General features: G+C 62.2%; 58 protein-coding genes and 1 pseudogene (1 of these 59 cut by a window edge). 34 read left to right on the forward strand and 25 right to left on the reverse strand.

The genetic code is table 11. The features are described from left to right. From NKJ84_RS24140 to NKJ84_RS24160, 5 genes are all read left to right on the forward strand, one after another. A partial coding sequence (locus NKJ84_RS24140; protein WP_352508545.1) for a hypothetical protein occupies positions 1-264 on the forward strand: 264 nt, incomplete at its 5' end. Positions 265-411: 147 nt separating this feature from the next. After that, positions 412-810 (forward strand): GFA family protein, encoded by a 399-nt coding sequence (locus tag NKJ84_RS24145; protein WP_352508546.1) that lies wholly within the window; start codon positions 412-414, stop codon positions 808-810. A 265-nt stretch (positions 811-1,075) separates the two neighbouring features. Beyond that, positions 1,076-1,273 (forward strand): hypothetical protein, encoded by a 198-nt coding sequence (locus tag NKJ84_RS24150; RefSeq protein ID WP_352508547.1) that lies wholly within the window; start codon positions 1,076-1,078, stop codon positions 1,271-1,273. Between the two features lie 134 nt (positions 1,274-1,407). After that, the gene (locus NKJ84_RS24155) at positions 1,408-1,779 is read left to right on the forward strand and encodes a cupin domain-containing protein (protein ID WP_352508548.1); all 372 of its coding nucleotides are present in this window, start codon (positions 1,408-1,410) and stop codon (positions 1,777-1,779) included. Positions 1,780-1,986: 207 nt separating this feature from the next. Beyond that, entirely contained in the window at positions 1,987-2,241 is a 255-nt protein-coding gene (locus NKJ84_RS24160) for a DUF2905 domain-containing protein (RefSeq protein WP_352508549.1), read from the forward strand. Positions 2,242-2,296: 55 nt separating this feature from the next. Here the strand turns inward: NKJ84_RS24160 and NKJ84_RS24165 are convergent, their stop codons facing one another. Further along, the gene (locus tag NKJ84_RS24165; RefSeq protein WP_254817119.1) at positions 2,297-2,911 is read right to left on the reverse strand and encodes a TetR/AcrR family transcriptional regulator; all 615 of its coding nucleotides are present in this window, start codon (positions 2,909-2,911) and stop codon (positions 2,297-2,299) included. Positions 2,912-3,002: 91 nt separating this feature from the next. On the opposite strand from NKJ84_RS24165, the gene NKJ84_RS24170 reads away from it, so the two are divergent. The 6 genes from NKJ84_RS24170 to NKJ84_RS24195 all read left to right on the forward strand — a co-directional run bounded on the left by NKJ84_RS24170 (position 3,003) and on the right by NKJ84_RS24195 (position 8,807). Next, positions 3,003-4,109: a polyamine ABC transporter substrate-binding protein gene (locus NKJ84_RS24170; RefSeq protein WP_352508550.1), complete on the forward strand. Its 1,107-nt coding sequence runs from the start codon at positions 3,003-3,005 to the stop codon at positions 4,107-4,109. 13 nt (positions 4,110-4,122) lie between these two features. Further along, positions 4,123-4,965, forward strand: coding sequence for an ABC transporter permease (locus tag NKJ84_RS24175; RefSeq protein ID WP_502896212.1), 843 nt, complete (start codon positions 4,123-4,125; stop codon positions 4,963-4,965). A 2-nt stretch (positions 4,966-4,967) separates the two neighbouring features. Then, positions 4,968-5,750: an ABC transporter permease gene (locus NKJ84_RS24180; RefSeq protein ID WP_352508551.1), complete on the forward strand. Its 783-nt coding sequence runs from the start codon at positions 4,968-4,970 to the stop codon at positions 5,748-5,750. Beyond that, entirely contained in the window at positions 5,747-6,811 is a 1,065-nt protein-coding gene (locus NKJ84_RS24185) for an ABC transporter ATP-binding protein (RefSeq protein WP_352508552.1), read from the forward strand. The genes NKJ84_RS24180 and NKJ84_RS24185 overlap by 4 nt, the downstream gene beginning before the upstream one ends. 2 nt (positions 6,812-6,813) lie before the next feature. Further along, a complete protein-coding gene (locus tag NKJ84_RS24190) occupies positions 6,814-7,572 on the forward strand; it encodes an MBL fold metallo-hydrolase (RefSeq protein ID WP_352508553.1) in 759 nt (252 codons plus the stop codon). 461 nt (positions 7,573-8,033) lie between these two features. Next, positions 8,034-8,807 carry an NAD kinase gene (locus NKJ84_RS24195; protein ID WP_352508554.1) on the forward strand — a complete coding sequence of 258 codons (774 nt, stop codon included), beginning with the start codon at positions 8,034-8,036 and terminating at the stop codon, positions 8,805-8,807. 73 nt (positions 8,808-8,880) lie between these two features. Here NKJ84_RS24195 and NKJ84_RS24200 read toward each other — a convergent pair whose 3' ends face one another. After that, a complete protein-coding gene (locus NKJ84_RS24200; protein WP_352508555.1) occupies positions 8,881-9,537 on the reverse strand; it encodes an outer membrane protein in 657 nt (218 codons plus the stop codon). A 68-nt stretch (positions 9,538-9,605) separates the two neighbouring features. Further along, positions 9,606-9,902, reverse strand: coding sequence for a hypothetical protein (locus NKJ84_RS24205; RefSeq protein ID WP_352508556.1), 297 nt, complete (start codon positions 9,900-9,902; stop codon positions 9,606-9,608). Between NKJ84_RS24205 and NKJ84_RS24210 the strand changes: the two genes are divergently transcribed. Then, the gene (locus NKJ84_RS24210) at positions 9,889-11,484 is read left to right on the forward strand and encodes a DEAD/DEAH box helicase (protein ID WP_352508557.1); all 1,596 of its coding nucleotides are present in this window, start codon (positions 9,889-9,891) and stop codon (positions 11,482-11,484) included. The two genes, NKJ84_RS24205 and NKJ84_RS24210, sit on opposite strands and share 14 nt — an antisense overlap. Positions 11,485-11,529: 45 nt before the next feature. On the opposite strand, the pseudogene NKJ84_RS24215 reads toward NKJ84_RS24210, so the two are convergent. Next, a pseudogene (locus NKJ84_RS24215) lies at positions 11,530-13,541 on the reverse strand (BTAD domain-containing putative transcriptional regulator). Positions 13,542-13,794: 253 nt separating this feature from the next. Between NKJ84_RS24215 and NKJ84_RS24220 the strand changes: the two are divergent. Further along, entirely contained in the window at positions 13,795-13,959 is a 165-nt protein-coding gene (locus NKJ84_RS24220) for a YjiS-like domain-containing protein (RefSeq protein ID WP_352508587.1), read from the forward strand. Positions 13,960-13,984: 25 nt separating this feature from the next. Here the strand turns inward: NKJ84_RS24220 and NKJ84_RS24225 are convergent, their stop codons facing one another. Then, a complete protein-coding gene (locus tag NKJ84_RS24225; protein ID WP_352508558.1) occupies positions 13,985-14,878 on the reverse strand; it encodes a LysR family transcriptional regulator in 894 nt (297 codons plus the stop codon). A gap of 120 nt (positions 14,879-14,998) precedes the next feature. Here NKJ84_RS24225 and NKJ84_RS24230 point away from each other — a divergent pair, with 120 nt between their 5' ends. Continuing rightward, positions 14,999-15,883: an NmrA/HSCARG family protein gene (locus NKJ84_RS24230; protein WP_352508559.1), complete on the forward strand. Its 885-nt coding sequence runs from the start codon at positions 14,999-15,001 to the stop codon at positions 15,881-15,883. 48 nt (positions 15,884-15,931) lie between these two features. After that, positions 15,932-16,204 (forward strand): DUF2798 domain-containing protein, encoded by a 273-nt coding sequence (locus NKJ84_RS24235; protein WP_352508560.1) that lies wholly within the window; start codon positions 15,932-15,934, stop codon positions 16,202-16,204. Positions 16,205-16,294: 90 nt separating this feature from the next. Here NKJ84_RS24235 and NKJ84_RS24240 read toward each other — a convergent pair whose 3' ends face one another. The 6 genes from NKJ84_RS24240 to NKJ84_RS24265 all read right to left on the reverse strand — a co-directional run bounded on the left by NKJ84_RS24240 (position 16,295) and on the right by NKJ84_RS24265 (position 23,769). After that, positions 16,295-16,942, reverse strand: a complete 648-nt coding sequence (locus NKJ84_RS24240; protein WP_254817106.1) for a YiaD family glycine zipper/OmpA-like lipoprotein — start codon at positions 16,940-16,942, stop codon at positions 16,295-16,297. Between the two features lie 174 nt (positions 16,943-17,116). After that, entirely contained in the window at positions 17,117-17,485 is a 369-nt protein-coding gene (locus NKJ84_RS24245; RefSeq protein ID WP_254817105.1) for a GFA family protein, read from the reverse strand. A 195-nt stretch (positions 17,486-17,680) separates the two neighbouring features. After that, complete coding sequence (locus NKJ84_RS24250; protein ID WP_352508561.1) at positions 17,681-18,067, reverse strand: hypothetical protein; 387 nt, start codon at positions 18,065-18,067, stop codon at positions 17,681-17,683. 470 nt (positions 18,068-18,537) lie between these two features. Next, positions 18,538-19,669 (reverse strand): peptide chain release factor 2 gene (gene prfB, locus NKJ84_RS24255; protein ID WP_254817103.1). Its coding sequence is split into 2 segments (ribosomal slippage): positions 18,538-19,602 and positions 19,604-19,669, totalling 1,131 coding nucleotides; the frame shifts between segments, so codons are not numbered across the junction. 166 nt (positions 19,670-19,835) lie between these two features. Then, positions 19,836-22,292 carry a penicillin-binding protein 1A gene (locus NKJ84_RS24260; RefSeq protein ID WP_352508562.1) on the reverse strand — a complete coding sequence of 819 codons (2,457 nt, stop codon included), beginning with the start codon at positions 22,290-22,292 and terminating at the stop codon, positions 19,836-19,838. Between the two features lie 214 nt (positions 22,293-22,506). Continuing rightward, entirely contained in the window at positions 22,507-23,769 is a 1,263-nt protein-coding gene (locus NKJ84_RS24265) for an N-acetylmuramoyl-L-alanine amidase (RefSeq protein ID WP_352508563.1), read from the reverse strand. A 668-nt stretch (positions 23,770-24,437) separates the two neighbouring features. Here NKJ84_RS24265 and NKJ84_RS24270 point away from each other — a divergent pair. Next, on the forward strand, positions 24,438-27,419 hold the full coding sequence (locus NKJ84_RS24270; RefSeq protein ID WP_352508564.1) for an Rne/Rng family ribonuclease: 2,982 nt from the start codon (positions 24,438-24,440) through the stop codon (positions 27,417-27,419). Between the two features lie 96 nt (positions 27,420-27,515). On the opposite strand, the gene NKJ84_RS24275 is transcribed toward NKJ84_RS24270, so the two are convergent. Both NKJ84_RS24275 and NKJ84_RS24280 read right to left on the reverse strand, forming a co-directional pair. After that, complete coding sequence (locus NKJ84_RS24275; RefSeq protein ID WP_254817099.1) at positions 27,516-28,481, reverse strand: glutaminase; 966 nt, start codon at positions 28,479-28,481, stop codon at positions 27,516-27,518. Positions 28,482-28,493: 12 nt separating this feature from the next. Beyond that, on the reverse strand, positions 28,494-29,642 hold the full coding sequence (locus NKJ84_RS24280) for a pyridoxal phosphate-dependent aminotransferase (RefSeq protein WP_352508565.1): 1,149 nt from the start codon (positions 29,640-29,642) through the stop codon (positions 28,494-28,496). A gap of 145 nt (positions 29,643-29,787) precedes the next feature. On the opposite strand from NKJ84_RS24280, the gene NKJ84_RS24285 reads away from it, so the two are divergent. From NKJ84_RS24285 to aat, 6 genes are all read left to right on the forward strand, one after another. Beyond that, entirely contained in the window at positions 29,788-31,182 is a 1,395-nt protein-coding gene (locus NKJ84_RS24285; protein WP_352508566.1) for a M48 family metalloprotease, read from the forward strand. 70 nt (positions 31,183-31,252) lie between these two features. Beyond that, positions 31,253-32,056, forward strand: a complete 804-nt coding sequence (locus NKJ84_RS24290) for a DsbA family protein (RefSeq protein WP_352508567.1) — start codon at positions 31,253-31,255, stop codon at positions 32,054-32,056. A 164-nt stretch (positions 32,057-32,220) separates the two neighbouring features. Beyond that, positions 32,221-32,655: a type II 3-dehydroquinate dehydratase gene (gene aroQ / locus NKJ84_RS24295; protein ID WP_031211260.1), complete on the forward strand. Its 435-nt coding sequence runs from the start codon at positions 32,221-32,223 to the stop codon at positions 32,653-32,655. A gap of 26 nt (positions 32,656-32,681) precedes the next feature. Beyond that, positions 32,682-33,140, forward strand: coding sequence for an acetyl-CoA carboxylase biotin carboxyl carrier protein (accB, locus tag NKJ84_RS24300; RefSeq protein ID WP_352477448.1), 459 nt, complete (start codon positions 32,682-32,684; stop codon positions 33,138-33,140). 19 nt (positions 33,141-33,159) lie between these two features. Beyond that, complete coding sequence (gene accC / locus NKJ84_RS24305; RefSeq protein ID WP_352477446.1) at positions 33,160-34,503, forward strand: acetyl-CoA carboxylase biotin carboxylase subunit; 1,344 nt, start codon at positions 33,160-33,162, stop codon at positions 34,501-34,503. A 15-nt stretch (positions 34,504-34,518) separates the two neighbouring features. Continuing rightward, positions 34,519-35,136 (forward strand): leucyl/phenylalanyl-tRNA--protein transferase, encoded by a 618-nt coding sequence (aat, locus tag NKJ84_RS24310; protein WP_352477444.1) that lies wholly within the window; start codon positions 34,519-34,521, stop codon positions 35,134-35,136. An 84-nt stretch (positions 35,137-35,220) separates the two neighbouring features. On the opposite strand, the gene NKJ84_RS24315 is transcribed toward aat, so the two are convergent. The 3 genes from NKJ84_RS24315 to NKJ84_RS24325 all read right to left on the reverse strand — a co-directional run bounded on the left by NKJ84_RS24315 (position 35,221) and on the right by NKJ84_RS24325 (position 36,715). Beyond that, entirely contained in the window at positions 35,221-35,589 is a 369-nt protein-coding gene (locus NKJ84_RS24315; RefSeq protein ID WP_352508588.1) for a hypothetical protein, read from the reverse strand. An 88-nt stretch (positions 35,590-35,677) separates the two neighbouring features. After that, positions 35,678-36,160, reverse strand: coding sequence for a DUF2155 domain-containing protein (locus NKJ84_RS24320; RefSeq protein WP_352508568.1), 483 nt, complete (start codon positions 36,158-36,160; stop codon positions 35,678-35,680). Between the two features lie 156 nt (positions 36,161-36,316). Further along, positions 36,317-36,715, reverse strand: coding sequence for an NADH:ubiquinone oxidoreductase subunit NDUFA12 (locus NKJ84_RS24325; RefSeq protein ID WP_254817092.1), 399 nt, complete (start codon positions 36,713-36,715; stop codon positions 36,317-36,319). 254 nt (positions 36,716-36,969) lie between these two features. Between NKJ84_RS24325 and NKJ84_RS24330 the strand changes: the two genes are divergently transcribed. From NKJ84_RS24330 to NKJ84_RS24350, 5 genes are all read left to right on the forward strand, one after another. Continuing rightward, positions 36,970-38,130 carry a helix-turn-helix transcriptional regulator gene (locus tag NKJ84_RS24330; protein ID WP_352508569.1) on the forward strand — a complete coding sequence of 387 codons (1,161 nt, stop codon included), beginning with the start codon at positions 36,970-36,972 and terminating at the stop codon, positions 38,128-38,130. A gap of 206 nt (positions 38,131-38,336) precedes the next feature. After that, on the forward strand, positions 38,337-39,737 hold the full coding sequence (locus NKJ84_RS24335; RefSeq protein ID WP_352508570.1) for an ArnT family glycosyltransferase: 1,401 nt from the start codon (positions 38,337-38,339) through the stop codon (positions 39,735-39,737). A 94-nt stretch (positions 39,738-39,831) separates the two neighbouring features. Continuing rightward, positions 39,832-40,131: a hypothetical protein gene (locus NKJ84_RS24340; RefSeq protein WP_352508571.1), complete on the forward strand. Its 300-nt coding sequence runs from the start codon at positions 39,832-39,834 to the stop codon at positions 40,129-40,131. Positions 40,132-40,277: 146 nt separating this feature from the next. Next, a complete protein-coding gene (locus NKJ84_RS24345) occupies positions 40,278-41,489 on the forward strand; it encodes a hypothetical protein (RefSeq protein ID WP_352508572.1) in 1,212 nt (403 codons plus the stop codon). 151 nt (positions 41,490-41,640) lie between these two features. Further along, positions 41,641-41,982 carry a hypothetical protein gene (locus tag NKJ84_RS24350; protein ID WP_352508573.1) on the forward strand — a complete coding sequence of 114 codons (342 nt, stop codon included), beginning with the start codon at positions 41,641-41,643 and terminating at the stop codon, positions 41,980-41,982. A gap of 16 nt (positions 41,983-41,998) precedes the next feature. Here the strand turns inward: NKJ84_RS24350 and NKJ84_RS24355 are convergent, their stop codons facing one another. The 4 genes from NKJ84_RS24355 to NKJ84_RS24370 all read right to left on the reverse strand — a co-directional run bounded on the left by NKJ84_RS24355 (position 41,999) and on the right by NKJ84_RS24370 (position 45,481). After that, the gene (locus tag NKJ84_RS24355; RefSeq protein ID WP_352508574.1) at positions 41,999-42,487 is read right to left on the reverse strand and encodes a GNAT family N-acetyltransferase; all 489 of its coding nucleotides are present in this window, start codon (positions 42,485-42,487) and stop codon (positions 41,999-42,001) included. 1 nt (position 42,488) lies between these two features. Further along, positions 42,489-43,988, reverse strand: coding sequence for an Asp-tRNA(Asn)/Glu-tRNA(Gln) amidotransferase subunit GatB (gatB, locus tag NKJ84_RS24360; protein WP_352508575.1), 1,500 nt, complete (start codon positions 43,986-43,988; stop codon positions 42,489-42,491). Between the two features lie 190 nt (positions 43,989-44,178). Next, a complete protein-coding gene (locus NKJ84_RS24365) occupies positions 44,179-44,610 on the reverse strand; it encodes a CBS domain-containing protein (RefSeq protein WP_023717464.1) in 432 nt (143 codons plus the stop codon). Positions 44,611-44,710: 100 nt separating this feature from the next. Then, positions 44,711-45,481, reverse strand: a complete 771-nt coding sequence (locus NKJ84_RS24370; protein WP_352508576.1) for a rhomboid family intramembrane serine protease — start codon at positions 45,479-45,481, stop codon at positions 44,711-44,713. A 392-nt stretch (positions 45,482-45,873) separates the two neighbouring features. On the opposite strand from NKJ84_RS24370, the gene NKJ84_RS24375 reads away from it, so the two are divergent. The 3 genes from NKJ84_RS24375 (at position 45,874) to NKJ84_RS24385 (ending at position 48,106) form a co-directional block, all read left to right on the forward strand. Then, positions 45,874-46,512 (forward strand): PAS domain-containing protein, encoded by a 639-nt coding sequence (locus tag NKJ84_RS24375; protein ID WP_352508577.1) that lies wholly within the window; start codon positions 45,874-45,876, stop codon positions 46,510-46,512. Between the two features lie 117 nt (positions 46,513-46,629). Beyond that, the gene (locus NKJ84_RS24380) at positions 46,630-47,247 is read left to right on the forward strand and encodes a PilZ domain-containing protein (RefSeq protein WP_254817716.1); all 618 of its coding nucleotides are present in this window, start codon (positions 46,630-46,632) and stop codon (positions 47,245-47,247) included. 259 nt (positions 47,248-47,506) lie between these two features. Beyond that, positions 47,507-48,106: a transglutaminase-like cysteine peptidase gene (locus NKJ84_RS24385; protein ID WP_352508589.1), complete on the forward strand. Its 600-nt coding sequence runs from the start codon at positions 47,507-47,509 to the stop codon at positions 48,104-48,106. A 302-nt stretch (positions 48,107-48,408) separates the two neighbouring features. Here NKJ84_RS24385 and NKJ84_RS24390 read toward each other — a convergent pair whose 3' ends face one another. Continuing rightward, positions 48,409-49,305, reverse strand: a complete 897-nt coding sequence (locus NKJ84_RS24390; RefSeq protein WP_352508578.1) for a LysR family transcriptional regulator — start codon at positions 49,303-49,305, stop codon at positions 48,409-48,411. 96 nt (positions 49,306-49,401) lie between these two features. Between NKJ84_RS24390 and NKJ84_RS24395 the strand changes: the two genes are divergently transcribed. Further along, the gene (locus NKJ84_RS24395) at positions 49,402-50,589 is read left to right on the forward strand and encodes an MFS transporter (RefSeq protein WP_352508579.1); all 1,188 of its coding nucleotides are present in this window, start codon (positions 49,402-49,404) and stop codon (positions 50,587-50,589) included. Between the two features lie 30 nt (positions 50,590-50,619). Continuing rightward, positions 50,620-51,366 (forward strand): SDR family oxidoreductase, encoded by a 747-nt coding sequence (locus NKJ84_RS24400; RefSeq protein WP_352508580.1) that lies wholly within the window; start codon positions 50,620-50,622, stop codon positions 51,364-51,366. 57 nt (positions 51,367-51,423) lie between these two features. On the opposite strand, the gene NKJ84_RS24405 is transcribed toward NKJ84_RS24400, so the two are convergent. Both NKJ84_RS24405 and NKJ84_RS24410 read right to left on the reverse strand, forming a co-directional pair. Beyond that, entirely contained in the window at positions 51,424-51,951 is a 528-nt protein-coding gene (locus NKJ84_RS24405) for a gamma carbonic anhydrase family protein (RefSeq protein WP_352508581.1), read from the reverse strand. A gap of 18 nt (positions 51,952-51,969) precedes the next feature. Beyond that, positions 51,970-52,314 (reverse strand): DUF6949 family protein, encoded by a 345-nt coding sequence (locus tag NKJ84_RS24410; protein WP_352508582.1) that lies wholly within the window; start codon positions 52,312-52,314, stop codon positions 51,970-51,972. Between the two features lie 120 nt (positions 52,315-52,434). On the opposite strand from NKJ84_RS24410, the gene NKJ84_RS24415 reads away from it, so the two are divergent. Next, on the forward strand, positions 52,435-53,166 hold the full coding sequence (locus NKJ84_RS24415) for a hypothetical protein (protein WP_352508583.1): 732 nt from the start codon (positions 52,435-52,437) through the stop codon (positions 53,164-53,166). 262 nt (positions 53,167-53,428) lie between these two features. Here the strand turns inward: NKJ84_RS24415 and NKJ84_RS24420 are convergent, their stop codons facing one another. Both NKJ84_RS24420 and cysE read right to left on the reverse strand, forming a co-directional pair. Continuing rightward, positions 53,429-53,632: a DUF3126 family protein gene (locus NKJ84_RS24420; RefSeq protein ID WP_023674799.1), complete on the reverse strand. Its 204-nt coding sequence runs from the start codon at positions 53,630-53,632 to the stop codon at positions 53,429-53,431. 212 nt (positions 53,633-53,844) lie between these two features. Further along, the gene (gene cysE / locus NKJ84_RS24425) at positions 53,845-54,693 is read right to left on the reverse strand and encodes a serine O-acetyltransferase (protein ID WP_254817710.1); all 849 of its coding nucleotides are present in this window, start codon (positions 54,691-54,693) and stop codon (positions 53,845-53,847) included. 158 nt (positions 54,694-54,851) lie between these two features. On the opposite strand from cysE, the gene NKJ84_RS24430 reads away from it, so the two are divergent. Continuing rightward, positions 54,852-55,213, forward strand: partial view of an HD domain-containing protein gene (locus NKJ84_RS24430; protein ID WP_352508584.1) — the 5' portion only. It continues 253 nt past the right edge of the window; 362 of the gene's 615 nt are visible here — the first part of the coding sequence; the start codon lies at positions 54,852-54,854; its stop codon lies off the right edge, out of view.

The raw sequence follows: 55,213 nt of genomic DNA on the forward strand, positions 1-55,213 counted from the left end.
CCGCCGTCAGGCAAGCCATCCTCACCGCGCTCGCGCAGCCGCCCCCAATCCGTTGTCCCCACTGCCGCAGAACCCTCTCCGCTAAAAATCTGCCAAAGTAGTGTTAGGCTGAGGACTCATAAGCGAAGCGACGATCTGATGATCGCCAAAGCCATGCTCGACAAGAAGGCGCCGCTGGCACTTTCATCGGTATTGACGGGCTTTGGCGCCAGCGGCCTGGCGGAGAAACTCTACGAACATTTCAATATGCCGCAAAGGCGATAGTGAAGGCAGCTTGGAGGCAACGCCTCGCGCGGGCGAGGACAATCGCCAGCGCCGAATGTCGGAATTGGGCGCCAGCTCGGCGCATTTCATGGCGCCTCCCTCACGCCCAGGCATGAAGCTGTCCTTGTTGACTCGAGGAGTATTTGCATGCGTGGTCATTGCTTATGCGGCGCTATTGCCTTTGAAGTCGATGGCCCGGCACAGGCCTGCGTGGTCTGTCATTGTGAAAGTTGTCGGCGGCAATGTTCTGCGCCGATGACCACCTATATTGGCGTCTTGAACGGCCAATGGCGATGGCTGGGCAAGCTACCGAAGGTATTCAACTCTTCTCCCGGTGTGGAAAGAACATTTTGCGATCACTGTGGTACGCCGCTGTCCTTCCGCTCAAAGAACATGTCTGATGTCATGCATTTTTTTGCGGCGGCGATGGAGGAGCCAGAAAAATTTGCACCTACGCTGCATGTCGCTTTTGAGGAGAAGCTCCCTTGGTTGAAACTCGCCGACAATCTACCGACTCGTTTTGGGCCTGACTATACGAAAGATTAGGACGGTACGTACCGGGAGCGTCGGGATCGCCAGAAAGTTCCCGTGAAATTGCCGGCTTAGCCTGAACCAGAACAGGCTCAAGCATCTCCTACCAGGAGACGCCGAGCTCATTCCTGTCTTGCTTTTTGCTGGGCCATAGGTTCGTCCCGCCTCCCGACGGCCACTTAACAGCATTCGATTAAATTGCTCCAGTGTATATTAGCACTCGCTCAATTAAGCGCGCCGACAATGCCCGTGCGGCGGGCCAAAAACCAAAGGTGTTGTCATGCGTAGTGATTTCGCCGCGGCGCGCGAGCTTTTGGAGTGCGCACAAAAGCGCCTCTGCGGCGCGGATGAAACGAGCCAACGCGTCAACCAGGCCCTCGACGCGCTGATTGAAGAAATAGCCATCGCGGAATTCCGCAAGGCGCCACTGACGGTCGTGCCGTTTCCGCGAGCGCGCCCGCCTAAGCATGTCCGATAGAGCGCTGATCGCCCGCGTTGACGAAGAGCCGGCAACTAGTGTTTCCGCAATCGCTCGTTCGAGCGGTCGTTGAACCGCCAACCCGTTAACCGTAAGCTTGCCGGCAGCGGTGCTCTGAAACCCGGAGCTGATCCATGTCACGCTGTGGAGATGTCTACGAGAACAAGGTGACCGGCGAATATGCGGTCATCCTGCGTGGCACCGAAGACCGCGGCCAGGGACCTGGCATCGCTCATCTGACCGCCCGACCGGGAGCCGCAGTGGTGGGCGAGCACTACCACCCGAACCTGACGGAGCGGTTTGCCGTCCTCGGCGGCCGGCTCGACGCTCGCATGGCCGGGAAGACTTTGTCCCTGGGGCCCGGCCAATCCGCCACGGTCGAAGCAGGCGTCGCACATGATTGGCGTTGGGGAGCGTCATTAGCTGTCGATAGCCCCCGCTCGAAGAGAACAGCTCAGCCAGCGTGCGGAAAGGTGCCAAGCACTGTCCAATCGCCAGCAGCATAAGCCAGCCTCCAAAACCGACGAGAGCCGAAGGATCCTGTAATGGCTTTGCGGCTGACCGAACGGCAAAGAAAACGGGCACGCCGATCAGCAGCAGCAGTATAGCCCAATGCCAGATGGAAATCCGCATCCAATCCCTCCCTTGATGCCCGTTAAGGTTGTAGCAGATTTCAATCTCAACTCAAGAGGCAATATCGAGTGGAGCGCTGCTTGCAAGATCCGTCAACACTATATTTCTGGCACGACACTTTCCGGCAGGATGCCATGTCGCGAACTCTGATCGTCGTTGGTCTCAGCATAGTCGCCATAGGCCTGCTGTGGCCTTGGTTGGCCCGCTCCGGCCTTGGCAGGCTGCCCGGCGATATCGTGATCGAGCGTGAGAACTTCAGGCTTTATGTCCCTATCACCACGGCGATACTGGTCAGCATCGTGCTCTCGGCCATTCTATGGCTGATCAACCGTTAGGCGATACTCCGGCTGCGGCGATTTGTGTTGCTGGTCCTACTCGCCCTTGATCGTCTTACACCCCAATCGCCGCCACCAATATCCGGTTCTGCCTGCGTATCGCCGTGCGCAATTCTGCAATCCTCGCCTCCTCGCGCTTCACGAACTCGATGAACATCATGTTCATGTTGTTGAAGATGAGTTCGCCGAGTGCGGGACCATCGATGTCGCGGCGCACCAGGCCGAGCGCCTGTAGCCTGGCGATCAGCGCGCGAATCTGCTCGGTCAGTGCCCGGTCGAGCGCCGTGTAGGCCTGGCCGAACGGGCTGTCCGGCAGTTGCGTCGAGATCGCCATCGCCTGCCGCCACATCTCCTTGCTGAGATAATGCAGCGAATGTTCGATATAGATGCCGAGCAGCGTATCGAGAGCGTCGCCGACATTGGCTGGCGGGTTGGCGACGACGCCGCGCCCGGCATTCAGCACCTCGTTGACCTCCATCGAAACGATCGCGCCGAGGATGTCGCCCTTGTTCTGGTAGTAGTTGTAGATCGTGCCGACCGAGACTTCGGCCTGCGCGGCGATAGTTTCGATCTTAGCGCCTTCATAGCCGGCATCGCGGAAAAGCGCCGCCGCCGCCTCGATGATGCGGCGGTGCCGATCCGCCTTCTGCCTTGCCCGCAATCCGCTCATAGCGGCTGTTTGCCACAAAAACAGAATTGACTCAATTTTAGAATTGGTTCAATTTTTTGCTACAAGCCAAAAAGGCAAGGGAGAACACTCGATGTCCGTCAATCCAAAGACCCCCAATCCAACCGTCAGGAATCCGCTTTCTTTTCTGAAGAGCTATCTCCAAGGCGCGTGCGCCGCCGCAGCACTGCTGCTGGCGGCTGGCAGCCTCGCTCAGGCGCAGGACCTCAACGCGCTGATCTGGTGCGATCACGCCGATCCGGCGCTGTTGCAGCCGTTCGAGGAGGCGAACGGCGTCAAGGTCAATGTCAAGGAGTTCGAAGGCACCGGCGCCGGCCTGGCCATCGTCGAACAGTCGCAGCCGGGCGACTGGGACGTGATGGTGATCGACAGCATCGACATACCGCGGGGCGTCGAAAAAGGCCTGTTCGAACCGCTACCGGAAGATAAGCTGCCGTTGGCCGATCTGTTTCCGCAGGTGAAGATGGATAGCTCCACCGTCGTCGACGGCAAGCGTTACGGCATCACCGAAAAGTTCGGCTACAACACGATCGGCTACAACAAGACCAAGGTCGACCCGGCCGACATGCAGTCGCTTGCCGCGCTGACCGGCGACAAATACAAGGGCAAGATCGCCATCTACGATTATTACCTGCCGGTCATCGGCATGGCCGCACTGGCGATCGGTAAGAAGACTGCGGAACTGACCGAAGCTGACCTTCCCGCCATCAAGGAAGAGCTGCTCAAAATGAAGGCCAACGCCAAGCTGGTCGGCGAAGTGACCGCCAGCCAGACGGCGCTGGCGACAGGCGAGGTCGACATACTGGTCGGCGGCGGCGAATGGGTGACGGCTGGGCTGGCCAAGGAAAACCCTGCCCTCGACTTCTCTATTCCGAAAGAAGGCGCGGTGCTGTGGTCGCAGTCGCTGGCAATGTTCAAGGATTCCAAGAACAAGGATCTGGCGCTTAAATTCATCCAGTACATTATGAGCCCCGAAGGGCAGGCGCGGCTCGCCACCTCGTCCTGCTATTGGGGCATGCCGGCCAACAGCAAGGCGGCCCTGAGCGACGAGCAGAAGAAGATCCTGCGCTTCGACGAGCAGCCGGAATTCCTCGCCCGCGCCCAGGCCTATCCGGCGCCGAATGCCGATCTCGACAAGAAGATGCAGGACGTCTGGACCGAAATGCTGCAGGCGCAATGACCGGCTGCCGGTCGTGAACGCCGCCAACAGCGGGCGCGCCCTGCCCTGGGCGCTGGTCACGCCGGCGCTCGGCTGGACGTTGCTGTTCTTCGTGCTGCCCTTCGTCGCCATGGCGGTATCTAGCCTGACGGCGCACGAAGGCGGCGGCTTCACGCTGTCCAACTACAGCCAATTCTTTGCCAATCAGTCCTACTGGCAGGCGATGGTGAACTCGCTACAGGTCACAGCGATCGTCACCATTATCTCGGTGCTGCTTGCCTATCCCTTTGCCTGGATTCTGGCCGAACAGGTGCCGGAGCGCTGGCAGCGGCTGGCGCTGATGCTGGCGGTGCTGCCCTTCTGGACCTCCTATGTCGTGCGCTCCTATTCGTGGCTGCTGGTGCTGGCACAGAACGGCGTCGTCAACCGCGCGTTGACCGGCTCCGGCCTGTTCGGCGAACCGCTGCAACTCGCCAATACGCGTTTGGCCACCATCACCGGCTTCGTGCATTTCTTCGTCATGCTGTTGACGCTGACGATCTTCGCCAATCTGAAGCAGCTCAGCCCCAGCTACCGCAAGGCCGCCGCCGACCTCGGCGCCGGGCCGCTGCGGACTTTCCTGCATGTCGTTCTGCCGCTGACCTTGCCTGGCATCATGGTCGGTGCCTTCCTCACCTTTGTGCTGTGCATCGGCGACTACATCACGCCGCAGATCCTCGGCGGCAACAACGAGCTTTTGATGCCGCAGCTCGTCATGATGCAGATCGGCCGGCGCGGCGACTTTCCGCTCGCCTCGGCGCTGTCGATCATCCTGATGGCGGTGGTCACCATCGCCTACCTCGCCTGCGCCCGCTGGCTGAAGATCGAGCGGGCCTGACCATGCGCGCTTTCATCCGCCTCGTCTCCGGCCTTTACGCCATCGCAATCTACGGCTTCATATTTCTGCCGGTCGTCGTTCTGGTGCTGTTTTCGCTGCAGGCAACCTCGTTTCCGATCCCGCCCTTCACCGGGCCGTCGCTGCGCTGGTACGAGGCCGTGCTCGCCGACACGCGGCTGACTTCGGCGCTGGTCAATTCGCTGCTGGTGGCGGTCGTCTCCTCGGCTGTCGCCGTCACGCTCGGCTTTCTCTCCGCCTGGGGTTTTGCGCGCTTCGCCTTGCCGGGCTCGGGCCTGATGCGCGGGCTGATCACCTTGCCCTTGACCGTCAGCTATCTCATCATCGGCATGGGGCTGCTGGTGCTGTTCAACTGGACCGGCATACCGAAATCGCTACTTGCCGCCGGCATCGGCCATGTCGTGATCAACCTGCCGCTCTGCTTTGCCATCATCTACAGCCAGATGGGCGACCACCAGATCAATATCGAGCGCGCCGCGCGCGATCTCGGCGCCGCCGAATGGAAGGTGCTGCTTTTGATTACCGTACCCGTTATGGCGCCGGCGATCTTCGCCGGCTTCTTCCTGTCGATGACCTTCTCCTGGGACGAATTCGTCATCTCGTTCCTGCTGACGCGCTTCGACACGACGCTGCCGGTCGAGATCTGGAACCTGCTGCGCTCCGGCCTCAATCCCAAGACCAACGCCGTCGGCTCGCTGGTCTTCGCCGTCTCCATCGTACTGGTGGTATTGTTCGAGCTGATGCTGTTGCGGAGGAAGCCGGCATGAGTGCGCCACTGGTCGATATAAGCTCGGTCTCGCATCGCTTCGGCCAGCTCACCGTGCTGAAGAACGTCTCGCTGACGATCGAGCCGGGCAGCTACACGATCCTGCTCGGGCCATCCGGCTCCGGCAAGACGACGCTTCTGTCCATCCTCGGCGGCTTCGTCACACCGAGCGAAGGCAAGGTGCTGATCCGCGGCGAGGACTGCACCGCAGTGCCACCGGCGAAGCGGCCGACGACGACCGTGTTCCAGGATTATGCGCTGTTCCCGCACATGAGCGTCGGCAGCAACGTCGGCTTCGGTCTGCGCATGCAGGGTGTCGATGGCGCAACCCGGGCAGCAAGGGCACGCGAGGCGCTGGCGCTGGTTGGCCTCGCCACCGCCTTCGACAAGAAGCCGCATCAGCTTTCCGGCGGCCAGCGGCAGCGCGTGGCGCTGGCGCGCGCCCTGGTGGTCGAGCCGGCGGTGCTGTTGCTCGACGAGCCGCTCGGCGCGCTCGACCTGAAATTGCGCCGGCAGATGCAGGACGAGTTGAAGGCGATCCAGAAACGCGTCGGCACCGCCTTCATCCACGTCACCCACGACCAGGAAGAGGCGATGGCGCTGGCCGATCATTGCGTGGTGATGAATGACGGGCGCATCGAGGACGAAGGACCGCCCGAGCGTGTCTATGCACGGCCGGCGACGCGCTTTTCCGCGACCTTCATGGGCGAAAGCACGCTGATATCGGGAACGGTGACGGAGGCGAAGAGCGGCAAGCTCACCGTCACCACGAAGCTTGGGTCGCTCTCCGTGCCTGGCACATTGCCGGCCGGCTCGACCGTTGCGCTGGCCGTCCGGCCGGAGCATCTTATCCTCGGCGCAACCAGTGGCGGCGTGGCGCTTGGCACGGTCAAGGTGAGCGATGTCGTCTTTCAGGGCAGCTTCAAGCGTGTTCTGGGGACCTCCGCGACCGACCCGGCGCTGCATTTCATCGCCAAGGTTCCCTCGGCATCGGCCGTCCAGCCGGGCGACGTGGTCGCGGTATCGTGCGATGCTGGCGACATCATCCTGCTTGCGGACTGAACATGAGCACGCTTCCAACCATCGACGCCGGCCACTGGTACGAAACGATCCGCATGGGAGATGACGTGACGCTGATCCACGAGCCGTGGATCAAGCCGTTCTTCCGCTGCAACATCTGGCATGTGCGCGGCCGCGACAGCGATCTTCTGTTCGACACCGGCCTCGGCCATTTCAGCTTGCGGCGCCACGTGCCGCTGCTGACGGAGCGCAAGCTCACCTGCGTGGCCAGCCACACGCATTTCGACCATATCGGCTGCCATCACGAATTTCCCGACCGCTGCGTGCACCCGGCCGAGGCCGGGATCCTCGCCGACCCGCGCAACGAATGGACGGTTGCCGACCGCTATGCCACCGACGAGATGTTCGACGGCATGCCGCAAGGCTGGGACACGAAGCGCTACCGGATCCTGCCCGCACCGGCCGACCGGTTGCTCGAGCAAGGCGATATCCTCGATCTCGGCGACCGTGCCTTCGAGGTGATCCACACGCCCGGTCATTCACCCGGCGGCGTTGCGCTCTACGAAAACAGGACGGGCATCCTGTTTTCCGGCGACATCATCTATGACGGCCCGCTGATCGACGACGTCTATCACTCCGATATCGACGACTATGTCGAAACGCTGCTGCGCCTGCGCGATTTCGATGTCTCGGTCGTGCATGGCGGCCATTTCCCGAGCTTCGGGAGAGTCCGCTATCGCCAGCTTGTCGACGAGTATCTCGCGCAAAAGCGCCAGGCCGGCTGTCATCTGCTCGCCCGTTAAGGACCAGCGTAGTAACGTCAAAGCGCCCTTTGCGGACAGGGTGTCCCCGCCGCGTCGCCGCAGCGTGAGGCGGTGGGCTGCGGTCTAAAACTCTTCTCTTCCGACTGGCGCACCAGTTCCGCGAAAGCCAGGGCAAAACTTGCCAGCATCAGGAAGACGATAATCAAGCGTGCCAGCGGCAATAGATCGGCCTCGACTGGTTAGCCCCCACGCCGCCCGTCCGCTGCCGGCTAACATGATCGATCCGGCTTTACGAGGGCTTAAGGCGGGCCTTAACCATCACATCATTTTGTCCTCCGACACGATGCGCGAGTGCGCCATGTTCGGCCGCCATATCAAGACACCTCCCGCCCTTTGCAGAAATGCCCACCCATGCTAACCCGGCGCTGGCGCGGCCCAGCAACCGGTCGCCGCCAATCGGTCGCCAAACGGTCGTCGCCAATCGGTTGTCGTTGAGAGCCATGAGCAAAACCGCCAACCGTTTCGCCTTCGTCTCATCCGGTACAGCCGACGCCAATGCGGCGCTGGAAAGCCTTTCTGCGCGTTACGGCCAGGCATCCGTCGAAGAAGCCGGGATCGTCGTGGCGCTCGGCGGCGACGGCTTTCTGCTGCAGACCCTGCGTGAGACGATGAGCACGGGAAAGAAGGTCTACGGCATGAACCGTGGCACCATCGGTTTCCTGATGAACGAATACCGCGCCAGCGGCTTGACCGGGCGCATCGCGGCGGCCATTGCCGAAACGATCCGCCCGCTGGAGATGCAGGCAGTTACGGCGGAGGGCGAGACGATTTCGGCGCTGGCGATCAACGAGGTCGCGCTTTGGCGCCAGTCCTACCAGACCGCCAAGATCCGCATCACCGTGGATGGGCAAGAGCGGCTGGAGGAATTGCACTGCGACGGCGTGATGATTGCGACGCCGGCCGGCTCGACCGCATACAATCTGTCCGCGCACGGGCCGATCCTGCCGCTCGACGCTCCGCTGCTGGCGCTGACTCCGGTCAGCCCGTTTCGTCCGCGCCGCTGGCGCGGCGCGCTGCTCTCCAACAAGGCGAGTGTGCGTTTCGACATTCTGGAGCCGGAAAAGCGGCCGGTGAACGCCGCCGCCGACCACACCGAGGTCAAGGCGGTGACGACGGTCACGGTAAGGGAATCGCCGACGGCAACGGCGACGCTGCTGTTCGATCCCAACCATTCGTGGAACGAGCGCATTCTCGCCGAACAGTTCAGGTATTAAACGACAAAAGTAAAACCCGGCACGAGGCCGGGTCCAGTGCAACACAAAGTCTCGCCGCAACCGATCCTTACGATTAGAACTTGTAGTTCAGGCCGACAACTCCGGTGTGTATCCGGACCTTTGCCTCGACATTCTCGCCGCCGTCGACCGTATAATCGCCCTTGCCTAGATCGAAATACTTGTATTCGCCCTTGAGCGACCAGTGATCATTAAAGGCATATTCCAGGCCCGCACCCAGCGTCCAGCCTGCTTTGGTCTTCGTGGTATCGTTCGTCCCGACGGGACCACTGGTGCCAATCTCTATGGTTCCATAGCCGAGACCACCGGTACCGTAAATCAGCAGCCTGTCCATCGTGTAGCCAATTCGACCCCGCAACGAACCGAGCATCTTTACATCGGACTCGCAAGTGTAGGCTGGGTTTGGGCAAGATGTGTCCCCATCGATCTTGGCGGCCGCGATATCCGCCTCGATACCATAGACTATATTTCCGCTCTGGAAATTGTAGCCGGCCTGAACGCCGCCTAGAGCACCGCTGCCATCGTGATCAGCCGTCGCCCCGTTGCGGCTATATTCCCAGTCCACCTTGCTTTTGCCGCCGCCGACATGCGCGCCTAAATAAAAGCCCGTCCAGTTGTATGTTGACGCAACCGGCAACTCCACGACGTCGGCCGCCATCGCCGGCATCAAGGCAAGTGCCACAAATGCGGCAGAGAGAAGAATTTTTTTCATGATGTGGCCCCTCGACTAAGAAAAATGGATGAATCATTCGTGTCAAGGTTTCTGCTCCAACTCAAATCCTAAATGCAATTTTGCCGTGCAATCGGGATGAATGCAGCAAGGCGTTGCTGATCCGCAACACTTGCGCTGGTGCGGAAAAAACTGTTGCCTTCCTGGAAAGTCGGCATCGGCGATGCGGTAACCATCGCGATTAAGGTTACGACTTCACAATCGTGCCAATGCCGCCCGTTTGTGTTGACAAATCGTGGGCTTGCGCCTACCTGCAATACCAATCTTGCAGGCGCGCGGCGCTTGCCGCGACTGCTTACGTTGCGCCCCCGAACCAGCCAAAGACCGCCAAACTTGTCCTCAGACACCCAGATCGCTCAAGAAGCGTTGACCTTCGCAGACCTCGGCCTGTCGCCGAAGGTCCTTTCCGCAGTTACCGATGCCGGCTACACCGAGCCGACGCCGATCCAGGCTGGTGCTATCCCGCACGCCTTGCTCGGCAAGGACGTGCTAGGCATTGCCCAGACCGGCACCGGCAAGACGGCGTCCTTTGTCCTGCCGATGCTCACCCGGCTGGAAAAGGGCCGCGCCCGCGCCCGCATGCCGCGCACGCTGATCCTCGAGCCGACGCGCGAGCTCGCCGCGCAGGTCGAGGAAAACTTCGTCAAATACGGCAAGAACCACAAGCTCAACATCGCGCTGCTGATCGGCGGCGTGTCCTTCGACGAGCAGGACAAGAAGCTCGAGCGCGGCGCCGACGTGCTGATCGCGACGCCAGGCCGCCTGCTCGACCATCGCGAACGCGGCAAGCTCCTGCTCAACGGCGTCGAGATCCTCGTCATCGACGAGGCCGACCGCATGCTCGACATGGGCTTTATCCCCGATATCGAGCGCATCTGCGAAATGATCCCGTTCACCAGGCAAACGCTGTTCTTCTCGGCGACGATGCCACCGGAAATCACCAAGCTCACCGAGAAATTCCTGCACGCGCCGGTGCGCGTCGAAGTGTCGAAGGCAGCATCGGCCGCCACCAACATCACCCAGCGGCTGGTGAAATCCGGGCCAAAACCCTGGGACAAGCGCGAGACGCTGCGCAATCTGATGAAGGCCGAGGATGCCGAGCTGAAGAACGCCATTATCTTCTGCAACCGCAAGATCGAAGTGTCGGAGCTGTTCCGCTCACTACTGAAATATGATTTCGACGCCGGCGCTCTGCACGGCGACATGGACCAGCGCGCGCGCATGCAGATGCTGGCCAATTTCCGTGACGGCAAGCTGCGCTACCTCGTCGCTTCGGACGTCGCGGCGCGCGGCCTCGACATTCCCGACGTCAGCCATGTCTTCAACTACGACGTGCCGATCCACGCCGAGGATTATGTCCACCGCATCGGCCGCACCGGCCGCGCCGGACGCTCGGGCAAATCCTTCACCATCGCGACCAAATCGGACACCAAATACATCGACGCCATCGAACGGCTGATCGGCACCAAGATCGAGTGGCATGACGGCGACCTGTCGACAGTCGTCGCCAGCGAGGGCGGCGAGGACGAGGCCCCGCGCCGTGGCCGTGGTGCGCCACGCCGCGCCGGGCGCAAGGACGACGCCAAGGACAGGGGCGAGCGCAAGCCGCGTGAACGCCACGCCAAGCGCAGCGAAGAAGCAGAGCCGGGAGCGGTTAGCGAGGAACAGCCGGTCGTGGCCGAAGCCGCAGTCGCCGACATCGGCGAGCGGCGTACCCGCAAGGAGGCGATCCGCTCGGAAAACAGCGAGCGCCAGGCTTCACCTGAACGGAAGGCTTCGCCCGATCGCAACGAACGGCGCGCGCCGGAACGTGGCGACACCAGGCCGCAGCGCGAGCGCCCTGCCCGCCAGCGCCAGGAAGACAACGACGCGACCGTCGGCTTCGGCGACGACATGCCGGCCTTCATGCGGATCGTCGCCAAGGTCTGATATCCAGCTTGCGCGTCCCATGGCCGCGCGAAGCGTTGCCGCCAGTCAGTCCGGCAGGCCCGCCTTGCGAAGACCTTCGATATATCTGCTGCGATCGTCCGGTCGATAAAACGGCGGCAGCACCTCGGCGAGATTCGAGAGCCGCAGCGAGGGATCGACCTCGCAGACCCGGGCCATAATCTGCTGCGCTTCCGACAGGCGCCCCGCCAGGGCATGACTCGCCGCCACTACACGCATCGCGCTCACGCAGTTCGGTTGGTACCGTAGCGACTTTCCCGCCCAAGCGGCGGCGTCATCGTAGTGGCCGGCACAAAAATGAGCGAGCCCGGTGTTGAATTGCCAAGCGAACAGACGTGGATCCAATGGGCTTAGGCGCATGGCAAGCGCGGCGTGCTCGACGGCCTTGCCTGGCTCGCCAGAGCAAGCCTTGACCCAGCTGCTTAGGCCCCACGCGGCCGCTAGATTCGGGTTGAGAACGAGCGCGCGATCGATGCAAGCCGCACTGTCGTCAAGGTCGCCACCTACGTAGCCGAGGACGTATCCACCGAAGGAAAGCGCAATCGCATCGTCCCTTCCGAGTTCGACCGCTCTCCTGGCCAGTCGAGTAGCCTCGGCATTCTCTTTCGCGCGGTCGACCATCCAGCCGTTGCTTTTTCGGGTGGCGTAGCACCGCGCCGCCCGCGCATAGGCTGCGGCAAACTCCCGGTCACGGTCGATCGCTTTCATGAAGAGGCGCAAGGCATCGTCGATGGCCGATCTACTAGTGATCGTCCGGTCAAAGGCCGCCAGCCCGCGGAGATAGTAATCATAAGCGTGAGGCTTTCTGTCGGCTTGCGTTTGGCACGCTCGATCTCAGCCTCCTCCATTTTCGGTGTGATTGCACCGACAATACTCGAGGCGACCTGGTCCTGCAGATCGAAGACTTCGGCGAGCGTCCCGTCAAAACGGTCGGCCCAGAGATAGGCCTCCGTCGAGGTGTCGATGAGCTGCCCGGCGATGCGCAGGCGGTCGCCCGCCCGGCGAACACTTCCCTCGACCACATAGCGCACGCCCAGCTCACGCCCGACCTGCTTTATGTCTATGGACCGTCCCCTGTAGGTGAAGCTCGAATTCCGTGCGACTACGAACAGGTGCCGAAAGTGAGCCAAGGCGGTGACAATGTCTTCCACCATGCCGTCGGCAAAATATTCCTGCTCGATATCACCGCTTAGGTTCTGAAACGGCAGCACCGCAATCGATGGCTGGTCGTCGCGCCTCGTCGGGACTGCCAGAACCGGCGCCAGTGATGCGGCGCCAGAGCTTGGCTCCGGCCGCTGATGTTCAGGTCGTTCACGGGACTGCAGGGAAGCCGCCAGCGAGCTTGTCTGCTCTTCAGGCTCGGCGTTCAGATGTTTCCTTAAAGCTGCCCGACACAGCTCGAACTGACGCAAGGCGGCGTTTTCGTGGCCTCGATGAGCGTGGATGCGGATCAGCGCCCGATGGGCTGCCTCCGCCGTCGGATCCGAGGCGAGCAATCTCTCCGCGAGCCCTTCGCAGGCCGTCTTTTCGGCTGAGCCGGGTGCGGGCAGCGCCAGGCTCAGCCGGTCGACCAATTGCAGCGCCTTGCGCTGATACTTGCTCAGATACGGTCCAAACCACTCGTCCAGTTCGTCAGGGATGGCTTGCCCGGCAAGCAGCTCGCCGCGGTAGAGATCGGCGGCGAAGGCGAGATCGGCGGTTCGGCCCTGCTCCAATTTCCTGTCGAAGATCGAGATGTCCGCCTCATCCGGACCGGCAATAAGTGCAACGGTTTCCTGATCCCCATAGATGTAGACGGCTGCATCCGAGCTGGCGGGGAACGTGCGCCTGATGTCGACTAGCGCTTGCCGCAAACTATTGCGGGCCTGCCCGTTGCTTCGCCCCGGCCAAAAGGCTTCGGAAAGCTGCTCGCGACCATGGCCGCGGCGGCCCGCGAGAACCAGGGCAGCAAAAAGGAGCGAAGTCTTGCGTGTGGCGAACCGGACAGGCCGGTGCTCCGGGGAAGTAACCTCCAGGCCACCAAGCAACCGGATGCGCACAAATCGTCTCCAGACTTTGACCGCGGCGACAGAATAGCATCTCGGTGGATCGATTTAACACCGATTTAACGGCGGCTCGTCGGACTTCTCCCAGTTGTTCACGCTCAGCCGAACAGGCCGAAAACGTCTGCGTGGCACGCTCCCATGCGCAAACTCGAAATGGGAGACCAAAACAATGGCTCACTCGGAAACTCGCGCCGCCCGCAGCATGTCCAAACGCTTGCTTGGGTCTAGCCTGAAAGGCGCAGCAATGATGATCGCTGCCTTCACGGGATGGCGGCGGACCGCCGCAAGACGGAGGGCACTGGCAGATTTGACGACCGATCAGTTGAAGGACATCGGTCATTCGGAGGTCCATCAACCCGCACTCGATGCCGCCACGGCTGTTCTAGTCACGAACTTGATGTCAATGAGGTAAGCTCGGCGTTGAGTTTGGTCTGCGCCTAAAGGTTCTTGAGTTCCAGGCGGGATGCCAACAGGTCCAGAAAAGCGCGGACTTTGGCCGAGGATGATCTGCCTTCCGGCCACACGGCGTGTATCGGCACCGGCACTGGCTCGAATTCGGTCAGAGCCAGTTCCAGGCGGCCGTCGTCCACCAGGTGTTTTACCTGCCAAAGCGGCGAGTAGCCCAAACCCAATCCGTGAACCGCGGCTGCATAGATCGATATCATCAAATTTGACCGGAAGGTGCCCGCGACCTTCACCGGCCGGGGCTTGCCTTCTATCTGAAACATCCATTCGCCTGGGCGGCCGTCAACGGTTCGTACGATGCATTCATGCTCGCGCAATTCGAGCGGATGGGCCGGTCGGCCGTGTTGCTGGAAGTAGGCAGGTGCGCCGAACACCACGCGCCGCAGTGCGCCCAGGCGCTTCGCACGTAAATTGGAATCCGGCAAATTGCCGATCCTTACCGCCAGATCGAGACCCTCGGCATCGAGATCGACAAATTCATCGGAAAGCTGGAGGTCAACCTCGACCCGGGGATATGTCCGCATATAGTCGGCGATAACCGGCACGAGGAAGTCCGGGCCGAACAGAACCGGGGCGCTCATGCGCAGGATGCCGGACGGCTCGGATCGTCGGTTGGCCGCCTGAAGCCTGGCTTCGTTAATCTCCTCGACGGCGGGTTTGATGCGCTGGAAAAAGGCCGCTCCGGCTTCGCTCGGCGTCGAGCGGCGTGTGGTCCTGTGCAGAAGCTCGACCCCGATCGATTCCTCCAATGTCGCCAGGGACCGGCTGACCGACTGCAGCGAACGGTTCAGCCGGCGTGCGGCAGCCGTCAGGCTGCCATGCTCGACAATGGCAATGAAGGCTTCGAAATCGTCTATCCGGCTCATCGCCTATTTCTCCCGAAAATCGGGATAAACTATCGCAAAATCGATGAATTGTAACGCAGTCCGCTAGATTTTATCTTCCCTGCACAGGCCGAAAGGCAGACTCGAGGGAAGGAGATCGTCATGCGAACACCCAGTCCAACCGTCCTGGTCGTAGGCGCCGCAGGCCGCGTTGCCGGTTTGGTGGTGCCTGAACTCGTCCGCCGCAATGCCAGGATTCGGGCGCTTGTTCGTGACGCCGCGAGTGCCGAAAAAGCCCGGAAAGCCGGCGCATCCGAGATCGCGATCGGAGATCTGCGCAACCATCAGAGCCTTGAGCAGGCCGTGAAAGGTGTCGACGGTGTCTTTCACATCGGACCGGCCTTTGCTGCCGACGAAGCCGCCATGGGGGTTGCCATGGTTGAGGCAGCGGCGCGAGCGGGCGTTCGAAAGTTCGTCTTTTCGTCGGTGATCCAGCCGACCAATACGAGGCTGGAAAACCATGCAAGCAAGGTACCCGTCGAAGCTGCCCTCTATTCGACGAACATGGAATACACCATTCTGCACCCGGCCAATTTCATGCAAAATATCGCGGCGGCCTGGCCGTCCGTCGTCGAGCACGGCGTTTTCGCCGAGCCGTTTCCAAGGACGGCGAAGCTCGCCCGCGTCGACTATCGCGATGTGGCTGAAGTGGCGGCAATCGCATTGACCGAAGCGCGTTTGTCCTATGCGACCCTCGAGCTGTGCGCCGACGGTATGCACAGCCGCGAAGAGGTCGTCGCCATGATGAGCGAAGCGCTTGGCCGGCCGGTTTCGGCGGGCGAGCCGACATTTCAGGACTGGGCGGCGAAGGCCCGCCTTCCCTATACCGACAGGCAGTTGCAGATGCTGGCCAAAGTACACAGCCACTACGCCAAATACGGCCTCGGCGGGAACAGCCTGACGTTGCGTGCCGTGCTTGGCCGCGAGCCGCGTTCGCTGCGAAGCTTCATTCGGGAACTGGCGCTGCAGACGGCATATGCCGCCTGATCGTCCTCACAATAACGCCTACGCATATTTTCTGATTAGGAGACTTCGATGCAAGCATCACCGGACCAAGCCTTCAAGTTGAAAAAGCTGCCGCCCTCCTACGGCGCGGTGGTGATGCCGTTGGTTCTTTCGATTCTGATGTCGTCGATTGTCTCGGCGGTTTCGACGGCAATCGGCGCAGGCTGGACCAACGGGTTTATAGCGGCCTGGAGCTATGCATGGGGCGCTTCATGGCTTGTTGCGTTTCCCAGTCTGCTGATTGTGCTTCCGATCGTGCGCCGGATCGTTGCCGCGATTGTCGATCAACCGGCCCGGTCCTGACATCACGAATGAAGGGTGCCGGCGGCCATAGGGCCGGCCTAGCCATTAGAGCGGCCCCTTGCGAGGCCGCTGCCGGTTTGTGCGCTTGCCTCAGGTAAGCGGCGACAGCTGGATCTCGACGCGGCGGTTCTGAGCCCGGCCGGCAGCGGTCGCGTTGGAGGCGATCGGACGCGTCTTGCCGAAGCCGGTGACGGCGAAGCGGCGGGAATCGACGCCCTGTCCGGACAGATAGTTGGCGACCGCCAAAGCACGGCGCTGCGACAGGTCGAAATTGTGCTCGTCGCTGCCGGTCGAGTCGGTGTGGCCGAACACGTCGACCGTGGTCTGGCGGAACTTTTTCAGCACAAGGGCCACTGAATTCAGCACCGGATAGAAACCGGCCTTCACCGCGTCCTGGTCGACGTTGAAGGTAATGTCGGACGGCATATTGAGGATGATCTGGTCGCCGGTGCGGGTGACGCTGACGCCGGTGCCCTGAAGCTGTCGGCGCAGTTCGGCCTCGTTCTGGTCCATGGTGGCACCGATGGCACCGCCGGCAAGCGCGCCGATGCCCGCGCCGATCAGCGCGTTGCGGCGGTCGTTACCGCCGGCTAGCATGCCGAGCCCGGCACCCGCCAAAGCACCGAGACCGGCGCCGGCAGCGGTGTTGGAAACCTTCTGTTCCCCGGTGTAGGGATCGGTGGTGCATGCGCTCACGAGCACAGCCGTCGCCACGACGGCGAGCACAATCTTTTTCATATGGTGGTCCCTCTCCATTCCACGGCCGCGCAACGGCGCACCGCATCAGCCCTTCCAGCGACTTGTAACATGAAATGCGGCGAAAAGCGGACCAGCAAAAGCCGTTGCCGCGGCTTTTCCCGGCCCAATTCCACACGCCTGCGGCGGCTCGTGCGACCACCGCAATTCGACCGGCTACCAGAGATTCTTGCCGTCGATGACCACCACTTCGACCGTGTCGAGATCGAAATCGTCGAACAGCCGCGAGTTCACGCTGATCTTCGGATTGTCGAAATTCGGCTCGCCTGTCGACCAGTCCGGCGTCTCGGTGAAGGTGCCACAGCCGCAGGTGGCGCAAAAACCGTGTTTTATGGTTTTCGATCCCCACAGGTAGAACGAAACATTCTCCGGCGGGCTGGTGAGTCTGAATTGCGATGGGGTGTAATAGGCCCACAACGAACCGCGTTTCGAACAGAAGGAACAGGTGCATCGCGTCACTGTCTGCGGCGCTTGCGAAACCTCGAATGTCGTCGCCTTGCAGTGGCAGCTTGCCTTGATGGTCATGAATTGGTCCCTCACAATGCCGCCGCCCGTACGGCAAAGGCAGCATAAAGAAACGCTCCTGACAACTGCCGGTCAGCAGGCCTGTGAGCCTGCGATGCACAGGTTAACAGTGCTGGAGTGCCGATCGAAGGCTCATCGATCCAAAGCCGCCGCACACCCTCGGGTCACCCGTCGGCAAGCTTTGGGCGTCATGCGCTAATAGGACGATGGCGGCACGAACAGGCAGATGGTCTTTCCGTCATTGGCACCGGCAACGGAGCACCAATGATATTCGCCGTCGGGCGAATTCTTGATCCGCTTGTCGCTATAGGCCACGACCTCCCCGGTTCCTTTGATGACATAGCCCTCCGGACGTTCGCTGATCGATGTCTGAGAGACCTCGCGGCAATCATAGCCCGAGCAGCAGGAGAACGGATAGCTCCAGCCTTGCGGCATGGCCGCGGTCGGTTTGGCATCATGCGCCAGAGCAGGCGCCGCAAATGGAATGGCGGCAGCAATCAAAACCACTGCCGCGACAAGTGAATTCAGGAGTCGGCGCGCCGTGCGGGCGACTGAGGCCGGTCTGGTTGTGAGAGCAGGCATGAGCGCAGTTCCTATCAACGGTTGTCAAGCATCTCGCTTGCCCGTTCCCGGAACGTGTCTTCCCAGTGGCCGGATCGTCAGGTCGCAGATACGCCGCGTCCGGCCATAAATGCTTTTTCCTCCCCAGCGCATGAATGCTGGGCTGATTCCTTGGCTGGCGCAAGCAATTGCTGTCGCAACCGAACGCCGACCTCTGCAGTCGGAACCAACCTGCCGCCCTGATTGACGAAACCTGGTCAAGCCCGGCAACGGGATCGCCAATAACGGGATTTGGCTCGCGCTGGTTCCAGGCTTGGCACCGGCGGCCGGCGACATCCGCGTCAAAAGCGGAAATCGATCTTGAAGAATCCGATGAAAAACAAAGTTGTAGAACGACAGGTAAGTGCGAATTGAGAGCTCGTCACTCTCGCGCGGTGGCCGTAACGCTCGCGTGATGAACCCACGTTCCTGCCGGATTGGTGCCCGGCGCCTCAGTCGATATCGGCCACCGTTTCGCCGGCGCCACCTTCGATCCGCTGCGACAGCGAGGCTTCCATGAAATCGTCGAGGTCGCCGTCGAGCACGCTCGACGGGCTGGTGCTCTCGACGCCGGTGCGCAGATCTTTCACCAGCTGATAGGGCTGCAGCACGTAGGACCGTATCTGGTGGCCCCAGCCAATATCGCTCTTCGACGCTTCGGTGGCGTTCGCCACCGCTTCGCGCCTCTTCAGCTCTTCCTCGTAAAGCCGCGAGCGCAGCATTTCCCAGGCCTTGGCCTTGTTCTTGTGCTGGGAGCGCTCGGCCTGGCAGGCAACCGCGATACCGGTGGCGAGATGGGTTATGCGCACCGCCGAATCGGTGGTGTTGACGTGCTGGCCGCCCGATCCCGACGACCGATACGTGTCGATACGGACGTCGGATTCGGAAACGTCGATGTCGATCGTATCGTCGATGACGGGATAGACCCAGACGCTGGCGAAGGAGGTGTGGCGGCGCGCATTGCTGTCATAGGGCGAAATCCGCACGAGACGATGCACGCCCGATTCCGTCTTCAGCCAGCCATAGGCGTTGTGGCCCTTGATCAGCAGCGTGGCGGACTTGATGCCGGCTTCTTCGCCGTCATGCACTTCAAGCACCTCGACCTTGAAGCGCCGGCGCTCGGCCCAGCGCGTATACATGCGCAGAAGCATCGAGGCCCAGTCCTGGCTTTCGGTGCCGCCGGCGCCGGCATGGACCTCCAGATAGCTATCGTTGGCGTCAGCCTCGCCCGACAGCAGCGTCTCGATCTGGCGCGCCTTGGCCTCGCCGCGCATCGAGCGGATCGCCGCTTCGGCCTCCGCGATGACGCCCTCGTCGCCCTCTTCCTCGCCAAGCTCGATGAGGCCGATATTGTCTTCCAGGGCCTGGGTGAGGCCTTTGACCGCGGCAATGCCTTCCTCGAGGCCCTGACGCTCGCGCATCAGCTTTTGCGCTTCCAGCGGCTCGTTCCAGAGGCTCGAATCCTCGGCACGGACGTTCAGGTATTCAAGCCGCTTTATGGCTTGGTCCCAGTCAAAGATGCCTCCTCAGCAGGGTGATTGCCTGCCTGATCTCGTCGACAATGTTTTGCGTTTCCGCGCGCATGGCTGGCTGTTCTGTCCTGTTGCTGGATGGCGGTTTGGTGGCGCGATACATAGGGACGGCACAGTCTCCTGTAAAGCGCCGGCCCTGTAATGTACCGGCCCCTGTAAAGCGGAATGGACCGGCTCGACCATCATCGTCAAGCCGGTCCGACCCGATGCAGCGATTATCAGTAGAGCCCGCCGCCGCCCGACTGGATGGCCTGGTTGGCCTGCGGCGACAGCGCCCCGCCGGTGGCGTTGGAGCCGTCCGCACCCATGCCGATCACCCAATAACTGTCGGCGGGACCGGTACCCGGCTTGAAGGCTTCGATGATGGTTCCGGCGTCGCCCGCGTTGGCTCGCATGCCGGTCTTGCGATTGATCGCAATCAGCTTCATGCCTTCCGGAACCTTGAAGTCGACATTGGGCGTGCCGTCCAGCGCCACGCGCATGAAATCCTTGAAGATCGGCGCGGCGAGGCCGCCGCCGGTCGCGCCCTTGCCAAGGCCTTTCGGCTGATCGTAGCCCATATAAAGGCCGACAACGAGGTTCGGCGTATAGCCGATGAACCAGGCATCCTTTTCGTCGTTGGTCGTTCCGGTCTTGCCGGCGATGTGACGGCCGAGCTCGTTGATGGTGGCGCCGGTGCCGCGTTGCACGACGCCCTCCATCATCGATGTGATCTGGTAGGCGGTCATCGGATCGAGCACCTGCTCGGAATTGTCGACCAGCTCCGGCTCTGGCTGGTTCTGCCACTCGGCGGCGTTGCAGTTCGAGCATCCGCGTTCGTCCTGCCTAAAGACGGTCTTGCCGTAGCGGTCCTGGATGCGGTCGATCAGCGACGGCTTGATCGACTTGCCGCCATTGGCCATGATCGAATAGGCCGACACCATGCGCATCACCGTCGTCTCGCCTGATCCCAGCGCCATCGGCAGATACGGCGCCAGATGGTCGTAGACGCCGAAACGCTCGGCATACTCCACGACCAGCTTCATGCCCATGTCGTTGGCAAGCCGCACCGTCATCAGATTGCGCGATTTCTCGATACCGGAGCGCAAGGTCGCCGGGCCGGCAACCGTTCCGTCGTAATTCTTGGGCGTCCAGGTCGTGTTGCCGCTCTGGATGGTGATCGGCCCGTCCATGATCACGGAGGCGGGCGTATAGCCATTGTCGAGGGCGGCCGAATAGACGATCGGCTTGAACGACGATCCGGGCTGGCGCATGGCCTGCGTCGCCCGGTTGAACTCCGACTGCGCGTAGGAGAAACCGCCGACCATGGCCAGGACACGTCCGGTATGCGGATCCATGGCGATCAGGCCGCCTTCCACTTCGGGAACCTGGCGCAAGCTGTAGCTGTTGTCCGAGCCCTCGTTCTTCTGCACGAAAATCACGTCGCCCGGCTTCAGCACGTCGGCCGGCGACTTCGCCTTGACGGTCCTGCCGTCGACGACGTGGCGCATGGCGAAGCTCATGTCTTCCTTGCTGACGGTGCCTTCGACGCGGTCCTTGACGATTTCACCGGAGATCTGGCGCGTCGGCTGCAGGCCGATGGACAGGCCGGTGGCAGAGCTGTCGAGCACGACGGCGAGCGACCATTCCGGCACGTCCTCCAATCGCTTGACGTTGCCGAGCGGCACGCCCCAGTCGCCGGAAATGTCGATGCTCGTGACCGGCCCGCGGTAGCCGCGCAACGTGTCGAACTTCATGAGACCGTTCTGCATGGCCTTGCGGGCAATCAGCTGCATCTTCGGATCGAGCGTCGTGCGGACGGAAAGGCCGCCTTCGTAGAGCGCATTCTCGCCATAGCGCGCGATGATCTGGCGACGCACTTCCTCGGTGAAATACTCCCCGGCGAAGAGATAGTTGCCGGTGCGGCGCGGCGTGACGCCGAGCGGCTCGGCCTTGGCCTTCTCGCCTTCTTCATGCGTGACGTAGCCGTTCTCGACCATCTGGTCGATGACCCAGTTGCGGCGCTCCAAGGCGCGATCGGCATGCTTGAAGGGATGGTAGTTGTTCGGCCCCTTTGGCAGGGAGGCGAGATAGGCGGCTTCGGCAACGGTGAGCTCGTTCACCGATTTGTCGAAATAGGTGAGTGCAGCACCGGCGACGCCATAGGCGCCGAAGCCGAAGAAAATCTCGTTGAGATAGAGCTCGAGAATGCGATCCTTCGAATAGGCCTGCTCGATGCGGAAGGCGAGGATCATCTCCTTGATCTTACGCTCGTAGGTCTGATCCGAAGACAACAGGAAGTTTTTTGCCACCTGCTGGGTAATCGTCGAGGCGCCGACCTGGCGCTTTCCCGAGCCAACATTCTGCAGGTTGACGACAATGGCGCGGCCAAGGCCGGTCACGTCGATGCCGGGGTGATTGTAAAAATTCTTGTCCTCGGCCGACAGGAAGGCCGCCTTGACACGATCCGGGATCGCCTGAATCGGCAGATAAAGCCGCCGCTCACGCGCATATTCGGCCATCAGCGCGCCATCCGACGCGTGGATGCGGGTCGTCACCGGCGGCTCGTATTTGGCCAGCACCTCATAATCGGGCAGGTCCTTCGACAAATGGCCGATATAGATCGCCACGCCCGCCGCGACCAAAAGGGCCAGCGTCGTGCCGATGCCGAAGAAATAGCCAATGAGACGAATCATACCCGCTCCAGTCCTTGGTTCGGGAATTTCCTAAACGAAGCCGCCCTTCACGCAAGCTTTCGGGACGATCCCAAACCGTAATCGCAAAATCCATGTCGCGACCATGTGGGCAAAATACGGCGGCGCGGGATTTCGGTTTCGAATGCCGGAAATAAAAGCACAGGGTGTTGTCGCCGTGCAACGCTGCTTCAGGTTGTGGGCGCCGGTGGGCATTTCAGCCTCCGGCCCCCGTTCCGCTTCTGGCCGAAGCAAACAGGGCAACGGCATTGGTTATGCTCTGGGTCGCCTTGTTGCGCCAATCGGCGCTGAGCAACTGCGCTTCGTCCTTGGCGTTCGACAGATAGCCGAGTTCGACCAGCACGGATGGAACGTCCGGCGCCTTCAGCACCTTGAAGCCGGCAGAACGCTGCGGGTTGTTGATCAGACCGACGCTGGTGGAAAGCTGGCCGACGAGAGTATGGGCGAAGCTCATCGAAAAATTATGCGTCTCGCGGCGGATCAGGTCGATCAGGATATCGGTCACTTCCTTGCTGTCGTCCTTGATCTCCATGCCGGCGAACTGGTCGGAAAGATTTTCACGGTCGGCAAGCGCCTGCGCCTCGGGATCGGAAGCCTTGTCGGACACGGTGTAGACGGTTGCACCGCGAATGCCCTTGAGGCTGATCGTGTCCGCATGGATCGAGATGAGCAGGTCGGCCTCATGCTGGCGGGCAATGCGCACGCGGTCGTCGAGCCGCAGGAACTCGTCCGTTTCGCGCGTCAGGAACACGTCGTATTTGCCGCTGGCGGCGAGCTTGTCGCGCAGTTCCATGGCAAAGGCGAGCGTCACGTTCTTTTCGACCGTACCGTTCAGGCCCTCGGCACCGCCGTCGATGCCGCCATGGCCGGGATCGACGACGACGGTGAAACGATGGCCCGGATTGGAGACCGGCCCGGTACCGACCCTGCCGGCCTTGTCGGCGGAGACCGTCGAGCCGGTCGTCAGCGCCTGATTAGCGAGCGCTGCGTCGAATTCTCGCTGCGAGGCCGCCGACATGTCGATGGCGATGCGGTAGCCGTTGCCGTCACCGTTCTTGAGCACGTCGAGATTGTCGACGGCGAACGGTCCCTTGCCGGTGAGAATCAGCCGCGATTTCCCCTCGCCGAGCTCGCCGTAACGCACGGCGCGGACAAGCCCGCGCGGCTTTACGTCCTTGGCATTGAGGGCGAATCTCGTGGCCGGCAGATCGATGACCAGGCGATCGGGGCCGCGCAGCAGGAACCATTTGATGTCGGGCTCGCGGTCGAAATTGATGACGATGCGCATCTTGGTGGCATCGCCGGCCATCTTGTAGCTTGTGGCAGCAAGCGGTGCGTCGGCAGCACGCGAAAGCGGCGAAAAGACCAGGCAAGCCAGGATCAGCGACAGCAGGCAGGCGGTGCGGAAGAACCAGCCTCCATGATGACGGCCCTTGTCTGCGAAGCTTGCCAGTCCCATCTTTCTACCAGTCGCTCCCGTTTTGGCGTCATGCCCGACCGCTTGTCGAAGGGCCCTGTTGCTTGTCAAAGTGCCGGCAGGCCGCGAACTCGATTAACGATTGGTATCCAGAGAAGGTTAACCAAGCCTTTTCATGGAAGGCTTGGGACCTGTGCTTCCGCTGCGGAACGGCTTTTTGCCGGCATCGGGAATCGGGGTTGCCTTCCAACCTGCCAAATCATAAAAGCGATGGTGGATCACTGCAATCCTGGAACCGTCCTCCTCCGCAGCTTCCTGCTACAGGTCAGACGCAAGACGGCTCCTTTCGCTTCAGGCGAAGAAGGCATCGGTGATCGCGACGATTTTCGCAGGCGTGCTCCCGTGGCGGGGGAATCGCCTGCGTGAGCAAAACGGCCGGGATTGTCCCGTGCCGGCTCTGTATGAGCAAACAAGCTGGTCCGGTTTTTCCCGGGCTTTGGTTCAAAAGGTTCTGCTGGTGACGATGGCTTCAAGCGCAATCATGGAAAGGTCCGCAACAAACCGCGCCACTACGGCTGCGGGCGGCACCGCCATGGCGCTCAGGCAGCGGCCGGCGGACGTTCAATTGTCCGGCACTCATGTTCCAGGTCCACGGCAGCGGGCATTGCCCCGCAAGCTGCGGCCGACGGCTGCCGGGAGGAAACGAAATAATGCCCAACAAAATGCTGATAGACGCCTCCCACCCGGAGGAAACACGCGTTGTCGTCGTTCGCGGTAACCGAATTGAAGAATTCGACTTTGAATCCCAGGACAAGAAGCAGCTCAAAGGAAATATCTATCTCGCCCGCGTAACGCGCGTCGAACCTTCCCTGCAGGCAGCCTTTGTCGAATATGGCGGCAACCGTCACGGTTTCCTCGCCTTCAGTGAAATACATCCCGACTACTACCAGATTCCGGTCGCCGACCGTCAGGCGCTGCTGCGTGCGGAAGCACAGGAAGCCCAGGACGAAGAGGACGAGGAAGCCGCCGAAGGCGAGGACCGCCAGAGCCGCGACCGTGGCAAGCGCGGACGCCGGCGCGGCGGCAAGAGCCGTGACCGCGGCGAGCACAGGCACGAGGCAGGCGCGTCCGACGGCGAGAACGGCGAAGGTGCCGTCGCAGAAAAGCTGGATGCCGCTACCGACAATGGCGAAACCATGTCCGACGTTGCTGGACAGAGCGAGGGTGCCGCCGGACAGAGCGATGAAGTCGCCGATCGCGGCGAGACCGAGCCGTCCGAAGGCGGTTCCAGTTCCATCGCTGCCAGCGTCGATGCCGACGTAATCTCGGAAGCCGTCCCGCAAGTCGAGCTAAGCGAAGCCGAGACGGGCGGGGCCGAGACAAGCGGCGAGGCAACCTCCGAAGACAATGATCGCGGCATGCTGGAAGAGGTGCAATCCTCGCATTCGGACGATCACGAGGTCGAATCGGTCGGCGCCGAAGACGCGCTGGAAGAAGTGCGCAACCGCCGCAAGCCGGTGCGCCGCCAGTACAAGATCCAGGAAGTGATCAAGCGCCGGCAGATCCTGCTGGTGCAGGTCGTCAAGGAAGAGCGCGGCAACAAGGGCGCGGCGCTGACCACCTATCTGTCGCTGGCCGGCCGCTATTCGGTGCTGATGCCGAACACGGCGCGCGGCGGCGGCATTTCGCGCAAGATCACCAATGCGCAGGACCGCAAGCGGCTGAAGGAAGTGGTCGCCGATCTCGAAGTGCCGCAGGGCATGGGTGTCATCCTGCGTACGGCCGGCGAAAGCCGCACCAAGGCAGAGATCAAGCGCGACTACGAATATTTGATGCGGCTTTGGGAAAACGTCCGCAATCTGACGCTGCAATCCACGGCCCCTGCCCTGGTTTACGAGGAAGGCAGCCTGATCAAGCGCTCGGTACGCGACCTTTACAACAAGGATATCGACGAGATCCTGGTTTCCGGCGAAGAAGGCTACCGCGAGGCCAAGGACTTCATGCGCATGCTGATGCCGAGCCACGCCAAGGTGGTTCAGCCGTTCCGCGACACGACGCCGATCTTTGTGCGCAACGGCATCGAAGCGCAGCTCGACCGCATGCTGCAGCCGCAGGTGACGCTGAAGAGCGGCGGCTACATCATCATCAACCAGACGGAAGCGCTGGTCGCCATCGACGTCAATTCGGGCCGTTCCACCAAGGAGCACTCGATCGAGGACACCGCGCTTCACACCAATCTGGAAGCTGCCGAGGAAGTCGCCCGGCAATTGAGGCTGCGCGATCTCGCCGGCCTCATCGTCATCGACTTCATCGACATGGAGGAGAACCGCAACAACCGCTCCGTCGAGAAGCGGCTGAAGGATCACCTCAAGAACGATCGTGCCCGCATCCAGGTCGGCCGCATCTCGCATTTCGGCCTGATGGAGATGTCGCGCCAGCGCATCCGTGCCAGCGTGCTGGAATCGACGATGAAGCCTTGCCCGCATTGCGGCGGCACCGGCCATGTGCGCTCCGATTCGTCGGTCGCGCTGATGGTGGTACGGGCAATCGAGGAATTCCTGCTCAAGGATTCGCGCAGCCACATCACGGTGCGGACGCCGGCAGCGACCGCACTCTATGTGCTCAATCACAAGCGCGGCACGCTGGTGGAATTCGAGCACCGCTTCGGTGTCACCATCACCATCGAAGCCGATGATACGGTCGGTGCACAACACTATGCCATCTTCCGCGGTGCGCTGGCCGAAAAGCCGGAAGGCTTCGTCGAGGCGCGCACCTTCCCGGCCTATGTCGAGCCGGAAGAACCCGAGGACGAGATCGTCATCGAGGAGGAAGACGAGGCACCGGTGCAGGCCGAGCAGCCACGCCTTGCGCCGCAGCCGCAGCAGCCAAGGTCCGGCGAGGACGGCGAAGGCCGCGATCGCAAGCGCCGCAAGCGCCGCAGACGGCGGGGCGGCAAGGATCGTGAACACGGGGATCGTGAACACGGGGATCGTGACCACCGGGACCGCGAACATGGCGCTGCTGTGGAAGGTGCTTCCGTTTCGGCGCCGACAGACGATGCGTTGGTAGCCGCCGGCGACCAAGGCGCCGAAGCGGGCCGTGAAGCGCCGGCCGGTGTTGCCGAAACGGCGGAAGCGGCGGACGACGGTCACGGCAAGAAGCGCCGGCGCGGCAAGCGCGGCGGCAAGCGCAATCGCCGTGAAGACGGCGAGGACAGCGTCGAAGCCAGCGCCGGCGAGCCAGCCGCCATGACGGAAGGTGCCGTGTCGGAAGCAGAGCCCGTGACCGGCGAACCGGAAGGTGCCCCGCCGGCGGAAGAGCTTGCGGTGCTTGCTCCGGCGAACGACGACATGCCGAGCGCCGAAAAGCCGAAGAAGCCGCGCCGCGCCGCCAAGCCGAAGAAGGTTGCGGCGGAAGCAGTTGCCGAGATTGCGGGCGCCGAGACATCGGCTGCCGAGGCCGCCTCAGTGGCTTCCGGCGAGACCCCCGCGCCGGTGTCGCCGGAGACCGAAGTGGCGGCTGCCGAGGAAACGCCGAAGGTCCGGCCGTCGCGGCGCAAGCCCGTACCGGTGGATGCTCCGGTCGTCCCGGTCGTCTCCTCGATCGTTCCCGACGAGGCAAAGACCGAGGAAGCAAAGGCCGAAGACAAGCCAAAGCGTGCCGGCTGGTGGCAGCGGAAGGGTTTTTTCTAAGCCTTTGCGTGCATTAGCCAGACTTTCTGATTGGAAAAGTCCCGCGTCGCCGATCGGCTGCGCGGGATTTTTTTGCCCCAATTGCAGGCGACGACACTATGGTGCGAAGATCGACCAGTTCATTATCTTCGCCAGTTTTTCCAGCGCGATCGAGCCCAGCCTGGAATTGCCGTTGGCATTGAGGCCAGGCGACCAGACGGCAAGCGAGGCGACGCCCGGCACGATTCCCAATATGCCGCCGCCAACGCCGCTCTTGCCGGGAATGCCGACGCGGAAAGCGAAGTCGCCGGAGCCGTCATAGTGGCCGCAGGTCAGCATCATCGCGCCGATGCGGCGCGCGCGCTCTGCCGAGACGACGGAATGCCCGGTCGCCGGGTTCTTGCCGCCATTGGCGAGGAAGCGGCCGGCCAGGGCCAGTTGCCGGCAGCTCATGGCGATAGCGCAATGGTGAAAGTAAACGCCCAGCGCCAGTTCCGGCGCATGGTGGAGATTGCCGAACGATTTCATGTAATTGGCAAGCGCGAAATTGCGAAAGCCAGTGGCGCGTTCGGACGCCGCGACCTCACGGTCGACGATGATCGTGTCGTCATCGGCCAGGAACTGGATAAAGCGCAGGATCTCGCCGATCGCCTCGCGCGGCTGATGGCCGGCAAGCAGGATGTCTGAGACCACGATGGCGCCGGCATTGATGAATGGATTGCGCGGAATGCCGTTCTCGTGCTCGAGCTGGACGATCGAGTTGAACGGATTGCCCGAAGGTTCGCGCCCAACCCGCTGCCACAGCGCGTCGCCGACATTGCCGAGCGCCAGCGTCAGCGTGAACACCTTTGAGATGCTCTGGATTGAAAACGCCTCGTCGGCGTCACCCGCGGTCAGCACGCGGCCGTCATTGGTCACCGCGGCGATGCCGAATTTTTTCGGATCGATCTTGCCGAGCTGGGGAATATAGCTGGCGACGTCGCCGCGATCGGTACGCTCCGCCATTTCGGTGGCGACCTCGCGCAAGGCCTGTTCAAGCTGGGGCGCCTGTTCAAGTTGAGACGCCTGTTCAAGCTCCGGCATCGTCGCCCCCCGCTACTTCAGCCAGCGTTCGATACGCGCCATCGCCTCGACCATGTCGTCGTGGCTGCCGGCGTAGGAAAAGCGCATCGTGCGATGGCCCTGCAGCGGGTCGAAATCGCGGCCGGGCGTCGCCGCCACATGCGCCTCGGCCAGCATCCGGCGCGCAAACGCCATGCTGTCATTGGTGTGCCTGGTGACGTCGCAGAAGGCGTAGAACGCGCCGTCCATGGGCGCGGCCAAAGCAAAGCCGAGCTCCGGCAGGCGTTGCATCAGGAGCTCGCGGTTCCAGGCATAGCGCGCCTTCACCGCTTCCAGCTCTGGCGTCGCCTTGAACGCCTCGATCGCGGCAATCTGGGACAGCTCGGGCGGCGAGATGTAGAGGCTCTGGGCGATGCGCTCGACCGGCCGCACCAGCTCCTGCGGCAGCACCATCCAGCCGATGCGCCAGCCGGTCATGCAATAATATTTCGAGAAGGAATTGATCACCGTCACATCCGCGCCGAAAGAAAGCGCGGTCGTGTCTGGCGCCGCATAGGCCAGCCGGTGATAGATTTCGTCCGAGATTACGGCGATGCCGAGCTCTTGCGCCGTCTTGACCAGCGCCTCGAGATCGCCGGCGGGAATGACCGCGCCGGTCGGGTTGGCCGGGCTGGCGAACAGCACGCCCTTCAGAGGTTTTTCGCGATGCGCAGCTTGCAGGTGCTCGGCATGGAGATAGGCGGCGCCGTCCAACTCGATCTCGGCGATGTCGATGCCGAGCGCGGCCATGATGTTGCGATAGGCCGGATAGCCGGGGGCGGCGATGGCGACGCGATCGCCTGGATCGAACATCGCCAAAAAAGCAAGGTTGAAGGCAGCCGACGATCCGGTGGTGACAGCTATCCGCTCGGGCGAAACGTCAAGCCCGTAATGCTCGCCATAATGCGCCGCGATCGCCTTGCGCAGACCGGCGAGGCCCAGCGCGTCGGTATAGCCGATGCGGCCTGCTTTCAACGCATTGGCGGCCGCTTCGCGAACCCCGGCCGGCGCCGGATCGGAAGGCTGGCCGACGGCCATGGATACGACCGGCAGGCCCTTGGCTTTCAGCCGATTCGCCTCGGCCAGGATGTCCATGGCGTGGAACGGTTCGACCGCGCCGCGGCGCGAAAGCGAAACAACCATTTTTCAATCCACCACACTTGTCCGCGCGTGCCGGCCATGCTGGCCGCGCCGCACAAATGCCCGATTGGTGTGGGGATCACAAGTTCGGTAAGTTTAGGCTGCTGACTTTTCATCCTTCGCCCACTCGTCTACCAGTGGACCTGCCATGTTGAGCCGACCCAAATCGACGATCGCCAGGACAGCGCGCGCTTTCGCGACGCTTGCGCTTGCCGCGGTGGTCGCCATGGCCGGCTCGGTCGATGCATTTGCGCAGAATGTGCCGGTGGTGCGCGATGCCGAGATCGAAGCGCTGGTACGCGACTACGCGCGGCCGATCTTCAAGGCGGCCGGCCTATCGGGCGACGCCATCAACATCGTGCTGGTCAACGATCAGAGCTTCAACGCCTTTGTTGCCGGGCGCCGCATGTTCATCAATACCGGCGCGCTGATGACGGCCGAAACGCCCAACGAGATCATCGGCGTCATCGCCCACGAGGCCGGCCATATCGCCGGCGGGCATCAGCAGAAACTGCGCGAGCAGCTCGAGCGTGCCAAGACGATGGCGATACTGGCGACGCTGCTTGGCGCCGGCGCCATGGTTGCCGGCGCCACCAGCAACAGCCGCGGCCTCGCTGGGGCCGGCATGGGCGTGATGGCCGGCGGCGGCGAGATGGCGCAACGCAGTATCCTAGCCTATCAGCGCACCGAAGAGATGACCGCCGACCGTTCGGCAATCGCTTATCTGAATGCAACCGGCCAGTCCGGCATGGGCATGCTGAAGACGTTCGGCCGTTTCCAGAACGCATTGTCGCTCTCTGGCGCGCAAGTCGATCCCTATCGCATCAGCCATCCGATGCCGCAGGAGCGTATCGCCAATCTCGAAGTGCTGGTGAAGCAGAGCCCTTACGTCGATAAAGTCGACCCGCCGGCACTGCAGCAGCGCCACGATATGATGCGCATCAAGATCGCCGCCTACATGCAAGGCCAGGCGGCGGCGTCACGATTGATGCGCAAGAACCCCGGCAGCCTCGCCTCGCGCTATGGCGACGCGCAGATGACCTATCTTTTCGGCAATCTGGCTTCGGCGCTCACCAAGACCAACGCGTTGATCAAGGAACAGCCGAAAAACCCGTATTTCCAGGAATTGCGCGGCGACATCCTGATGAAGGCGAACCGGCCGAAGGATGCTGCCGACGCCTATGCCAAGGCGGTCAGCCTCGATCCGGCGCGATCCGGGCTGCTGCCGGTCTCTTACGGCCAGGCGCTGATGGCCATCGGCACGGCGGATTCGCTGAAGAAGGCGGTGGCGCAGATCAACACCGGCCTCGGACGGGATCGCGAAAACGCCGACGGATACCGCTATCTGGCACAGGCTTACGGGGAACTCGGCAACATCCCGGCCGCCGAGCTTGCAACCGCCGAAGGGCATTTCTATTCCGGCGACTACAAGAATGCGAAGATCTTCGCCATGCGGGCGCAGCAGAGCATGAAGCGGGGCGAGCCGGGCTGGCTTCGCGCGCAGGACATTATAAACTACGCACCATCAGGTAAGAAGAAGTGAACCTTTCGGACGCAGGCTGCGATACAGCCAAAGCGAGCGGACCAGAACACGGGCAAGAGGATCGAGGATCATGACCAGGGCAATTCTGCTGGGCACTACCGGAGTGGCAGCGGCTCTCGCCATGCTGGCGTTCGGCTTCGTCGCCGGCAATCCGCAGATGGCGAAGGCCGGCACGGCGCAGCTTGCCCAGACGGCGTCCTCGGATACCAAGCTCGACCGCACCGAAGTCGAAGGCATCGTCCGCGACTATCTCCTGAAGAACCCGGAAGTGCTTCTGGAGGCACAGCAGGCACTCGAGGCCAAGCAGAAGGAAGAACAGCGCGTCGCCAGTCTCGGCGTCATCAAAGACGCCAAGGACCAGATCTTCAATTCCTCCTTTGACGGTGTTGTCGGAAATCCGAACGGCAAGGTCACCATCGTCGAATTCTATGATTATAATTGCGGCTACTGCAAACGCGCCATCGAAGACATGCGCGCGCTGACCAAGGCCGATCCGGACCTGCGCTTCGTGCTCAAGGAATTCCCGATCCTCGGCCCGGATTCGCAGAAGGCGAGCGTCGTCTCGATGGCCTTCCACTTGCTGAAGCCGGAGAAATACGGCGAATTCCACAACGCGCTGCTCGGCGGCCAAGGACGCGCCACCGAGGCGGCGGCAATCAAGGTGGCGCTGTCGCTCGGCGCCGACGAGACGGCGCTGCGCGAAAAGATGAAGGACCCGAGCATCACCGAGGCCTTCTCCAAGACCTATGATCTCGCCACCAAGCTCGCAATCACCGGAACGCCGTCCTACGTGGTCGGCAACGAGGTTGTGTTCGGCGCGCTTGGCCAGGAAGTGCTGGCCGAAAAGATCGAGGCGGCGAAGGCGGCGCTCTGATTAGCGTTCGGGTTTCGATTAGGGCTACGGGTTTCCGGCGCGGGCCGTTTTCCGGCTGTTGTGGACGGAGAAAGAACGCACTTGCGCTCTTTTCGCCAGCGTCTATGCCCATTATAGAGGGTCCGGCGCGCCGGCTTAGCCGCGCCGGGAAAGGTCGGCATTTTTTGAAAACGGTTTTCGTCCTGAACGGCCCCAATCTCAACGCGCTCGGCAAGCGCGAGCCGGGCATCTATGGCGGCAAGACGCTTGCCGCGATCGCCGACGACTGCAAGCAGGCAGGTGCCGCACTTGGGCTGGAGATCGATTTCCGCCAGTCGAACCATGAGGGCGACCTCGTCGACTGGATCCAGGAGGCCGCCGACAAGGCCGCCGCAATCGTCATCAATCCGGGCGCCTACGGCCATACCTCGATCGCCATTCACGATGCCATCCGCGCCGTCGCGCCGCTGCCGGTGGCTGAGGTGCATCTCTCCAACATCCACGCGCGGGAACCATTCCGCCACGTCTCCATGGTCGCGCCGGTCGCCGTCGGCATGATCTGCGGGTTCGGGCCGCTCGGCTACACGCTGGCGCTGCAGGCGCTGGCTGCACGCCTATGACCGGCCAACAAACAGAAGGCTCGAAAATGTCGATAAAGAAGAACGGTGTTGACCAGCAGCTGATCCGCGATCTGGCGGGCATACTGAACGACACCAACCTGACCGAGATCGAGGTCGAGCTGGGCGATCTGAAGGTGCGCGTCTCGCGGCAGGCGCCGGCCGTCCATGCTGTCGCCGCAGCGCAGCCGGCCCACGCGCCGGCAGCCGCGCAGCCCGCGGCAGCCGCCGTGCCGGCGGCGCCCGACGTGTCGAAGAACGCCGTCGCCTCGCCGATGGTCGGCACAGCCTATCTGGCGCCGTCGCCCGACGCCAAGGCGTTCATCGAGGTCGGACAGAAAGTCAAGGAAGGCCAGACGCTGCTGATCATCGAGGCGATGAAGACGATGAACCAGATCCCCTCGCCGCGCGCCGGCACGGTGACGGCGATCCTGTTCGAAGACGCGCAGCCGGTCGAATATGGCATGCCGCTTGTCGTGATCGAGTAGAGCCGGGAACAGGCGAAAGATGTTCCAGAAAATCCTCATCGCCAATCGCGGCGAAATCGCCCTCAGGGTGCTGCGCGCCTGCAAGGAGCTCGGCATCCAGACGGTGGTGGTGCATTCGACCGCCGACGCCGACGCCATGCATGTGCGTCTCGCCGACGAGAGCGTCTGCATCGGCCCGCCGCCGTCGCGCGACAGCTATCTAAACATCCACCAGATCGTCGCCGCCTGCGAGATCACCGGCGCCGACGCAGTGCATCCCGGCTACGGTTTTCTGTCGGAGAACGCCAAGTTCGCCGACATCCTCGCCGCGCACAACATCACCTTCATCGGCCCGACCGGCGACCATATCCGCATTATGGGTGACAAGATCGAGGCCAAGCGCACGGCAAAGCGCCTCGGCATCCCCGTGGTGCCCGGCTCCGACGGTGCGGTCACCGAGGACAAAGAAGCCAAGCGCATTGCCGCCGCGATCGGCTACCCCGTGATCATCAAGGCGTCGGCCGGCGGCGGCGGGCGCGGCATGAAAGTGGCGCATAGCGAGGCCGACCTCGAGGTGGCGCTGCAGACGGCACGCTCGGAGGCGGGTGCGGCCTTCGGCGACGACGCCGTCTACATCGAGAAATATCTGCAGAAGCCGCGCCATATCGAAGTGCAGGTGTTCGGCGATGGCGCCGGGCGCGGCGTGCATTTCGGCGAGCGCGACTGCTCGCTGCAGCGCCGCCACCAGAAGGTCTGGGAAGAAGCGCCCTCGCCGGCGCTCAATGCCGAGGAGCGCGCGCATATTGGCGGCGTCTGCGCCAGGGCGATCGCCGATCTCGGCTATTCCGGCGCCGGCACCATCGAATTCCTCTATGAGGACGGCGAGTTCTATTTCATCGAGATGAACACGCGCCTGCAGGTCGAACATCCGGTGACCGAGGCGATCACCGGCATCGATCTCGTGCACGAGCAGATCCGCGTCGCCTCGGGCGGCGGGCTTTCGGTGCGCCAGGAGGATATCCGCTTCCACGGCCATGCCATCGAATGCCGCATCAACGCCGAGGATCCGCGGACCTTCACCCCCTCGCCGGGCACCATCACCCACTTTCACACGCCGGGCGGCCTCGGTATCCGCGTCGATTCCGGCGTCTATTCGGGCTACAAGATCCCACCCTACTACGACAGCCTGATCGGCAAGCTGATCGTGCACGGCCGCAACCGCGTCGAGTGCATGATGCGGCTGCGGCGCGCGCTCGACGAATTCGTCGTCGACGGCATCAAAACGACGCTGCCGCTGTTTCGCGACCTCGTTGGCAACGCCGACATCGCCAATGGCGACTACGATATCCATTGGCTGGAAAAATACCTGGCCGAAGGCGAGTGATACAGGGGCGAAGCGATGACTCGTCCCTACGCACCCGGTTATCGCATCCCGACCGACCTTTTGCTCAAAGCCTATGCCTCCGGCGTCTTCCCGATGGCCGAAAGCGCCAATGACCCCGAAGTATTCTGGGTGCGGCCGGAGACGCGCGGCATCATTCCGCTCGACGGGTTCCACATACCGAAAAGCCTGAGAAAGACGATTCGCAAGAACCTGTTCGAGTTCCGCATCGATTTCGACTTCGAGGCGACGATCGAGGCCTGCGCCGAAAGGCGCGAGGAACGCCGGTCGACCTGGATCAACGCGCCGATCCGCGAAGCCTATATCGAGCTGCATCGGATGGGCCATTGCCATTCGGTCGAGGCCTGGCACAACGACCGGTTGGTCGGCGGGCTCTACGGCGTATCGCTCGGCCGCGTGTTTTTCGGCGAGAGCATGTTCGCCAGGGAGACCGACGCGTCAAAGGCCTGCCTGGTTCACCTCGTCGAACGCCTGAAGGCGCGCGGCTTTGCACTGCTCGACACGCAGTTCACCACCGAGCATCTCAAACGCTTCGGCGCAATCGACGTGCCGCGCGGCAAATACGAGAAGATGCTGGCCGAGGCGCTGAAGGGCGAGGCCTCGTTTTTTCCATAACCTGGAATGGCTCATCATTTCAAAGAAACGCAATTCCGGACGGCAAGCCGTTCACACTCTTCCTGGAATTGCTCTATCGGCCGCTCAGCTTTTTGCTGCCGTCGGCAGCGGCGTCTGTGCGTGAAACATCATTTTCCAGCCATTGACGCGGTGGACATAGCCAGTACTGACCAGCGCCGCATAGGCTTCGCCATTTTGCCGGGTCGCACGCGCCTCGTAGGTCAGCATGACGATGTCGCTGCCCGGCTCGATGATGCCCTTGAGGTCGATGTCGAGATCGCGCCAGCGGTTCGGGTCCGTGGCGGTTTCGGCCAGATCGGTATTGCTCATCACCCGCGCCATCTGCGGGAAGGCCACCAGGCATTCGGTATCGGCATTGGCCTTGAAGTAGTCGGCGTCGCCGCTCCAGAATCCCCTTTCGATGTCGAGAAGTTCGTTCTTGTTGGCCATCATCATGGCAACCTCCTCCGTAGAGAGGCACCAACGCTCGGGGAACGCGGCGGTTCCGCGGGGCGCGGTATCCGCCGCGCGCTGACAGATTCTAGTTGGTTTTGGGGGCGGCGGGTGCCGGCACGTCGGACTTCTGCTTGCAGCCCTTCAGCCAGATATCATAGACGGCATGCTCGACGGCGTTGATCCCGGGGCTTTCGGCAAACATCCAGCCGGTGAAGATACGGCGTATCTTCCGGTCGAGCGTGATCTCGTCGACCTCGACGAACGAATCCGTCTTCGGCTCTTCGTTTTCGGGCCGTGAATAGCAGATGCGCGGCGTCACCTGCAAAGCGCCGAACTGCACCGTCTCGTCGATATAGACATCGAAGGTGATGATCCGGCCGGTGATCTTGTCGATGCCGGCGAATTCAGCGACGGGATTGGTGAGGCGTTCGGATACTGCCGGTGCTGCAGGCGCCACCGACGCGTCAGGCGCAGGCGGCGCCAATTCCTGCGCAGCAGCAAGCGCCGCCATGGAAGCGAGAACGACCGCGGTTAATCCGCCCGTCAAAATTCGGCTGAACATGCTCATGCAAGGTCCGGTGATTTGCGCCCGGGTGATTCTCTTAACGCCAAGGCTAGTTGCTGCTGTCGGATCAGCAAGCAACTAAACAGTAATTGTGGCGACAAAGGACCGCCCGCGTGGGGACCGCCTCCGTGGGGGACTGCGGCCTGTCGCGGCGATCGATCACGAACCGGGCGTCCAGGCGTCGTAGTCGCCCGTCACCTGCGGACGATGCCGGTTGGTCAGCACCGAGCCCTTCGGCCGATAGGCTGCGGGGCTGCCGGTGAGGTTCGGCACATGCGGCTTTTGCCAGTCGCGTGGCTTGTAGTCTTCGCTTGGCGGCGGAACGTCTACACGGTGATGGATCCAGCCATGCCAGCCGGGCGGAATCGCCGAGGCTTCCGAATAGTCGCGGTAGATGACCCAGCGGCGGGTGCGGCCTTCCGAATCGACGCCGCCCTCATAGTAGACGTTGCCGACCTCGTCCTGCCCGACCTTCTTGCCATGCCGCCAGGTGTGAAAGCGCGTTCCCAATGTCTGGCTGTTCCACCAGGTGAAAAACTGCAGAAGGAAAGTCTTCATCCAAATCCTCGTGGCAAGTCCTTGTGGCAAGTCCTCGCGGCGGCTGCGGCGCCTGTTCCTGCTTATGGCGTCACGGCATTGCGAAGGCAAGGGTCTTGCCGCAACCGGCGAGCAAAATGGCTGACGGAAAAGCGATACGTTCACGCTATTTTCGCGGCCGTCCGAAGCAGATCAAATAAGTTGTTGGTAACCTTACGCAGCGTTATTCTAGCAGTTGATGCTTCGTTGCCTAGGACGGCAAATGAGAGGGGTTTATGTCATCGCTGGCGCGCACGGCCGGTCGCGCATTGCCGCAGGTCGTTGAGGCGATCTACGATTCGATTGCCGACGTCGACCGCTGGCAGGCGACACTCGAGGCCATCTGCAATCTGGCGGAAGGCCGGCTTGCCATGCTCGCCGTCATCGACACGATCAGCAGCTCTGCGCGGTTTTCGGTGTCCTGCGGCGATCCCGCAGTTCTTGAGCCGTTGAAGCATGACTACGGCTCGCAAGTACCGTTCTATGCGGCGGTTCCCAAGATGGAGATCGACGTGCCCTTCACCGTCGATTCGATCTACACCCTGCAAGGCCCGGATACGCGACAGAGATGGCTCGAAAGCCGCATCGTGCGCGAATGGGTACAACCCAACCGGCTGGATGATTTCTTCTGGGTGGCGTTGATGAAGCGGCCGACCCGGATCGGCACGCTAATGGTGGTGACCGACAAGGACAGACGCCAGATTTCCCGCGAGGATCTCGAGCTTGTCTGCCTGCTGGCGCCGCATGTGCGGCGCGCAGTGACCATCGGCGACCTGTTCGAGGCCGAGCGGCGAAAGGCCGAAATCTTCCGTTCCATCATCGAAAGCCTCGACCATCCGGTGCTGATCGTCGCCGAAGACATGACCATCATCTTCGCCAACCCGTCAGCCGAAGCGCTGCTCGCCGAAAACATTTCGGTCGCTTGCGTGCGCGGACAGCTTTCATTCACCTATGCCAACGCCAATGCCGCAATCGGCCGTGCCGTCCATCTCGGCACGCGCGACGAATTCGCACTCGGACCTTGCGGCATTAACATTCCGCTGGCCAAGACGGCTGTTCCGGCGGTGGCCCATGTTATGCCGCTGGCGCGGCGTGAAATCTCGACGCGCATCTCGCAGCGCGCCGCCGCAGCGATCTTCATCGCCGCGGCCGGTTCGACACCGACCCCGGCGCTGGATGCCATTGCGGCGCTGTTCGGACTGACCGCGGCAGAAAGGCGAGTCGCCGGTCACGTTGCCGCCGGCCTGACGCGAAAGGAAATCGCCGCGGCCGGCGGCGTCTCGGACGGCACCGTCAAGTCGCAGTTGGCGACGATCTTCGACAAGACCGGCACCGGCGATCAGCGCGAGCTCGAACTCTTGATGCGCGAATTGTCACCGCCGTTGCGCTCCAGTTGATTTGCGCAGATTCTCGAACCGGCGGTGGTCCAAAGGACTCGGTCGGTAAGTTTTTCAAACTTTGACACCATCGTCGGCAAAATCTGGGAAACGAAACCCGGCATCGTTGCAATTCGGCCAAAATCGTGGTGCGGTCGTTCGCGGTCCAGAAACGCGGCACTCTGCTCGGCTGGAAAGAAAATGGTTTCTGGCGCGGATCTCGATCTTTGACACCGACATCTACCGAGCGGCTGCTCCCCTACCTCTTTTTGCTTGGGCTGATCGTAATCGCAGTCGCTTTCCGGCCACTGCTGCCCGTCGACGAAACGCGATATCTCAGCGTCACCTGGGAAATGTATCTGAGCGGACAGATCTTCGTCCCGACCATGAATTTCGCGCCCTATCTGCAGAAACCGCCGCTGCTGTTTTGGCTTATCGACCTTGTCTGGAAGATTTTCGGCGCCAGCCGGCCGGCCGCGATGCTGGTCATCTTCGCCGCCTCCTCGCTCGTCATCTGGCTGACGACGGCTTTGGCAAAGACCCTGTTTCCGGGCCGCGACGACATCGCACGGCGCATCCCCTGGCTGGTTGCTGGAAGCTGCGTGTTCGTCATCTATTCGACGCTGATCCTATTCGACCTGTTGCTGACGGTCTTTGTGCTCGCCGCGCTGTTGTCGTTGATTGCCTTTGCCCGGAGCGGCAATCGCTGGCAGGCCGTTCTGGCCGGGCTGTTCATCGGCATGGGCGTGCTGACGAAAGGCCCGGTGGTGCTGATCCATATCGGCGCGCCCATCCTGTTCTACCCGTTCTGGCGCGACCGACGGGCGGGACTGACGACACCGAACTTCCTCGCTGGAGTGGGCCTGGCAGTGCTTGCCGCGCTGATTCCGGTGGCGATCTGGCTGGTGCCGGCGACGATCCTGACAAAGGGCAGTTTCGTCTATGATCTGGTCTGGAACCAATCGGCGGGGCGCGTCACCGGCAATTTGCGCAATTCGCACGGCCGGCCGTTCTATTTCTATCTGCTGCTGCTGCCGGTCATGTTCATACCGTGGATCTTCATACCCGAGGTCTGGCGGTTGAAGCTGCGCACGCGGATACGCAGCCTGATCGAGACGAAGTCGCCGGATCTGCGCGCCTTGCGCCTGCTGTCGTTCTCGTTCGTTGCCGTGTTGCTGGCGTTCAGCGCGATATCCGGCAAGCAGCCTCACTATGTCGTGCCGATGTTGCCGTTCGTGACCATCCTGTTCGGCTATTTCATGGCGGAGATCCCGCTCGCCAGGCTGAAAAGCTCGGCCGTCGTCATGCTTGTCATTTTCGGCATCGGCCACGCGGTGGCATCGGCAACCGCGTTCAAACGCTATGACCTGACGCCGCTCGCCAACTTCATCGACGAGCGAAAGGATGCGGACTGGGCCGTGGCTTTCGACTATCAAGGCGAAGTCGGCTTCCTGGCCGGGTTGCAAAGGCCGTTCGAAAGCACCGACAAACCGGAAGAATGGCTTGGCTCGCATCCCAGCGGCTATGTTATTGACAAGGTTTCCAAGGATCCCGGCACTGCAGGGCAAATCGCGTTCCGGCTTCGCGTCGAACGCGGCTATCTCGTCGTGCTGAAGGGACAGCATTGACGATCGTCACCGGTATGCGAGTTCGTCCCCCGCGCGGGAGATGAAGGCGTTGCTGCTTCGTGGTTCCATCGCTCGATAGAACCGGGAGGTATTCATGCGCAAACTCATCTCGACGACGCTTTTTGCCTTATCGCTCGCTGTGGCCGGCCTTGCCGCCGGTCCGGCATGGAGCTTCAAATGTCAGTCCGGAACGATCGGGCAAGGCAGTTGCTCCTGCTCCGGGACCGCCGACTGCACCGATATGCGGCATTCCAAAATGTGCAAGGGCGACCTGAACTGCGGTTCGGGCAAGTGCTCCTGCACGGCTGCATTGGTAGTCGACCCCGGCCCGAAAACCCCCAAGCCCAAGGTCGTCGCGCCGAAGGCGACAACCAAAGGCGTCGTGAAGCAGTAGATGTCCGACCCGAAAGGACGGCGGCTCGACGTCGCTGGGCCGGCCCGATGTTTCGCGGTTCATCCCCCGTGCGGGCGATGAACCGCTATCGAAGAAGTGCTGGCGTCTAGCCGGAGGGTGGTTTCCAACCAGAGAGCGAGGATACCATGTTGAAAACCTGCATGATGCTGTTCTTCTGCCTGATGGCGGCCACCGCGGCCGCCCAGCCGCCGCCTTCGGGGCCGCCGGTTCCTAGTGCGGCACTTGCCCCATGCAACGCCACACAATCGAACAGGCCCTGCAAAGCCGAACTCGGCGTGTTCCTGATCACCAACACCGTCCGCAACCTGGCGCAAGCCAAGGTCGACGCCACCAACGCACAGCTGGCCGCCCAGGGACGATCGTCGCGCGCATCGATCGAATCGCTGAAGCAATGGCGGCCGTCGCGCTTTGCGACGCAGATGCTGAACCAGCCGAACAGCTGGTTTGTCAAAGTTCCTTACATCCTGACCATCAAAGTCTCGATCCCTGTGACCTCCGACCGCCACATCGGCATTCCCATAGACGTCAACGTCTTCTGCAGCGGCTGGCAGACCGATTCCAGCCAGGTCATCATCCGCTCGCAACCCGGCCCGGCGAGCTTCGAGGGCGGCAACATCCTCGAGGACGTTTTCAACGTCGGCAATTACATCGACGCGCAGGTACGCAACTCGTTTTCGGCACCCCTACCGGTGACGACGCCGGTTCCAAATTCGAAATGCTCGGCAATAGACGGCTCCGATGCCGGCACGCAGGCTACCGGCGATGATCTCATCTTCTGGACGGTGCCGCGGCGCAACCTGGTGGTGACGGACGCCATAGCCAAGCCGACGGTTGAAGTCACCTTCGACAGCCTCACACGCCTGTCAGCCCGCGACTTCCACAACAATGTCGTCTATGCGGAATCCGAGGCTATAAACCTCAACCTCTACGCCAATGAGGACGGCCTTCAGAAGGCGCTGACCATGCGCGAAGGCGACGCGGCTGCGCTGAACCTTCCCGCAGTACGGCTCGACGCGCGAAAATACGATTCGCTGGTCGTCATCGGCAATGTCGACCAGCCGCCGAACGATCCCAGAGACAGCGCCTTCGCAGTAGCGGCCAAGACTGCGGGATTCGATGCCGGTTCCAAGATCATGCTGATCCCGAAGTGGTATTCGAGGCCGCCGGACCAGTTCAATCCCAAGCCTACATGGATCAGAGTTCCCGCCTATGAGCTGCACTATACGGTGCGCTATCTCAACAGCGGCGAGCTGGCCGTCGATGGTGGAACCAGTACGGTCCGGCCCCCAAAAGTCGCCGTTCCGATAAAGACGCTCATCAAGCCGAAAACGCCCTGACGCGGCCGCTCGCGGATGGCGGCGGCGGTTCAGACCGCTGCCGCCATCCCCCGCGCGGCAGATGCGGCAGCGCTGGCTTCATGGCCTGATCTTGCGGGAACAAACCCGCCGCTGCGCCACGAGCGAGCGGCGCCATCGATGGAGGTGCACGATGCTGCACTTTCCCCACACCATGCCCGCCGTCCGGATCATTGCGGCAATCTCGCTGCTTGCCTTCCCGAACTTCCTGCCGCCGGTCACGATCCCGGCGAACGCGCTGCCGGTCAGCCAATCCTGCCGGATCACCACCTATTACAAGACGGCGGCAAAGGCGACGGAGGTTGGCGTGCGCTCGACGTGCCAGGGCGTTAAAAAATGGGGCGTCACCTCGAAATATTACGAGGTCGAAAAGATCGAAGCCGCTACGCCCCCGCACACGTCGGGCGGCGGCGGCAGCCTGCCGTGCGAGTTTCTCGCCGCCGGCTGCTTCAACCTGCCCGTGAAACGCAACTGAGCGCCAGGCGAACGAGCTAGCCGATCGCCTTCTCCAAAACCAGCGCCGGCAATCCTGAGGCGCCGCCGCAATCGGCCGTGTTGCCGGCGGGCGTGAACCCTCTCGAGCGGTAAAAGGCAACGGCCGGAGCACTTGCTTCCTCGACCTCGACGCGCAGCGTTCGGGCCTCCGGAAAGCTGGCCTCGATCTCGTCCAGCAGGGCCTGGCCGATGCCTTGCCTCTGCCAGGCCGGATGCACGTAAAGCTGGTTCAGCATGACGACCCCGGCATCCGTCGTGGCGGCCGCGAAAGCCATGCCACCGATGCTTTTGCCGTCGTCCGCGACCAGGAATTCCGAGTTCGGTCGTGTCAACCGCGCTTTGAGCGCGGCGATCGAATGCCATTCGTCGGTGATTTCGGTGACCCGCGCCGCGCCGTAGATGGCGTCATAGGTGGCGTGCCATGTCTCCACCAGCAATGCGCGCACCGCCGCAAGATCGCGCTCGCTGGCGGTGCGGACGAACATCCTATTCGATCCCGAGCTTGGCCTTGACCAGCTCGTTGACCACCTGCGGGTTGGCCTTGCCGCCGGTCGCCTTCATCACCTGGCCGACGAACCAGCCGGCCATGGTCGGCTTGGCGCGCGCCTGTTCGACCTTGTCCGGGTTGGCGGCGATCACCTCGTCCACCGCCGTTTCGATAGCCCCGGTATCGGTGACCTGCTTCATGCCGCGGCTTTCGACCAGCTGACGCGGATCGCCGCCCTCGTTCCAGACGATCTCGAACAGATCCTTGGCGATCTTGCCGGAGATGGTGCCCTCCTTGATCAGATCGATGACCGCGCCGAGCTGATCGGGCGAAACCGGAGCATTTTCAATACTCTTGCCGGCTCTGTTCAACGCACCCAGCAAATCGTTGATGACCCAGTTGGCGGCAAGCTTGCCATCGCGACCAGCGGCCACCTTCTCGAAATAGTCGGCGACCGCCTTTTCCGATACCAGGATCGAGGCGTCGTAGGTCGACAGGCCGAGCGAGGAGATCAGCCGTGCCTTCTTGGCGTCCGGAAGTTCAGGCAGGTCCTTTGCCAGCGCATCGACATAGGCCTGGTCGAATTCCAGCGGCAGAAGGTCGGGATCCGGGAAATAGCGATAGTCGTGCGCTTCTTCCTTGGAACGCATCGAGCGCGTTTCGCCCTTATTGGGATCGAACAGCCGCGTTTCCTGGTCGATCTTGCCGCCGTCCTCCAGGATGGCGATCTGGCGGCGCGCCTCGGAGTCGATGGCCTGGCCGATGAAACGGATCGAGTTGACGTTCTTGATCTCGCAGCGCGTGCCGAATTCACCGCCAGGCCGGCGTACCGAGACGTTGACGTCGGCGCGCAGCGAGCCTTCGTCCATGTTGCCGTCGCACGTGCCGAGGTAGCGCACGATGGTGCGCAGCTTGGTGACATAGGCCTTGGCTTCATCGGCGGAGCGCATATCCGGCTTCGAAACGATCTCCATCAGCGCCACGCCGGAGCGGTTGAGATCGACATAGGACATCGTCGCATGCTGGTCGTGCATCGACTTGCCGGCATCCTGCTCCAGATGCAGGCGCTCGATGCCGACCTCGATATCCTCGAACTCGCCCTGCCGGTCGGGGCCGACGGAGACGATCACCTTGCCCTCGCCGACGATCGGTTGCTTGAACTGCGAGATCTGGTAGCCCTGCGGCAGGTCGGGGTAGAAATAGTTTTTCCTGTCGAAGACCGATTTGTGGTTGATCTGGGCCTTCAGGCCCAGACCGGTACGGATCGCCTGCTTGACGCATTCCTCGTTGATCACCGGCAGCATGCCAGGCATCGCCGCATCGACCAGGCTGACATTGGCATTGGGCGCGGCGCCGAAAGTGGTCGAGGCGCCGGAAAACAGCTTTGCCTGCGAGGTCACCTGCGCGTGGACCTCGAGGCCGATGATGATCTCCCAGTGGCCGGTGGCGCCGGGAACCAGGCGCTTGGCGTCGGGCGTGCGGGTATCGATGATGCTCATAAGGGCCTGCATATTGGAATTGCGGATATGCGGAACGCATATTTTGGTGTGCAACTTCGCTAGTGCAAACCGCTTCGCGAGACAAGCGCCAAGCCGCAGGTGCCGACGCGGCACAGGCCCGCAGCTGCCGCGATGGACTGCTATAGCAGCTTGAAAAATTCAAATGGCCGGCAACCCGGCCGCCGCCGCCTCATGCCGTGGCGATATAGGCCCTGATCTCCTCGGCCTCGCGCTCGACATCCTCGATGCGCCGCTTGACCACATCGCCGATCGACACGATGCCGTCGAGCAGCCCGTTCTTTTCCACCGGCAGATGGCGGAAGCGACCCTTGGTCATGATCTCCATCACCTCGTTGACGGTGTGGTTCTCATTGCAGATCTTCACCTTGGGCGTCATCGCCGAGCGGATGGCAAGGTCGAGCGCCGCGGCTCCCTCCTTGGCGAGAACCCGCACCACATCGCGCTCGGAAAGAATGCCGACGATCTTGTGATCGCCGTTGGTGATGACCAGCGCGCCGATCCTGTGTTCGGAAAGCATGCGGATGGCTTCGCTGAGCTTTTCGTTCGGCCCGAGCGTCACCACGTCGTGGCCTTTCGCCTCGAGAATTGCCTTAACAGTCATGGCGTCCTCCTCTGCATTTCCTGCCGGCTCCTGCCCTGGCCGGCTTTCCCTAGGATGAACATGGTGCGCCGCGATCGGTTGCTTTTCAAGTGCGGAGGTCTCAGCTCTCCGGCTCCTCCGTCTGCCGGGGCACCTGCTCTCGCCGATCAAAAAACCGCAGGCCGAAGAAGCCGGCAACAAAGCCGCCAATATGGGCTTCCCAGGCGATCTGGCCGTCAATGCCGGGCGCCAGGCCGAAGAGGCCGGTCGCCAGGTTGATCACCATCCACATGGCGAGAAAGGTGACGACGCCGCGCGAGCGGAGGACCGCCGCCATCGGTAAGGGCCGGCCAGCGAAGGCGGCCCTGCCCGACGAGCGGTCGATGCGGAAGCCGTAGCGCGCCGCCGCGCCCATCATGCCGGAAATCGCGCCGGAGGCGCCGACCAGCGGTGCGTCGCCAAGCGGGTGCATGGCCCAGAACAGCGCCACCGCCGCCAGTCCGGTGGCGGCGAAGAACAGGCTGAAGCGCAGCGCGCCGAAGCGGTTGGCCAACGGTGAGCCGAAGGCCGCAAGCCACACCATATTGATGGCAAGATGGGCAAAGCCGCCATGCAGGAAGGCATAGGTAAAAGGGCTTGAAAACGCGAAGAAATCCAGGTCGAAGCGGCCGGAATAGCGAATCGGCACGAAGGCAGCCCGGACAAGCAGTTCGAAGTCCTGGTCGTCGGTCAGCCAATAGACCCGGATCAGATGGACCGCGACGCAGATGCCGATCACCGCCAGCACCACGGGCGGCAGGTTGAACACCGGCTCGCGGCGCTGCTCCGGTTCGCGGGCGACAGGCCCACCCTGGCCCTGCTCGATCTCCGGTGGGCTTTCTGGGTCACTCATATGGCTTGCACTCAGTCGCTGGATTGGACTTCGCGAGCATGTAGATCACGGCCAACCGAATCACAAACGGCGAATCAGCAGGCCCGAATCGAAAAAGAAGCCGTCCAAGGTTTCCCTTGAACGGCTGGTCGAGCCCCCTTGCTCCCCCTGAACTCTTGACTGAAGTGCTGCCGATCGTCGCAAAACGACCGCTTCTGGAGTGGTTTTTGTGTGCCACAGGGCTGGCAGGCGCGCAACGTAAACTAGTTGTTAACCTTAACCGCCCCGACCCGTGAACAAGTATTAACGATGCTGGCACGCATCCTGCTCCGCAACGCATGTAGGTCTTCGGAGGGCGCCCTTCTGTTCACCGATAGGACATCTGAAGACAGAATGCGCGGAGCAGCATTAGCATGAACCAGACCGGATCGATCACGCTGTTCCATTATTGGAACCGGTTGCGTGACGGACGCCCTGCCCCGAAGCGCTCGGAAGTCGAACCGGCCGACATCAAGTCGCTGCTGGCCGACACGTTCATCCTGGAAAAGGACACGCGCGGCGAAGCGGTGTTCCGGCTGGCCGGCACCAGGCTTTGCGCAGTCTATGGCCGCGAACTCAAGGGGTTTTCATTCCCTTCGCTGTGGCGCGAAAAGGACCAGCGGCTGATCTCGAAGCTCACCGACGGTGTCTTCGACCTGAAATCGGCAGCCCTCATTACCTATGAGGGTTTCAGCCGCAATGGCCGCTCCAACAGGTTTGAGCTGCTCGCGTTGCCGCTCGACGGCGGGGTAGAGAGCCCGCGTTGCCTCGGCGTGATAAGCGCCGTCGAAAAGCCCTTCTGGCTGGGCGCCGACCCGGTTTCCGACGCGTTGATCGATTCGATCCGTGTCGTCGATCCCGACAAGGAGCCGATGTTCCTGAAGAACCGGCCGGCGATAGAGGTTCCCTCGCTCGCCCCGTCGGAATTCGACCCGCCTGAGACGATTTCGGCGCTCGGCCAGGCCCGCCGCATCCGTCACCTGGTCGTCTTCGACGGCGGACGCGAGGAATGATGCCCAAAGCTTAAAGCAACAGCGCCGGATTTTCCCCTTTGTTAACCTGCTTTGTTGTAGTTTTCCGCTGAAATTCCCCGCATCCATGCGCGGAATGCCGAACGGGGTATGGCAGTGATGAGGTCAGCGGCGGTCGACCATGCACCGTCCCAAGCTGAAAGGCGTAACTTTCAGCGCGTCCGCGTGAAGATTTACGGACGCTTCATGCTGGAAGACCGCACCGAACATCCCTGCCAGGTAGTCGACATGTCGCCCGGCAACGTTTCGCTGCGCACCGAGCGCGCCGGCCTGGCTGGCGAAAAGGTCATTGCCTATATCGATCATATCGGACGCATCGAGGGCGTCATTACCCGCACTTTGCAGGATGGCTTTGCGATGACCGTCATCGCGTCGGAGCGCAAGAGGGACAAGCTCGCCGCGCAACTGACCTGGCTTGCCAACAAGCACGAGCTCGACTTGCCGGAAGACCGCCGCCATGAACGCGTCGCGCCGCGCAACCCGACGAGCGTGCTGCAGCTTGCCGACGGACGCCAGTACCAGTGCCGCATCATCGACCTGTCGCTGTCGGGCGCGGCGATCGAGATCGACGTCAAGCCGGCCATCGGCGTCCAGGTGACGCTGGGCACCATGCGCGGCCAGGTGGTGCGCCATTTCGAAGATGGCATCGCCATCGAGTTCGCCGTCATCCAGCGCCCCGAAACGCTTGATACCGAATTCAGCTCACCGCGCGGCTGACGCGGAAGCGTTAGCGCCATCGGGAAGCGAGGCTGGCGACCTTCGCGCCCCCTCGTCCCGCCATCTTAGCTGTTCGAACGGGGCGACGAAGCATGGGAACGCACCCGGCTGGAATCCATAAACAATTCTATACTTAATTGCATCAAATTTTATGTTTATTCTATTGTTGTTTTACTTAATGTCTACTTCGCGCTTTTGCGTCAAATAAATCCAGCCGTGTCATTGTCTCCTCAAACGGGGAGACGGAATAATGAACAGGATGAGGGGCAAGCTGTTGCTGGCGGCAATAGCGATGCAGCTTTTCGGCTGGGGGACTGCAAACGCGGCGGAGCCGGCCTTCATGCACACCGGCGGCCGCACCACACAGCCGGTCGGTCACTACGAATTGTGCCAGCAGTTTCCGCGGGAATGCAATCAGAGGACGCCTGACCAGGCACCGGTCGAGCTCACCCGCAAGCTGTGGGCGACGATCGTCAAGATCAACAATTCGGTCAACAGCAAGGTCGCGCCGCGCACCGACATGGAAATGTGGGGCAAGGAGGAAGTCTGGTCCTTTCCCAATAACGGCTTCGGCGACTGCGAGGACTATGCGCTGGAAAAGCGCCGCGAGCTGATGAGCATCGGCGTGCCGGCCGGCGATCTGCTGATGACGGTCGTGCGTCAGCGCAACGGCGACGGCCATGCTGTGCTGACCGTGCGCACCAGTCTTGGCGAGTTCATCCTCGACAATCTCCAGCCCAAGGTGCTGTCCTGGACCAATACCGGCTACACCTATCTGAAGCGCCAGTCCGACCGGAATTCCGGCGCCTGGGTGACGATCAACGACGGCCGCTCCGACGCGGTCGCCAGCGTCCGCTGAGGACGCCAATGCATGTCGCCCAAAAGCGCGTAGCGGTTTTGGGATAACGACATGCATAAAACAGAGGTTAAGTGCGTCGCATGACTTCGCGCTTTAGGAGAAACCCGGTCGAGTCCCCACCCTCCCCGTCCCCAACGACCGGGTTTAAGGAGCCGGCCCCGTCCCCGGGCCGGCTCCACCATTTCCGGCGGAACAACATCTCGATACAGTTATCTCGGCTTTGCCTCCAACTGCGCTTCGTCATCCAAGCTGTCTCACGATCGTTTGTGGGATACGAGCTGCCGTTTGCCGTCGAAACGCTGTTACTTGCCCCTGATACGGAACGTGTCGACAAAGGCGGAAAACGCCGGAGAGGGATGGCGTCGGCTTGGATAGTACAGGTGGTAACCCTGGAACGTCGGGCACCATTTGGTCAGGACTTCCTGAAGAAGGCCACTCTCAATGTGTGGCAGGACGAGTTCGCGCGGTAGATAGGCCAAGCCCACTCCGTCAAGCGCGGCCTGGATCGCCGGCCCCATGTTGTTAAGCGTCAGTTGCCCCTCGACCCGAGCACTGAACTCGCGCGCTCCTTCCCGCAATTCCCATGCATAGACCGATCCTGACGTCGGCAGCCGGTAGTTGATGCAGTTATGGTCGGTCAGCTCCTGCGGCGTCTGCGGCGGTGTCCGGTGGGCGAAGTAGCGGGGTGAGCCGACGACAGTGTAGGTCACGTCGGCTCCGATGCGCACGGCTACCATGTCCCGGGCAATGGACTCGCCCAGCCGAACACCGGCGTCGAACTGGCGCTCGACGATGTTGGTGAAGGCGTTATCAACCACCAGCTCGACATTGATATCGGGGAAGTCGCTCAGGAACTTTGGCAGCCGGGCGCGGAAGACAATGTCGACCGAATCGTCGGTGCACACCAGGCGAATGTTGCCGGACGGCCTGTCGCGCAGGACGCCGAGAGCGCTGACCTCAGCCGCGATGCCTTCGAAATGCGGTTCGATGCCTTCCTTGAGGCGTTGACCGGCCGCCGTCGGGGCCACGTCGCGCGTGGTGCGAGACAGAAGACGGACGCCAAGCCGCGACTCCAGCGACTTGATGGTGTGGCTAAGAGCCGAAGGAGTGACGCCGAGCTTGGCGGCTGCTCGGGTGAAGCTCCGCGTCCGGGTGATCTCCAGAAACGCGCGCATTTCGGCGAACTCGTCGCGTGGCATTGATGAGCCTCATTCACAACCACATCAAAATTATACCCGCTAGTCGCATTTGGCCAGCCCGACTACTTAATTCGGGAACGGACAGGAGACTGCCTTATGACCATTGAACTCGCGCTGGGCGAGGCCGCCGCTGCTGACAGCACGACGACCCCATGGTCTGCGGTGGTCTGCCTGTCGCTGCTGACCTTCCTTCTAGTCGGACTGGAGTTCCTGCCGGTGAGCCTGCTCACCCCGATCGCTCAGGATCTGGCCGTCTCCGAGGGTCAGGCCGGCCAGGCAATCGCGGTATCCGGATTCTTCGCCGTGGTTACCAGCCTCTTCGGCAACTCGCTGTTGCGAAACGTCGATCGACGGACGGTGGTTCTGCTCCATACGGCAGTGCTGGCCGCATCGAGCCTGGCGGTGGCGGTTGCTCCCAACTTCCTGGTCTTCCTGGCCGGGCGGGCGCTTGTCGGCATCGCGATCGGCGGTTTCTGGTCACTGTCGACGGCCATTCTGGCCCGCTTGGCCCCGGGACCCGACCTGCCCAAGGCCATTGCCTTGCTCCAGGGTGGCACTGCGTTCGCATTGGTGATCGCCGCGCCCGTCGGCAGCTTCCTCGGATCGCTGATCGGATGGCGGGGAACCTTTTTCGTCACTGTCCCCATCGGCCTTGCGGCGCTCGTGTGGCAGTTGGCCGTTCTCCCGAAGATGCCACCGATGGAGGCCGCCTCGGTGTCGAGCATGTTCCGCTTGCTGCGGAATCGCAGATTCGCCATCGGCATGGGCGCAACCGGGCTCGCGTTCATCGGGCAGAACGCGCTCTCGATCTACCTGCGGCCGTTTCTGGAAAACGTGACGGGCCTCGAGGTCAACACCCTCTCAATGGCTCTGTTGGGCGTCGGCCTCGGCGGCCTGGCGGGACTGTCGATCATCGGCCTCATACTCCGGCGGCACCTCACAGCCGTGCTGATCGGGCTGCCGAGTGCACTCGCGGTCTTCGCTCTACTGCTGATTGCCTTTGGACCGTTTGCACGCGCCACGGCCGGCCTGCTGGTTCTTTGGGGACTGTTCGCGACCCCGATCCCGGTGGCGTGGAACACCTGGATGACCACGCTCATCCCTGAAGACCTGGAGGCCGGGGGCGGACTCCAGGTCGCCCTGATCCAGTTCGCGATCGCGGGCGGCGCTATCGCGGGAGGCCTGCTGTTCGACGCGGCCGGCTGGTGGAGCGCCTTCCTTCTCGCCGCCGTCCTGCTCACGGGTTCGGCCTTGCTCGCCGCCTCGGCCGGCCCCCGCACCTGAACTCTTTCAATTCTTGTCTAGGAGAATCTCATGTCCGAAGGAATCGAGAACAAGGTCGTCGTCATCACCGGTGCCAGCAGTGGCCTCGGTGAAGCGACGGCACGCCATCTTGCCGCGCGAGGCGCTTCCGTGGTCCTGGGTGCACGCCGGTCACACCGCATCGACGCGCTTGTCCAGGAACTGACCGCCGCTGGGCTCAAAGCCAAGGCCGTCACTACGGACGTCACCGACGCCGGCCAGGTCCAGAACCTGGTGAACACGGCGGTCCGGGAATTCGGCCGCATCGACGTGATGCTGAACAATGCGGGCCTCATGCCGTTGGCCCCGCTCGAACGGCTCAAGATTGACGACTGGGACCGGATGATCGACGTCAACATCAAGGGCGTCCTTTACGGCATCGCGGCCGCACTTCCGTACATGAAGGAACAGCGATCGGGCCACATTATCAATGTCTCGTCCGTATACGGCCATGTGGTCGACCCGGGTGCGGCGGTCTATTGCGCCACCAAGTTCGCCGTGCGTGCGCTGTCCGAGGGCCTGCGGAAAGAGGTGAAACCCTACAACATCCGCACCACGGTGATCTCGCCGGGCGCTGTCACCACAGAGTTGCTTGAGCACATCAGCGAGAAGGATATCCAGCAGGACACCAGGGACTTCGTGAGCAAGATCGCCGTGGGGCCAGATACGTTTGCCCGCACGGTCGCCTTCGCGATCAACGAGCCGGACGATGTCGATATCAACGAGATCTTGTTCCGGCCGACCGCCCAGCCGGTTTGACTTGGAAGGGGCTATGCTTTCGGTATCCCAAGGCCGGCTCCACCATTTCTGGATCGGCTAGACCTTCTTCAGCCCAGCCCTGAATCGCCTGCCGTTGGCCACATAATGCGCGGCCGAGGCGCGCAGCCTGGCGATTGCGGCTTCGTCGAGCGTCCTGACGACGCGCGCGGGCGAGCCGACGATCAGCGAATTGTCGGGGAATTGCTTACCTTCGGTGACCAGCGCGCCGGCCCCGACCAGCGAGTTGTTACCGATCTTCGCGCCGTTCAGCACGATGGCGCCCATGCCGATCAGGCTGTTGTCGCCGATCGTGCAGCCATGCAGCAAGGCACGGTGGCCGATCGTGCAGCCTTGGCCGACGGTCAGCGGAAAGCCCGCGTCGGTGTGCATGATTGTGTGCTCCTGCACGTTTGTGTCGGCGCCGATGACGATCGGCTCGTCGTCGCCGCGGATAACGACGCCGAACCAGAAGCCGGCATTGCGGCCGATCCTGATATTGCCGATCAGCGTGGCGTTGGGCGCGATCCAGTTGCTGTCGGCGTCCTCGAAGGCGGGCGCTTTTCCGTCAATCGCGTAGATCGGCATTGCTGTCTCCAGATCGTCTCACACCGACAAGCTGCCAGACCCTAGAAGCGAAGCCGCCCAGGACGCAATGGCGATCACCACCATGCCCAGCGCCAGCGCCCAGATGGTCGCCGTACAGCCGCAGGAGATCAGCCCCAGCACCGAGATGCGACGCTCGCGCCAGGCGTCCAGCGCCTCGTTGGCGAACATCAGCGGCCCGGCGCAAGCCGTCGCCGCGAGCGAGCGCAGCATGTGCTTCGACGATACATAGGGCTGGACGAAGGCAAGCTTGCGGCCGGCGATCAGCTCCATCGCCGATCCGGCCAGGCCGCAAGCCGTCAGCCCGGCCATAAAACTGAATATGATTTGTTCGACCGGCCCCATCTTTACCCTCCGTTTACCATAAAATCGCACAGTCGCCTGCAAAAGCTGCGTAGCAAGAGCCGTGCCGCGCCGAAATGTGCCGCTCAGGCACACCCGACGGGACGGTAAACGAGGGCCGCGATGAAGCAGGCAGCCGCCACGGAGGGCCCGCAACTCAGCGTCGTCGATTCGACGCTGATGAAGCGGGTGTTTTATGCGTTCGCGACGCTGGCGCTGCTTTCCGTGGCGATCAGCCTCGGCGGCAAATGGTTCGGCCGCTCGATCGCCATGCCCGGGTACACCGACGACACCACGGTCCACAAGGTCGTCATCGGCAACAACATCATCGCCGTGCCGGCCAATGTCATCCGCTTTGCCCAGGCCCGGCGCGACGGCATCGCCTCACGGCTTGACCTCTATCTGCGCTATCCCGAGATGGACGGCTACAGCGAGGCTGCCCGCAACGACTTCAACCACACCGGACCCAGCAAGGACATCGTCTTCCTGTCGTTCGAGCCGCAGATGATGTCGCGCGACATGAGCGGCCGCTTTGCGCCGATCTACAGTGCGCTGATTGCCAAGCCGGGTACGCCCGGCCCTGGCGGCACGACGCTTTACGCCTTCAGCGAAAAATCGGGCTATCTCAACGAAGTGCTGGCGGTCGCCGACCGCCCCGGCAAGGATCCGTTTGTCGCACGCTGCCTGAGCGGCCCGAGCGCGGACGAATCGCTAGCGCCCTGCGAGCGCGACATCCTGGTCGGCGACAATCTCAGCCTCACCTACCGCTTCCCCCGGGAATTCCTTGGCGACTGGCAGGCGCTCGACGCGGCGATTTTGGGCGAGGCAGCGCGTGTGCTGAAGACCGGGCGGTAAGCAACGAAACGAGCCGTTCCGTAGCGATACTTCGCGCCCCTCTCTGTCCTGCCGGACATCTCCACGAGAGGGTAGATCGGCCGTCATCTTGGCTTTCGCCAATCTCCAATGTTGCAGGAAGAGTGCAGCGCCAAGGCTGCCAATCTCCCCCCAAGTGGGGGAGATGGCCGGCAGGCCAGCGGGAGGCGCTGTCCCGCCGGCGTCTTGCAAGGTTCCGTACCGCCGCTGCGCTTGAGGCGTAGCGGCCAGCTAAATCTCCGGCTCAGGCCAGATCGATGTCGAGGATCGCCATCGAGAAATTATAGTCGCCGTCGTCCTCGTCCTTGAAGACGATGCCGAGGAACTCGTCGCCGACATAGACCTCGGCCGAATCTTCCTTGCGCGGCCGCGCCTTCACTTCGAGTTTGGGATTCTGGAAGGTGCGCTTGAAATAGGCGTCCAGCTTTCTGATTTCGTCCGGCTTCAACAGTCTTCTCCGATCGTCGCTTGCTAAAGTGCGTCGCGTCTGAAGAGATCGATGCGACGCGCTTTGAATCTTGCTTCATCCATGTCGCTATCCCAAAACCGCTGGGCACTTTTGGGCGACATGCATTGGTGAGCGCGCTTCTGGCACGTCGACAATGGCCATGTAAAGGCAAGCCGGCATAGGGGGCAGGAATTCAGCCCCTGCCCGAGCACTCAGATGTCGAAGCTGACGACGTGGTCCATCGTCTGCGATGGCAACAGCTGGTCCATCTGCCGCGACGGCTGATCGCAGCCGGTCTCGCCGACGACGCGGGCCGGCACGCCGGCAACCGTCTTGTTGTGCGGCACCGGCGACAGCACCACCGAGCCGGCCGCGATCTTCGAGCAATGGCCGATCTCGATGTTGCCGAGGATCTTGGCGCCGGCGCCGATCAGCACGCCGTAGCGGATCTTGGGGTGGCGGTCGCCGCCGGCCTTGCCGGTGCCGCCCAGCGTGACGCCGTGCAGGATCGACACGTCGTCCTCGATCACCGCCGTCTGGCCGACGACGAGGCCGGTGGCGTGGTCGAGGAAGATGCCCTTGCCGATGCGGGCGGCCGGATTGATGTCGGTCTGGAACACCGAGGACGACCGGCTCTGCAAATACAACGCGAAATCCTGGCGGCCCTGGTTCCACAGCCAATGCGCCAGCCGGTGCGTCTGGATGGCATGAAAACCCTTGAAGTAGAGCACCGGCATGATGAAGCGGTCGCAGGCCGGATCGCGGTCGTAATAGGCCTGGATGTCGACGCGCACCGTCGTCGACCAATCCTTGTCGTCGGCCGCCATTGCCTTGAATGTCTGGCGAATGAGGTCGGAGCCAATGTCCTGGTGGGCGAGGCGCTCGGCCAGCCGGTGAATGACCGCTTCTTCCAGGTTTTCCTGGTTGAGGATGGTCGAATAGAGGAACGCCGCCAGCAGCGGATCGCGGTTGACCGCTTCCATCGCTTCATCGCGGATCGAACGCCAGATCGGATCTACCGGCTGCACCATGGTGGGACGAGAAATCGTAACGCTGTTCATCTGATGTCTCCGGCCATCCAATGTCTCGGCCATCCACTGTCTCGGTTGCGGCTTGCCTATTCTCCGGCCGCACCTATAAGCCAGATCATAGCACGGGTGAACTCAATTTTCCTTAGTGCTTCGTCAAATGGATTTGGTTGGCGGAATTTCAAGCAGCCATGGAAAACGCAACCTTGATCGACGAGACCCTGAAGCGCGAGCTTTCCGCGCTCTATGAGGCCCAAGATCGCCACTACCACGACCTTGGCCATATCGAGGCGATGCTGGCGCTGGCCAATGATTACAAGGCGTTGCTGCACGATCCTGAAGCAGTCGAAGCGGCGATCTGGTTCCACGACGCGATCTACGACAGCCGCGCCAAGGACAATGAGGCGAGGAGTGCCGCACTTGCCGAGGAGAAGCTCGCCGGCCGCGCCGACGCACAACGCATCGGTCGCATCGCGGCGATGATCACTGCAACTGCCAGCCACGAATTGCCGCCCCTTGGCGATCAACATTCGGTTCGTGACGCGGCGCTGTT

The sequence above is a fragment of the Mesorhizobium sp. M0048 genome (assembly GCF_040323405.1).
Classification (GTDB): domain Bacteria; phylum Pseudomonadota; class Alphaproteobacteria; order Rhizobiales; family Rhizobiaceae; genus Mesorhizobium.

Bases quoted from the DNA above. Each gene is read 5' to 3' on its own strand.
- NKJ84_RS24145 (WP_352508546.1), top strand. From the start codon at position 412: ATGCGTGGTCATTGCTTATGCGGCGCTATTGCCTTTGAAGTCGATGGC.
- NKJ84_RS24150 (WP_352508547.1), top strand. From the start codon at position 1,076: ATGCGTAGTGATTTCGCCGCGGCGCGCGAGCTTTTGGAGTGCGCACAA.
- NKJ84_RS24155 (WP_352508548.1), top strand. From the start codon at position 1,408: ATGTCACGCTGTGGAGATGTCTACGAGAACAAGGTGACCGGCGAATAT.
- NKJ84_RS24165 (WP_254817119.1), bottom strand. From the start codon at position 2,911: ATGAGCGGATTGCGGGCAAGGCAGAAGGCGGATCGGCACCGCCGCATC.
- NKJ84_RS24170 (WP_352508550.1), top strand. From the start codon at position 3,003: ATGTCCGTCAATCCAAAGACCCCCAATCCAACCGTCAGGAATCCGCTT.
- NKJ84_RS24180 (WP_352508551.1), top strand. From the start codon at position 4,968: ATGCGCGCTTTCATCCGCCTCGTCTCCGGCCTTTACGCCATCGCAATC.
- NKJ84_RS24185 (WP_352508552.1), top strand. From the start codon at position 5,747: ATGAGTGCGCCACTGGTCGATATAAGCTCGGTCTCGCATCGCTTCGGC.
- NKJ84_RS24190 (WP_352508553.1), top strand. From the start codon at position 6,814: ATGAGCACGCTTCCAACCATCGACGCCGGCCACTGGTACGAAACGATC.
- NKJ84_RS24195 (WP_352508554.1), top strand. From the start codon at position 8,034: ATGAGCAAAACCGCCAACCGTTTCGCCTTCGTCTCATCCGGTACAGCC.
- NKJ84_RS24200 (WP_352508555.1), bottom strand. From the start codon at position 9,537: ATGAAAAAAATTCTTCTCTCTGCCGCATTTGTGGCACTTGCCTTGATG.
- NKJ84_RS24220 (WP_352508587.1), top strand. From the start codon at position 13,795: ATGATCGCTGCCTTCACGGGATGGCGGCGGACCGCCGCAAGACGGAGG.
- NKJ84_RS24225 (WP_352508558.1), bottom strand. From the start codon at position 14,878: ATGAGCCGGATAGACGATTTCGAAGCCTTCATTGCCATTGTCGAGCAT.
- NKJ84_RS24230 (WP_352508559.1), top strand. From the start codon at position 14,999: ATGCGAACACCCAGTCCAACCGTCCTGGTCGTAGGCGCCGCAGGCCGC.
- NKJ84_RS24235 (WP_352508560.1), top strand. From the start codon at position 15,932: ATGCAAGCATCACCGGACCAAGCCTTCAAGTTGAAAAAGCTGCCGCCC.
- NKJ84_RS24240 (WP_254817106.1), bottom strand. From the start codon at position 16,942: ATGAAAAAGATTGTGCTCGCCGTCGTGGCGACGGCTGTGCTCGTGAGC.
- NKJ84_RS24245 (WP_254817105.1), bottom strand. From the start codon at position 17,485: ATGACCATCAAGGCAAGCTGCCACTGCAAGGCGACGACATTCGAGGTT.
- NKJ84_RS24250 (WP_352508561.1), bottom strand. From the start codon at position 18,067: ATGCCTGCTCTCACAACCAGACCGGCCTCAGTCGCCCGCACGGCGCGC.
- NKJ84_RS24260 (WP_352508562.1), bottom strand. From the start codon at position 22,292: ATGATTCGTCTCATTGGCTATTTCTTCGGCATCGGCACGACGCTGGCC.
- NKJ84_RS24265 (WP_352508563.1), bottom strand. From the start codon at position 23,769: ATGGGACTGGCAAGCTTCGCAGACAAGGGCCGTCATCATGGAGGCTGG.
- NKJ84_RS24270 (WP_352508564.1), top strand. From the start codon at position 24,438: ATGCCCAACAAAATGCTGATAGACGCCTCCCACCCGGAGGAAACACGC.
- NKJ84_RS24275 (WP_254817099.1), bottom strand. From the start codon at position 28,481: ATGCCGGAGCTTGAACAGGCGTCTCAACTTGAACAGGCGCCCCAGCTT.
- NKJ84_RS24280 (WP_352508565.1), bottom strand. From the start codon at position 29,642: ATGGTTGTTTCGCTTTCGCGCCGCGGCGCGGTCGAACCGTTCCACGCC.
- NKJ84_RS24285 (WP_352508566.1), top strand. From the start codon at position 29,788: ATGTTGAGCCGACCCAAATCGACGATCGCCAGGACAGCGCGCGCTTTC.
- NKJ84_RS24290 (WP_352508567.1), top strand. From the start codon at position 31,253: ATGACCAGGGCAATTCTGCTGGGCACTACCGGAGTGGCAGCGGCTCTC.
- accB (WP_352477448.1), top strand. From the start codon at position 32,682: ATGTCGATAAAGAAGAACGGTGTTGACCAGCAGCTGATCCGCGATCTG.
- accC (WP_352477446.1), top strand. From the start codon at position 33,160: ATGTTCCAGAAAATCCTCATCGCCAATCGCGGCGAAATCGCCCTCAGG.
- aat (WP_352477444.1), top strand. From the start codon at position 34,519: ATGACTCGTCCCTACGCACCCGGTTATCGCATCCCGACCGACCTTTTG.
- NKJ84_RS24315 (WP_352508588.1), bottom strand. From the start codon at position 35,589: ATGATGGCCAACAAGAACGAACTTCTCGACATCGAAAGGGGATTCTGG.
- NKJ84_RS24320 (WP_352508568.1), bottom strand. From the start codon at position 36,160: ATGAGCATGTTCAGCCGAATTTTGACGGGCGGATTAACCGCGGTCGTT.
- NKJ84_RS24325 (WP_254817092.1), bottom strand. From the start codon at position 36,715: ATGAAGACTTTCCTTCTGCAGTTTTTCACCTGGTGGAACAGCCAGACA.
- NKJ84_RS24330 (WP_352508569.1), top strand. From the start codon at position 36,970: ATGTCATCGCTGGCGCGCACGGCCGGTCGCGCATTGCCGCAGGTCGTT.
- NKJ84_RS24340 (WP_352508571.1), top strand. From the start codon at position 39,832: ATGCGCAAACTCATCTCGACGACGCTTTTTGCCTTATCGCTCGCTGTG.
- NKJ84_RS24345 (WP_352508572.1), top strand. From the start codon at position 40,278: ATGTTGAAAACCTGCATGATGCTGTTCTTCTGCCTGATGGCGGCCACC.
- NKJ84_RS24350 (WP_352508573.1), top strand. From the start codon at position 41,641: ATGCTGCACTTTCCCCACACCATGCCCGCCGTCCGGATCATTGCGGCA.
- NKJ84_RS24355 (WP_352508574.1), bottom strand. From the start codon at position 42,487: ATGTTCGTCCGCACCGCCAGCGAGCGCGATCTTGCGGCGGTGCGCGCA.
- gatB (WP_352508575.1), bottom strand. From the start codon at position 43,988: ATGAGCATCATCGATACCCGCACGCCCGACGCCAAGCGCCTGGTTCCC.
- NKJ84_RS24365 (WP_023717464.1), bottom strand. From the start codon at position 44,610: ATGACTGTTAAGGCAATTCTCGAGGCGAAAGGCCACGACGTGGTGACG.
- NKJ84_RS24370 (WP_352508576.1), bottom strand. From the start codon at position 45,481: ATGAGTGACCCAGAAAGCCCACCGGAGATCGAGCAGGGCCAGGGTGGG.
- NKJ84_RS24375 (WP_352508577.1), top strand. From the start codon at position 45,874: ATGAACCAGACCGGATCGATCACGCTGTTCCATTATTGGAACCGGTTG.
- NKJ84_RS24380 (WP_254817716.1), top strand. From the start codon at position 46,630: ATGAGGTCAGCGGCGGTCGACCATGCACCGTCCCAAGCTGAAAGGCGT.
- NKJ84_RS24385 (WP_352508589.1), top strand. From the start codon at position 47,507: ATGAGGGGCAAGCTGTTGCTGGCGGCAATAGCGATGCAGCTTTTCGGC.
- NKJ84_RS24390 (WP_352508578.1), bottom strand. From the start codon at position 49,305: ATGCCACGCGACGAGTTCGCCGAAATGCGCGCGTTTCTGGAGATCACC.
- NKJ84_RS24395 (WP_352508579.1), top strand. From the start codon at position 49,402: ATGACCATTGAACTCGCGCTGGGCGAGGCCGCCGCTGCTGACAGCACG.
- NKJ84_RS24400 (WP_352508580.1), top strand. From the start codon at position 50,620: ATGTCCGAAGGAATCGAGAACAAGGTCGTCGTCATCACCGGTGCCAGC.
- NKJ84_RS24405 (WP_352508581.1), bottom strand. From the start codon at position 51,951: ATGCCGATCTACGCGATTGACGGAAAAGCGCCCGCCTTCGAGGACGCC.
- NKJ84_RS24410 (WP_352508582.1), bottom strand. From the start codon at position 52,314: ATGGGGCCGGTCGAACAAATCATATTCAGTTTTATGGCCGGGCTGACG.
- NKJ84_RS24415 (WP_352508583.1), top strand. From the start codon at position 52,435: ATGAAGCAGGCAGCCGCCACGGAGGGCCCGCAACTCAGCGTCGTCGAT.
- cysE (WP_254817710.1), bottom strand. From the start codon at position 54,693: ATGAACAGCGTTACGATTTCTCGTCCCACCATGGTGCAGCCGGTAGAT.